The sequence below is a fragment of the Mycolicibacterium vinylchloridicum genome (assembly GCF_013404075.1).
In the GTDB taxonomy this organism is placed as follows: domain Bacteria; phylum Actinomycetota; class Actinomycetes; order Mycobacteriales; family Mycobacteriaceae; genus Mycobacterium; species Mycobacterium vinylchloridicum.
In genome coordinates this window covers 1-57,671 of the sequence record NZ_JACBJQ010000003.1, presented here as the reverse complement: position 1 = coordinate 57,671, position 57,671 = coordinate 1, and the positions used below count along the sequence as shown (strand labels likewise).

The following is a 57,671-nucleotide window of genomic DNA, read 5'->3' as shown; positions in this document are numbered from 1 at the left end:
GACGGTGCGCCCTCGATGCGCTCACTGCTGCGGATGCAGCATCGCATCCTGGGCGGCACCCAGCGACTGTTCCGGGCCGCTGCCGCCGCCGAACTGCGCACCCCGATCTGGGTGAGCACCCATGGTGCACAGCGCGCTACCGACAACGACACCGTGGCTCCCCAGCAGAGCAGCCTGTGGGGCTTCTGTCGCGCCGCCGCGCTGGAGTATCCCCAGGTGTGGGGCGGACTGGTCGACCTGTCCGGGCGCGGCGCCGACGAGTGGTCGCGATTGATCAAGCAGATCGTCACGGCATCGCCGGGCGAGGACCAGATCGCGCTGCGCGGCGACACCGTGCTGGTTCCCCGGCTGGTTCGCCGAACCGGCCAGCCGAACGCGACACCGCTGGAGCTTCGTTCCGACGCAACGTATCTGGTCACCGGCGGGCTCGGCTCGCTCGGACTGGAGATCGCGGGATACCTGGCTGCGCACGGCGCCAAGCAGTTGGTGCTGACCGGCCGGCGCGCACCCGGCGAAGCCGCCCAACGTCGCATCGAAGGCTTCCGGGAGCAGCATGGCTGCGACGTCCGGGTGATCGCGGCCGACGTCGCCGACCCGCACGATGTCGCACGCCTGCTCGCCACGGTGCAGGCCGAGCTTCCCCCACTGAGGGGTGTCGTCCATGCCGCCGGCGAGAACAACACAACCCCGCTGAGCTCGCTGGACAGCGCTGAAGTGGATCGGGTGTTCTCCGGGAAGGTCTGGGGCGCTTGGTATCTGAGCGAAGCCAGCGCGGACCTGCAGCTGGACTTCTTCCTGTCCACCTCCTCCATCTCCTCGGTGTGGGGTAGCTACGGCCAGGCCGCCTACAGCGCGGCCAATGCCTTCCTCGACGGGTTGACCTGGCGACTGCGCGAACAGGGCGTCCCGGGGATCAGCGTGAACTTCGGACCTTGGTCGGCGGGCATGGCCGACCAGGACGCCCGCGCACAACTGGATCGTCGCGGCATCCGCACCCTCTCGCCGTCAGACGCGTTGGCCGGGCTGGCCGACGTCATGGCCGGCGCCGGCGCGCAAGGACCGGCAGAAGCGGTGGTGGCCCGCATCGACTGGACTCGCTTCCTGCCGATCTATCTGCAGGCCGGCCGGCGAGAACTGCTGGCCGAGGTGGCCCGTGAGGTTCCCGAGTCGGTGTCCGCGACGACCACCGCCTCGGGTACCACTCGGCTGGTCGAGCAGCTCACCGCGGCTCCCGTGCAACAGCGAAAGAAGCTCGTCCTCGAATACCTACGTAACACCGTTGCCGAGGTGACCCGCATCGAAGCATCGGAAATCCGGGAGGAGGCCGGGTTCTTCGATCTCGGCATGGATTCGCTGATGGCCGTGGAACTTCGGCGCCGGCTGGAGCAGGCGGTCGGCAAGGAACTGCCCGCGACACTCGCGATGGATTTCCCACGGCTGTCCGACGTCGCCGACTACCTCCTGTCCGACGTGCTCAACCTCAACGAGCGGGCCGGCAGTCAGCTTGCGGCCCAACCGACCTCGTTGGCCACCTCGGCGACCGACGAACCGATCGCCATCATCGCCGTCGCCTGCCGGTTCCCGGGCGCGCCCGATGCCGATGCGTACTGGGACGTGCTGTCCGGCGGAGTGGACGCGATCCGGGAGATCCCCGAAGACCGGTTCGACGTCGACCAGTTCTACGACCCGGATCAGCAGACACCGGGCAAGATCTACACCCGCAGTGGCGGATACCTCGAGAGCGTCGACGGATTCGATCCGGAGTTCTTCGGCATCTCGCCACGCGAAGCGGTATGGATCGATCCCCAGCAGCGCCTGATGCTCGAAATATCCTGGGAAGGCTTGGAACGAGCTGGGTACTCCCCGACTTCGTTGCGCGGCAGCAGAACCGGCGTCTTCGTCGGCGTCGGCGCCAACGAGTACTCGCATCTACTGTCGGGCGAGTCGGTCGAGAACCTCGAGGCGCACTTCATCACCGGTAACGCACTCAATGCCATTGCGGGCCGAGTGGCGTTCACCCTCGGCCTGGAGGGCCCGGCGATGGCAGTGGACACCGCCTGTAGCTCGTCGCTGGTGGCCGTCCACCAGGCCAGCCAGGCGCTGCACTCCGGCGACTGCGACATGGCCATCGCCGGTGGTGTCAACGTCCTGTTGAGCCCGGCGTCCATCGTCGCCGCATCACGCGCGCGGATGCTGGCTCCCGACGGCCGGTGCAAGACGTTCGATGCGGCCGCGGATGGCTACGTGCGCGGTGAGGGCTGCGGCGTGCTGGTGCTCAAGCGGCTGTCCGACGCACAGCGCGACGGCGACCGGGTCTGCGCGGTCATCCGCAGCAGCGCGGTCAATCAGGATGGCGCCTCCAGTGGCTTGACGGTGCCCAATGGGGGTGCGCAACAACGCCTTATCACCGCAGCACTGACTCGCGCCGGCCTCACCGGCGATGACGTCGACTACCTCGAAGCGCACGGCACCGGCACGCCGCTGGGAGATCCGATCGAGGTGCAAGCCGCCGCAGCGGTCTATGGTGCAGGCCGCGATCCCGGCCGGCCACTGCTGATGGGAACTGCCAAGACCAACATCGGACACCTGGAGTCCGCCGCGGGTGTCGCCGGTCTGGTCAAGGTCGTGCTGTCGCTGCAGCACGAACTGCTGCCGCAGAACCTGCACTTCCACAACCCGTCGCCGCACATCCCGTGGGACTCGCTGCCGGTGCAGGTCGTGGACAAGGCGACGCCGTGGTACGCCAACGGCAGGCCGCGCCGCGCCGGCGTCAGCTCGTTCGGGTTCACCGGCACCAACGCGCACGTGCTGATCGAAGAGGCACCGCAACCCCCCGTGTCCGACGATGCCGCCGACGAGCCGGTCGACAGCGCGACCGCTCCCGATGCGCACCGCGAGCCGCTGAGCCTGCTGCCGCTGTCCGCGCGGTCCGCACAGGGCCTGACCGCGCTGGCTGCCCGCTACTCCACCTGGCTGGCGATGCACCCAGAAGCCTCCCTGGCCGACGTGTGCTTCACCGCCGGTGCGGGCCGATCCCACTTCGAGCACCGGGCCGCCGTGGTTGCCACGTCCGGCCAAGAAGCCCAGATGCTGCTCGACGATCTGGTGGCGAACCGCCTGCGTCCTGGCGTGATCCGGGGCGAATGCACCGACCCGCCCACCACCGCGTGGTTCTTCCCCGGTCAGGGCAGCCAATACCCGGGCATGGCGCGCGAATTGTTCGACACCGAACCGGTATTCGCCGACACGGTCCGTCGCTGCGCGCAGGCCGTCGACCCGATGCTGCCGACTCCGCTGCTCGATGTGCTGTTCTCCAGTGACCGTGAAGCCGCAGAGACATTGCGACACACGTCATTTGCCCAGCCGGCGATCTTCGCCGTCGAGATGGGCCTGGCCCGGCTGTGGCAGTCGTGGGGTATCGAGCCCGACGTGGTGCTGGGTCACAGCGTGGGCCAGTACGCGGCGGCGTGTGTGGCCGGCGTGTTCAGCCTCGAGGATGGCGCACGGTTGATCGCCGAACGCGGCCGGCTGTTCGGCAGCCTGCCGGCAGGCGGCCGGATGGTTGCGGTGTTCGCCGATCCGGAATATGTGGAGCGCGCCGCAACCGCCTTCCCGCGAGTGTCGGTCGGCGCCTACAACGGCCGCAACACCGTGCTGTCGGGTCCGGGCGAAGATCTGGAGCAGATCGTCGCGACCTGCAGCGAGGACGGCACACGCTGCACCTGGCTGGAGACCAGCCACGCCTTCCACTCGGAACTGCTGGATCCGGTGCTCGACGAATTCGAATCATTTGCAACGCAATTCGACTACGCAGTGCCGTCGCGGCCGCTGGTCTGCAACCGGACGGGCGCCGTGCTCACCGGCGAGACGCCGATCGACGCGCAGTACTGGCGGCGACACTCCCGCCAGCCGGTGCAGTTCACCGAGAGCGTGCGTACCGTAGCCGCACTGGGCTGCTCGGTGCTGATGGAGATCGGCCCGCAGCCGATCCTGACCGCGGCCGCACTGCAGATCTGGCCCGAGTCCGCGGCCACTCCGCGCGCGATCGTGTCGCTGCGCAAGGGCGCCAATGCCCAGCGCCAGATCACCGAAGCGCTTGCCACGACCTACATCTGCGGTCACCGGCCGGACTTCGCTGCCAGGTACCACACCCCGGGGCGCCGGCTCGAACTGCCGACCTACCCGTTCCAGCGCCGCCGGTACTGGCCCAAGACGTCTGGAATTCGGGTCGATGGTACGGCCGCATCCGGAATCCTGGGCAGCGCCAAGGATCTGGCATCCGGTGACACCGTCTACACCAACGTGCTGTCGGTCAAGACGCAACCGTGGCTGGCGCATCACGTCATCTACGGCACCGTCGTCGTTCCCGGCGCGACGTATGCGGCGATGGCACTGGCTTCGGCCGGCGCCCCCGCACGGGTGAAGGAGGTCTTCTTCTACGAGCCGATCATCCTGCCGGACAAAGCGTCCCGCGAGGTCCAGCTCACCCTGCACCCGATCGACGATGGCTGGAAGTTTCAGGTGCACAGCCGCCCATTCGGCGTTCGCGACGCCGATTGGGCGCTGAACTCCGACGGAACCCTGCTGGCCGGCGCCGAAGCGGAAGCCGACACGCAGGACGCCCGGGTATCGCCGGACGAGGCGATCGAGCAGATGAATCGGACTCGCCCGCAAGAACTGTTCGACATCTTCGGTGACATGGAACTGGCGTGGGGGCCGACCTGGTCGACCTCGCTGAAGTCCTTGTGGGTCGGCGAAGGCGAGGCGATCGGTGACATCGCCGTCGGCGACGAACTCGGCGAGCACCTGGGCAGCGAGCCGATCCACCCGGTGCTGCTGGACCTGTGCACCGGCGTGGCGTTCCCCGCTTTCCCCGCGACTCTGGCCGCCGAACAGGGCATGACCGATCTGTTCCTGCCGCTGCGGTACGGCCAAGTTCGTCTTCACGAGAAGATGCCGCGGCGGTTCTTCTGCCGGGCGCGCTGGCATGAGAATGCCATCACCAGCGAAACCCAGGTCTTCGACCTCGATTTCGTGGACCGGGACGGGCATGTGCTGGGCGGAATCAGCGAGTTCACCGTCAAGCGCGCTCCGCGTGAGGCGCTGCTGCGCGGGCTCGGCGGCGACTCCACCCGGCTGCTGTACACCCTTGGCTGGCAGGAGGCCGCCGCACCGACGGTGGAAGCCACCGACGAAGCCAAGACCGCGATGGGTACCTGGCTGATCGCCGGCTTCGACGCGCTGGCGTCCGACGTACCGGGGGCCATCACGGTCACCGACGCCACCGACGCGCAGTCCTGGCAGCGGGCATTCGCCGAGGCCGCCGAGCGTGGCGCTCCGGTCAGCGGAATCGTCTGGCGCAGTTCCGGACACACCAGCCCCGATGATTCGACGGCCGACCTGGCCGCGCGACTCGAGGCCGAGGTCGCAACGTTGCTCGGTGCCGCGCAGACCGCGCTTGCCGAGGGCAACCACTCGCTGGCCGACGGATTGTGGATCGTCACCGAGCGCGCGGTCGCCACCGAACCCGGCGAACCGGTCGATCCGGTCCAGGCGGCACTGTGGGGATTCGGGCGCACCCTGATCGCCGAGCAGCCGAGCCTGCGCGTGCGCCTGGTCGACGGTGACGGCAGCGAGGAGTCTCTGAGGTGGCTGGCCGGGGCACTCGGCGCCCCGGTGACCGAACCCGAAATGGCTGTGCGGCAAGGCCGTTTCCTCGTGTCCCGGCTGCTGCACTGGGCGCGCAGCGGGCAACTGCCGATGCCTCGCAGCGACGACTACGCGCTGGCGCCGACCGAGCGCGGCGCGATCGACAACCTGCGGCTGAGCGAGGTGGAGGTCACCGCGCCCGAGGCGAACGAGGTGCAGGTGCGGATCGAGGCCGCCGGCCTCAACTTCCGCGACGTGCTCAACGTGCTGGGCCTCTACCCTGGCGATCCGGGCCCGATCGGTGGCGACCTGTGCGGTGTCGTCACCGAAGTGGGCTCCGAGGTCACCGGATTCGAAGTCGGCCAGCGGGTCTTCGGCTCGATGCAAGGGGCGTTCGCCAGCCGGCTGAACGTTCCGGCGCCGCTGCTGGCCACGGTGCCCGACGGCATCAGCGCGGTCGATGCGGCGACGATTCCCGCTGCGGCACTGACGGTTCGGCTCGCCTTCGACTGGGCGCAGCTCAAGCCCGGCGACAAGGTACTGATCCACGCTGCCAGCGGCGGCGTCGGGCTGGCCGCGGTCCAGATGGCGCGCCACCACGGCGCGATCGTCTATGCCACCGCCAGCAAGTACAAGCAGGCCACCTTGCGCGCGATGGGCGTTGAGCACGTGTACGACTCGCGGACAACGGATTTCGCGGATCAGATATTGGCGGCGACGGGCGGCCGGGGTGTCGACGTAGTACTCAACTCACTGACCAACGAGGGCTTCATCGAGGCGACGGTCCGCGCGACCGCACAGGGCGGCCGGTTCGCCGAGATCGCCAAGCGCGATATCTGGACCGCCGAACAGATGGCCGAGCTGCGTCCCGACATCAGCTACGAGATCGTCGCGCTGGACGTGACGATGATGACTGACCCCGACCACATCCAGCGTCTGATGGCCGAGGTGTCCGACGGATTGGCCACCGGCGAGTGGAACCCGGTGCCCGCCGAGGTCTACCCGCTGACCGAGGCCAGAACTGCGTTCCGCCGCATGCAGCAGGCCCGGCATGTCGGCAAGATCGTGGTGCAGATGCCGAAACCACTGCAACCGCGCGGTGATCGGAGCTACCTGATCACCGGCGGTCTTGGCGCATTGGGTCTGCACACTGCGGCATACCTTGCCCAGCTCGGTGCCGGCGACATCGTGTTGACGAGCCGCCGCACCGCGGACGCCGATGCCGAACGCGCCATCGAGGCGATCACCGAGCGGTTCCACTGCCGGATCCATGTCTTCCCGGCTGACGTCGGCGTCGAGTCCGAGCTGGCCGACTTGCTCGCCAAGGTCCGCGCCGAATTGCCGCCGCTGGCCGGCGTGGCGCATCTGGCCGGTGTGCTCGACGATGCGCTGCTGCCGCAGCAGGATCTGGCGCACTTCCGGGCGACCTTGGGACCCAAAGCCTATGGCGCACACCACCTTCACCGACTGACCAGGGACGACGCGCTCGACTTCTTCATCATGTACTCGTCGGCGTCGGCAGTGATGGGGTCGCCCGCGCAGGCCAACTACGCCACGGCGAACGCCCTGTTGGATGGGCTGGTGGCCCACCGGCGGGCACAGGGATTGCCGGCCACCGCGGTCAACTTCGGCCCCTGGGGTCATGGCGGTATGGCCAGCTCGGAGGCCGCACTGGCCAACCTCAGCGCCCAAGGCATGATGCCGCTCGAGCCGTCGGCGGCGCTGGCCGCACTCGGCGAGGCCATCCGGCACGGCGCGGCGCAGGCCACCGTCCTCAAGGCCAACTGGCAGCGGACTGCCAAGGTCCTCGGTGGCATCCGTCCGCCGCTTCTCGATCAGGTGCTGCCCAGCGACGGCGGAGTCGTCGCCGGTGACAGCGAGTTGCTCCGGCAGCTGCAGGAAACGCCGGTCGCACAACGGGCGGCCTTCATCACGGAGTTCCTCCAGCGCGAGGTGCAGGGCTTCCTGCGGCTGGCCCAGCCGCCCGCAGCCACCAGCAGGTTCCTGGACCTGGGCACGGACTCGCTGATGGCGGTCGAACTGCGCAACCGGTTGTTCGGTCAGTTCGGCGGCAAGTTCGACATCAGCCCGACCGCGGTGTTCGACTACCCGACTCTCGGAGAACTCGCCGAGCATCTGGTGTCGCAGCTGCCCGATTCGGATGCGCCGTCGACCGAGACGGAGGCCTCGGCCGAGACCGACCCGGTTTCCGAACCCACGCCCACACCGGAGAACTGACGGCCGTCGCTGCGGTAGCGGTGTGACCAACATCGCACCGCTACCGGCGTGTCCGACAACACCACACATCGTTCGCGGAGACCCGCGTTAAGTGGCGTTGACCTGCGCAGACATGGCGGCCGACACGCCCACGAGAACGCCAACCCAACCAGTGGGTTGATTAGCCCGCTGAACTTGCTCACAGGGACTTGCGTTCCGGTTACCGGCCGGTATAGTTCAGCACTGTTACTGGTGGGTAACTTAGCTCTGAGTACTCAACCACAAAGCCCGAATTTCAGATGACATCTTCGTCGAGGAGGAACCGTCATGAGCCACTACAAGTCCAATGTTCGCGACCAGGTTTTCAACCTGTTCGAGGTCTTCGGTTTCGAGAAGGCGCTCGGCGCAGGCGATTACAGCGATCTCGACGCCGACACCGTGCAGGAGATGCTCGGTGAGATGGCCCGGCTCGCCGAAGGCCCGCTGGCTGCGTCGTTCGTCGAGGGCGACCGCAACCCGCCGGTCTTCGATCCCGAGACGCACACCGTCACGCTGCCCGAGGAATTCAAGAAGTCGGTGAAGGCCTTCATCGACGGTGGCTGGGACAAGGTCGGCCTCGACGAGGAACTCGGCGGCATGCCCATGCCGAAGACCCTGGTGTGGGCCCTGCACGAGCACGTGCTCGGCGCCAACCCCGCGGTATGGATGTACGCCGGCGGCGCCGGTTTCGCCCAGATCGTTCACAACCTGGGCACCGAGGAGCAGAAGCAGTGGGCCATCAAGGCGGCCGAACGCGGCTGGGGATCGACGATGGTGCTCACCGAGCCCGACGCCGGCTCTGACGTCGGCGCCGGCCGCACCAAGGCCGTCAAGCAGGACGACGGTTCCTGGCACATCGACGGCGTGAAGCGCTTCATCACTTCTGCCGACTCCGACGACATGTTCGAGAACATCCTGCACCTGGTGCTGGCCCGCCCCGAGGGCGCCGGACCGGGCACCAAGGGTCTGTCGCTGTTCATCGTGCCGAAGTTCCTCTTCGACGCCGAGACCGGCGCACCCGGTGAGCGCAACGGCGTGTTCGTCACCAACGTCGAGCACAAGATGGGCCTGAAGGTCTCGGCCACCTGTGAACTGACCTTCGGCCAGCATGGCATTCCGGCCAAGGGCTGGCTGGTCGGCGAGGTCCACGAGGGCATCGCGCAGATGTTCGACGTGATCGAGCAAGCCCGAATGATGGTGGGCACCAAGGCAATCGCCACGCTGTCGACCGGCTACCTCAACGCTCTCGAGTACGCCAAGGAGCGTGTGCAGGGCGCCGACCTGACCCAGATGACCGACAAGACCGCGCCGCGCGTGACGATCACTCATCACCCGGACGTTCGTCGCAGCCTGATGACCCAGAAGGCCTACGCCGAGGGCCTGCGTGCGCTGTACCTCTACACGTCCACCTACCAGGACGCCGCGGTGGCCAAGGCGGTGCAGGGTGTCGACCCCGACCTGGCGGTCAAGGTCAACGACCTGCTGCTGCCGATCGTCAAGGGTGTCGGCTCCGAACAGGCCTACGCGAAGCTCACCGAGAGCCTGCAGACCTTCGGCGGATCCGGCTTCCTGCAGGACTACCCGATCGAGCAGTACATCCGCGACGCCAAGATCGACTCGCTCTACGAAGGCACCACCGCCATCCAGGCGCAGGACTTCTTCTTCCGGAAGATCGTGCGAGACAAGGGTGTTGCGCTGGCGCACGTCGCAGGCCAGATCAGCGAGCTCATTGCGAACGAGGCGGGCAACGGCCGGCTGAAGACCGAGCGGGAGCTGCTCGCCAAGGCGCTCGAGGACGTCCAGGCCATGGCCGCGTCGATGACCGGCTACCTGATGGCCGCGCAGGAGGATGCCAGCAGCATCTACAAGGTGGGTCTGGCCTCGGTGCGCTTCCTGATGAGCGTCGGTGACCTGGTCATCGGCTGGCTACTGCAGCGTCAGGCCGCGGTTGCCATCGCAGCTCTCGACGGCGGTGCCGTCGGCGCCGATCGCGCCTTCTACGAGGGCAAGATCGCGGTGGCGTCGTTCTTCGCCAAGAGCGTGCTGCCGCAGCTGACCAGCACACGTCTGGTGATCGAGACGATCGACAACGACATCATGGAACTCGACGAAGCTGCCTTCTAGAGCTTCGACGCGCGTTCTGCGTCCATCGGCCCCGAGATCGTCAGGTCTCGGGGCCGACGGCGTCCACGCCGGCCGGTGTCTTGGGCCGGCAATCCAAGGACTTAGGTCACTTTTTGCAGGCAATTTCGCTTCATCGGATAAAGGTCGGGACCTTGGGCCCTGGCAGTTAGCTGGCGATCGGCTACATTCTAGGAATGGCGATGCTTGACAGCAACGAGGCTATTCCGGCGCATCCCGCTACGACCCGCAGAAAGTCGGCCAGCGCTAATCCGCTGGCGAATATTGTCGGGCCCTTCACAAAAGCCGGGGGCTACTACGCCCGGTCATGGGGCGCGTACCTCGACGGTGGCAGCGACGAGCTGCCCGTCGCCCGCCCGACGCTGTCTCTGGCAACCCACGCCCTGCGCGACGAGATCGTCCTGGTCGGTCTGCGTCTGCGCCGCCCGCTGAGCGACGCGACCGTCTACGACAACATCAACGCCGAGGTCATCAAGGCCATCGACTTTTACGGCAAACGGGGCTGGCTCGACAGGCCGGAAGGCTTCTTCGAGGCGCCGCCGGTTCCGACCGACGTAAAAATCAAGTCGTACAAGAGCCGTGGCCGCACCCACGAGCGGATCTCGTTCGACAGCGGCTACAAGCCCTACACGCGGGAGCCAGGGCGCGCGCGCTGGCTCAGCTACACCGGCAACCACCGCGAATACGCCATGATGCTGCGCCACCGCGAGCCGCGCCCGTGGCTGGTGTGTGTGCATGGCACGGAGATGGGCCGCGCCAACCTGGACCTCACCCTGTTCCGGGCCTGGCATCTGCACGAGCAGTTCGGCCTCAACGTGATACTGCCGGTGCTCCCGATGCACGGACCCCGCGCCAAAGGCCTACCCAAGGGGGCGGTCTTCCCCGGCGAAGATGTGATGGATGACGTGCACGCCACCGCCCAGGCGGTCTGGGACATTCGTCGGGTGCTGGCCTGGATCCGGACCGAACAACCCGGCGCCCGGATCGGGCTGAACAGCATTTCGCTGGGCGGCTACATCGCCGCTCTGGTCGCCAGCCTTGACGAGGATCTCACCTGCGCCATCCTCGGCGTTCCGCCGGCGAACCTCGTGTCGATCCTCGGCCGTCACGCCGGCCTGGGCGCTGACGACCCGCGTCATCGGACATTGGAATTGGCCGAACCGATCGGCGACATGATCTCCCCGCTGTCGCTGCAACCCAAGGTGGCTCCCGAGGGCCGCTTCATCTACGCCGGGGTCGCCGACCGAATCGTCCACCCACGCGAGCAGGTGCTGGGTCTGTGGGAGCACTGGGGTCGTCCGAACATCGGCTGGTACCGGGGTGGCCACACCGGTTTCTTCCAAGCCCGTCCGGTTCAGGAGTTCGTCGACGCCGCACTCGTGCAGTCGGGTCTCGTAGATTCCGGGGCCTGAACCCCTCGCGCAGCGGTCTGGTCTGAAAAAACCGCCGCTGGAATCCCCTCTTCTCCAGCGGCGGTTCCTTTGTTGACGTCAACGAGGGCCGTCAAACAAAGAGGATGCCCCGTGTTGCCGTCGGGTCGGGGGGTCAGACGGCAACACGGAGCTATCCAGTACATCTGTAGCCCGCACGCGTTCGTTACAAACCCGGGGAAACTTTTTTCGACATTTTTTCCTCACGCCTCGAGGATCGCGGTGACGCCCTGACCGCCGGCCGCGCAGATCGAAATGAGACCGCGAACGGGCTGGCCGGTCTCCTTCTTCTTCTCCGCCAACTGCTTGGCGAGCTGGGCCACGATCCGCCCGCCGGTGGCGGCAAACGGGTGCCCAGCGGCCAGCGAGGAACCGTTGACATTGAGCTTGGAACGGTCGATCGCGCCCAGTGCGGCGTCGAGTCCTAGCAGCTCTTTGCAGTATTCGTCGGATTCCCAGGCCTGCAGATGGGCCAGCACCACCGACGCGAACGCCTCGTGGATCTCGTAGAAGTCGAAGTCCTGCAGAGCCAGTCCATTGCGGGCCAGCAGGCGCGGCACGGCGTAGGTGGGCGCCATCAACAGACCGTCGGGACCATTGACGTAATCGACCGCTGCGGTCTCGGAATCGACGAAGTAGGCGAGCGGGGTCAGCGAGTGTGACATGGCCCACTCCTCGCTTGCCAGCAACGCCACCGAGGCACCGTCGGTCAGCGGGGTCGAGTTGCCGGCGGTCATCGTGGCGTCGCCGTTGCGGACACCGAACACCGGCTTGAGCTTGGCCAGTTTTTCGGCGCTGGAGTCAGCGCGCAGGTTGTTGTCCCGGTAGACCCCGAGGAACGGCGTGACGAGATCGTCGAAGAAACCGCGGTCGTAAGCGGCTGCCATATTGCGGTGGCTCGCAGCCGCCAGCTCGTCCTGATCGACGCGCTTGATGCCCATCTTCTTGGCGGTGATCGCGGCGTGGTCGCCCATCGACAGCCCGGTGCGCGGCTCGCCGTTGGTGGGGATCTCGATGCCCAGCGAGGCCGGCAGCTTGCCCACGAGCTTGAGTCGATCCACGTTCGACCTGGATCGACGCAGCCCAAGCAGTGTGCGGCGCAGTTCGTCACCGAGCCCGATCGGGGCATCAGAGGTGGTGTCCACCCCACCGGCTGCGGCTACGTCGTAGCGGCCGGCCGCGATGCCGTCGGCTGCCGCGATCGCCGCCTGCAGGCCGGTGCCACAAGCCTGCTGCAGATCGATCGCCGGGGTGTACGGCGAGAGCTGGCTGCCCAGCACGCTCTCGCGCATCAAGTTGAAGTCGCGGCTGTGCTTGAGCACCGCCCCGCCGATCACCGCGCCCAGCCGCTCGCCGGCCAGGTCGAACCGGTCCACCAAGCCGCCGAGTGCGGCGGTGAACATGTCCTGGTTGGACGCCTCCGCATATGCGCCGTCCGAGCGCGCGAACGGGATGCGATTACCGCCGAGCACAGCGACCCGGCGACTGTTTCCACTGGTAGAGGCCACGTCAATCTCCGCCTAGAGTTCGGTTTGGAAGGGGGTATACCCACCCATACTACGCACCGTCCTTACTCTGGAGTAAGTTCGTCCCTGGTCCCCCGCTCGCAACTCGAAAGGCACGTTCGTGGCTTCCGACCTCTTCTCGCAGATCGTCAACTCCGCGCCGGGCTCGCTGCTGGCCAAGCAGCTCGGCATACCGCAGCCGGAGACGCTGCGCCGCTACCGGCCCGGTGAGCCGCCATTGGCCGGCTCGCTCCTGATCGGCGGCGAGGGCCGCGTGGTCGAACCGCTGCGCGCGGCGCTGGCCGAGGACTACGACCTCGTCGCCGACAACCTCGGCGGGCGCTGGGCCGACTCATTCGGCGGCCTGGTGTTCGACGCCACCGGTATCACCGAGCCGGCGCAGCTGCGCGGCCTCTACGAGTTCTTCACCCCGTTGCAGCGCAACCTGGGACCGTCGGCGCGCATCGTCGTCGTGGGCACCACCCCGGACCAGGCCGCCACCACCGACGAACACATCGCCCAGCGCGCGCTCGAAGGGTTCACCCGATCCTTGGGCAAGGAGCTGCGCCGCGGGGCCACGGTGGCGCTGGTGTACCTCTCGCCGGCCGCCAAACCCGCCGCGACGGGCCTGGAATCGACGCTACGGTTCATCCTGTCGGGCAAGTCGGCCTACGTCGACGCCCAGGTGTTCTACGTGGGCGCTGCGGATTCCACCCCGCCCGCAGATTGGGACAAGCCACTGGCCGGCAAGGTCGGCATCGTGACGGGCGCGGCCCGCGGCATCGGCGCCACGATCGCCGAGGTGTTCGCCCGCGACGGTGCCAAGGTCGTCGCGATCGACGTTGAGGGCGCAGCGTCCGCTCTGGAAGAGACCGCCGCGAAGGTGGGGGGTACCGCGCTGGCGCTCGACGTCACCGCCGCCGACGCGGTGGACACGATCACCGAACATCTGCGCGAGCACTACGACGGCCGCGCGGACATCCTGGTCAACAACGCCGGTATCACCCGCGACAAGCTGCTGGCCAATATGGACGACGCCCGCTGGGATGCCGTGGTCGCAGTGAATCTGCTTGCTCCGCAACGCCTTACCGAAGGCTTGGTCGGGAACGGCAGCATCGGCGAGGGCGGGCGGATCATCGGGCTGTCCTCGATGGCCGGCATCGCAGGCAACCGTGGGCAGACAAACTATGCGACCACCAAGGCCGGAATGATCGGGCTCACCCAGGCATTGGCACCACGGCTGGCGGACAAGGGCATCACGATCAACGCCGTCGCACCTGGGTTCATCGAAACCGCCATGACCGCAGCGATCCCGCTGGCGACTCGGGAAGTCGGCCGAAGGCTGAACTCCCTGTACCAGGGCGGTAAGCCGGTCGATGTGGCCGAGACCATCGCCTACTTCGCCAGCCCCGCGTCGAATGCCGTGACCGGCAATGTGATCCGGGTGTGCGGCCAGGCGATGTTGGGGGCCTAGCCTTGACTACCGCGACCGAACAGCCCAGCGGCCTGCGAAACCTGCTGCGCGCCGCGGCCGGATCGCTGCCGTTCATCCCGCGCAGCGATCATCTGCCCAACCGGACGCTGACCGTCGACGAACTCGCGATCGACCCGTCGAACGTCGCCGCCTACACCGCGGTCACCGGGCTGCGGTTCGCTGACACCGTGCCGCTGACCTACCCGTTCGCGCTGACGTTTCCGACGGTCATGGCGCTGATCACCGGTTTCGACTTCCCTTTCGCCGCAATGGGTGCGGTGCATGTGGAGAACGAGATCACCCGATACCGGCCGATCGCAGTCACCGACACCGTCGCCGTGAAGGTGCATGCGGAGAATCTGCGCGAGCACCGCAAGGGTCTGCTGGTCGACGTCGTCGCCGACGTGAGTGTGGGCAACGAGCTCGCCTGGCATCAGGTCACCACGTTCCTGCACCAGCAGCGCACCAGCTTGTCCGGTGAGCCCAAGCCGGAACCGCCCAAGCGGCCGAAACTGGCGCCGCCCAACGCGATTCTGCGGATCAGCCCCGCAACGATCCGGCGCTACGCATCGATCGGCGGCGATCACAATCCGATCCACACCAACGTGATCGGCGCCAAGCTGTTCGGCTTCCCCACCGTCATTGCTCACGGAATGTTCAGTGCGGCAGCCGTTCTGGCCAACATCGAGGCGCAATTCCCCGACGCGGTGCGCTACTCGGTGAAGTTCGGCAAGCCGGTGATCTTGCCGGCCAGCGCCGGCCTTTACGTCGACCGGGTGAGCGATGGCTGGGATATCGCGCTGCGCAACATGGCCAAGGGGTATCCCCACCTGACCGGGACGATTCGCAGTCTGTAGGCGCCGATCAGGAGGTGGCGGGTGAGGCTTCCTTGTCGGACGGCGCGCCCTTGAGGCCGCGCCAGAACAGGTTGATCAACATGTCGGCGGCCTCGTCGACATCGGCGTCGCCCGCGCTGACCCGCGCGGCGACGGCCTCGCCGGCACCCACCAGCGCCACGGCCATCATGTGAAAGTCGGTGCCGGGCTCCGGATGTCGAGTACCGGCCTCCAGCAGCCTGGCCACCATGTCGATGATCTTCTCGCGGCCCTCACGCACGGTGTGGGAGAACGCCTGCGAGCTGGTTGCCTGGGTGTAGAGCACGATCCACGAGGCCCGGTTGGCGTCGATATAGCGCAGCACCGACAGGATGACGCTGCGCAGCAGGTCATGTGGGCTCTGCCGGAGATCGATGTCGGCTCCCACGGCCTCGATGAAGCGGCTCAGCTCGCGCGCCAGGCACGCCCCGAAGAGTTCTTCCTTGGAGCCGTAGTAGAGATACAGCATCGGTTTCGAGATCTGCGCCTCGGCGGCGATGACGTCCATCGACGTCTCGTGATAGCCGTTGACCGAGAACATCTGCACAGCGGCGTCGAGCATCTGCTGCTCCCGCACGGCGCGGGGCAACCGCTTGGTGCCACCTGCCATCTGACTACCTCCGTGCGTCCCTGATCCCCGGGTCGCTACGCTCCTGCCCGCCGGATCGATCCTTCAGGCTATCCCCCGCAACGGGGACTTTGCCCTTTCAGACGCGCCATTCGCAGCACGGAAGTTTCGACCGCGGGCAGTGACAGCTCGCCGGCGTTGACCGCCTTCTCCAGCCGGTCCAGCACCGCGGGCACCTCGTCGGTGGTCACCCACAGCGCCACATCGACGCCCGCCTGCAGGCTTTTCAGGACGGCATCGGCGACTCCGTACCGATCGGCGATGGCCGCCATGCTGGACAGGTCGTCGCTGAACACCGGACCGTCGAAGCCCGGCCCGCCGTAGCCGCCGCTGCGCAGCAGACCCACCGCCGCGGCGCTGAGGCTGGCCGGCGTCGAGCCCGTCAGCCCCGGCACCTCGAGGTGGCCGATCATCACCGCGACGGGCGCTTCGGTGGTCAACGTCCGGTAGGGGACCAGGTCACTGGTCTGCAGGTCCGCCAGCGGCGGGGTGGTCACCGCGCCCGCGGTGTGCGAGTCACCCGAACCGTGTCCATGGCCCGGGAAGTGCTTGAGCACCGGCAGCAGCCCGGCGTCGCGCAGGCCGCGGGCGTAGGCGCCGGCGAAGGCCGTCACCACGGCCGGATCATTGGAAAAAGACCGGTCGCCGATCACGGTGTCGTCGGCGGCGTCGGTGACGTCGACGACGGGCGCGAAGTCGATGGTGATCCCGAGCCCGCGCATCTTGCGTCCACGGTCCAGCGCCAGTTGGTACACCTGGTCGGGGGTTTGGGTCGCAGCCAGCACCCGGGCCGACGGGGCTTCACCGATGAGCGACGACAGCCGCTCCACCCGGCCGCCCTCCTCGTCGACACTGACGGCCAGCGGCAGCGGGCCGGCATTGGCGTAGTCGGTGAGCGAGCCGTCGGTCAGCATCGACCGGTCGGTCCAGCTGCCGATGAAGATGCCGCCGACGTGATAGGTATCCACCACGGCGCGGGCGTCGGCGCTGTTCTTGACGCCGACCATCAGCACCTGGGCGAGCTTGTCGCGGGTGGACATCGCGCTCAGCAAGCCCGGGCCGTCACCGCAGGCCGGCTGCGCCGGGGCCGCGGGTGCCGGGGCGGGCCCGGCCAGCGGGCTGGCCGACGACGATGTGCTGACCGGTGCCGATGACGTGGCTGCGGGGCGAGAAGCCGAGGTTGAGCAGCCGACGATCAGCAACGGAAGTGCCGACAAGGCCGCAATACCGCGAAGCGAGAGCAGGCGGGTAGGCATCCGCACATGCTGTCATGGCCGTCGCCGACGGCCAACCAAGGTTCGCCGCGTGCTAGGTTGGCCAGCGGGTATTCACCCCTGTAATCCAGCACCCGAGCAAGGAGCGCCGATCATGACCCGGTTCGTGGTTCCTGCCGCCGCCAGCATCGTGGTGGGTTTGCTGCTCGGGGCCGCCGCGGTCTTCGGCGTGACGTTGATGATCCAGCAGGACACCAAGCCGCCGCTGGCTCCCGGCGATCCCGCATCATCGGTGCTGAACCGCGTCGAGTACGGCAACCGCGGCTAGCCTGAGCACGCTGCGCGCCGCCTCCCCCGCGGTCACGGAGGCGCCCATCACCACCCCGCCGCTCTCGCGGCGCTGGCTCGGCGGAGCCTTCCTCGTTGCGCTGGTGCTGTCCTTCGCGCAATCGCCGGGGATGATTTCGCCGGACACCAAACTCGACCTGACCGCGAACCCGCTGCGCTTCTTGGCCCGCGCGGCCAACCTGTGGAACAGCGACCTGCCATTCGGGCAGGCGCAGAATCAGGCCTACGGCTATCTGTTCCCGCATGGGGCTTTCTTCCTGCTCGGCGACACCCTCGGCGTCCCCGGCTGGATCACCCAGCGGCTGTGGTGGGCGCTGCTCCTGACCGCCGGATTCTGGGGGCTGCTGCGAGTCGCCGAGGCACTCGGCATCGGGACAACGCCGTCGCGCATCATCGGCGCACTCGCGTTCGCCCTGTCGCCCCGGGTGTTGACGACGCTGGGGTCGATCTCGTCGGAGACCCTGCCGATGATGCTGGCGCCGTGGGTGCTGCTGCCGGTGATCCTGGCGCTGCGGGGCGGAGACGGAGCCGCTGGGCCGGCGACATCGGGCCGAAGCCGGCCACTACGGGTGCTGGCCGGGCGGGCCGGGATCGCGCTGGCATTGATGGGTGCGGTCAACGCAGTCGCGACGATGACCGGCTGTCTGCCCGCGATCATCTGGTGGCTGTGTCATCGGCCCAACCGGGTGTGGTGGCGGTTCGGCGCGTGGTGGGCGCTGGCGTCGGCGCTGGCGGTCACCTGGTGGGTGGTCGCGCTGCTGGCGCTCGGCCGGATCAGCCCGCCGTTCCTGGATTTCATCGAGTCCTCCGGTGTCACGACGCAGTGGACGTCGCTGACCGAGATGTTGCGCGGCACCGACAGCTGGACACCGTTCGTCGCTCCGAATGCCACCGCGGCCGCCGAACTGGTGACCCAGCCGGCCATGATTCTGGCGACCACACTGGTGGCCGCCGGCGGGCTGGCCGGCCTGGCGTTGCGCTCGATGCCGGCGCGCGGCCGGCTGATCGCCATGCTGCTGATCGGCATCGTCTTGCTGGGCGTCGGCTACTCCGGCGGGCTTGGCTCAGCGCTGGCGCACCAGGTTCAGGCCTTCCTCGATGCCTCCGGCGCCCCACTGCGCAACGTGCACAAGCTCGAGCCGGTGATCCGGATCCCGCTCGTGCTTGGCGTCGCGCATCTGCTCAGCCGTATCCCGTTGCCCGGCAGCGCACCACGGCCGGTGTGGGTCCGCGCCTTCGCCCACCCCGAGAACGACAAACGGGTGGCCGTCGGCATCGTGGTGCTCGCCGCACTCATGGTGGCCACGTCGATGGCGTGGACCGGCCGGCTCACCCCGCCCGGTGCGTTCCGCGCCATCCCCGACTACTGGCACCAGGCCGCGGACTGGCTGACCGAGCACAACAGCGGCGAGCCCACGCCGGGGCGGGTGCTGGTGGTCCCGGGTGCACCGTTCGCCACCCAGGTGTGGGGCAACAGCCACGACGAGCCGCTGCAGGTTCTCGGCGAAAGCCCCTGGGGGGTACGCGATTCCATCCCCTTGACCCCACCGCAGACCATTCGCGCACTGGACTCGGTGCAGCGGCTGTTCGCGGCGGGCCGGCCGTCGGCTGGGCTGGCAGACACCCTGGCACGGCAGGGCATCTCCTTTGTCGTGGTGCGCAACGACCTCGACCCGGACAAGTCACGGTCGGCGCGCCCGCTGCTGGTACACCGCGCGATCGACGGCTCACCGGGGTTGGCGAAGGTGGCGCAGTTCGGCGACCCGGTCGGGCCGGGCACGCTCGACGGTTTCATCAGCGACAGCGGGCTGCGCCCGCGCTACCCCGCTGTCGAGATCTACCGTGTTGCCACACAAGGTAATCCGAGTGCACCATATCTGACCGACGCCAGCCGGATGGCTCGCGTCGACGGCGGGCCCGAGGTGCTGCTGCGGATCGACGAACGGCGCCGTCTGCTCGGGCAACCTTCACTCGGACCGATGCTGCTGACGTCCGACGCCCAGCGGGCCGGGTTACCGGCGCCACTGGTCACCGTCACCGACACCCCCGTCGACCGAGAGACCGACTACGGCCGCGTCGACGACCACTCGTCGGCGGCCAGGGCGCAGGGCGATCGCCGCAACACTCTCAACCGGGTGCCCGACTATCCTGTCCCCGGCGCCAAGCTCGTGCACGGCGCCTGGACCGGCGGGCGACTGTCGGCTTCGAGTTCGTCCTCGGATGCCACCGCGCTGCCCAATGTCTCACCCGCCAGCGGTCCGGCCGCGGCCGTCGACGGCGACTCGGCCACCGCATGGGTGTCCAACTCGCTGCAAGCGGCGGTCGGCCAGTGGCTGCAGATCGATTTCGACCGCCCGGTCACCAACGCAACGCTGACGATCACCCCGAGCGCCACCGCCGTCGGCGCCCAGGTGCGCCGACTCCAGGTGTCGACCCAAAATGGCACCACCACAGTGCGTTTCGACGAACCCGGCAAACCACTGGCGGTGGCACTGCCGTACGGGGAGTCGCCGTGGGTGCGGATCACCGCGGTCGGCACCGACGACGGCTCGTCGGGTGTCCAGTTCGGCATCACCGACCTTTCGGTCACCCAGTACGACGCGTCCGGTTTCGCTCACCCGGTGGACATTCGGCACACCATGGTGGTGCCGGGTCCACCCGGCGGATCAGCGGTTGCCGCCTGGGATCTGGGCTCAGAGCTGCTCGGCCGGCAGGGCTGCGCGGATTCTGAAGACGGCGTGCACTGCGCGGCCTCGATGGCACAGGCCCCCGAGGAGCCCGTCACCTTGAGCCGCACCCTGACCGTGCCCAAGCCGATCGAGGTGAGCCCGACAGTGTGGGTGCGTGCCCGGCAAGGGCCGCACCTCGCGGACCTGATCGCCCAGCCGGGCACCGTCCGGTCGCATGGCGACGCCGATCTCATCGATGTGGACGGATCGGCCTACGCCGCGACCGACGGCGATCCCCGAACCTCGTGGACCGCACCGCAGAATGTGGTGCAGCATCGCAGTGCCCCCACGCTGACCGTGACGTTGCCGAAGCCGACCGAGGTCACCGGGCTGACGCTGACGCCGAGCTCGTCACCGCTGCCCACGCATCCCACGATGGTGGCCATCGACCTCGGCGACGGCCCGCAGACCCGGCGGCTGGACTCCCGCCCGAACGCGGGCCCGCAAACGCTGTCCCTGCGGCCCCGGGTAACTGACAAGGTGCAGATCAGCCTGCTTGACTGGGACGACGTAATCGACCGCACGGCACTGGGTTTCGACCAGCTCAAACCGCCAGGCCTGGCTGAGGTCGCAGTGTTGGGGCCGGATGGCAAACCGGTCGGCGCCGCCGACGCCGCCGCCAACCGGAAACGCACCATACAGATCCCCTGCGGCGAAGGCCCCATCGTCGCCGTATCGGGCCGGTTCGTGCAGACCTCGGTGACCACCACCGTCGGGGCATTGCTGGACGGCCAGCCCGTGCCCGCCCGCGCCTGCGACCCGACCCCGATCGCCCTGCCGGCCGGCCAACAGGAGCTGCTGATCAGTCCCGGCTCGGCGTTCGTCGTCGACGGTGCCCAGCTGGCCGGCCCACTGGCCGGTCAAATACCCACCGCCGCAACGACTCCCGCCAAAGTCGCCAGCTGGGGTGCGGACCGTCGGGAGTTCTCCGTCGACCGCGCCCCCACCGCACGCGTATTGACCGTCCCCGAGAGCGTGAACCCCGGCTGGGTCGCCCACCTGCCCGACGGCGTCATCCTGACGCCGGTCGTCGTCAACGGCTGGCAACAAGGGTGGGTGATTCCCGCCGGGGAACAAGGCCCCGTGACGGTCACCTTCCCGTCGAACCGCGGCTACCGGATCGGCCTTGCCGCCGGACTGTCACTGCTTCCGCTGCTGCTCCTGCTGGCACTGGTGCCGCCCCGCCGGCGGCCGGCCGACTCGGGACCAGCCCGGCCATGGACGCTCCCCGTCCTGGCCGGCGCGGGAGTTCTGGCCACCGGCGGACTGATCGGCGGGGTCGGCGGTCTGGTGGTGTTCGGCGTCGCCCTGGTGCTCGGTTACGTGCTGCGCCACCGCGCCGGGCTGCGCGACCGGCTGACACTGACGGCCAGCGCCTGCGGGCTGATCGCGGCCGGCGCGTTGCTGTCGCGCTACCCCTGGCGGTCGGTCGACGGATACATCGGCCACTCACCCTGGGTTCAGCTGCTGGCGCTGATCGCCGTGGGTACGCTGGCCGCCTCCGCCGTGCGGCGGCCGCCGGCCCGCACTGACAGCGAAACCGCCCAGGACACAAGCATTTCGCACTAGGGTGCCGGGTATGGCTGAACCTGCAATGACGGCGCCGTCACAGGTCGAGACCGTACGGGGAGCGATCCCGGCCAGCGACCTGGGTGTGGTGTTCATGCACGAACACGTCTTCATCCTGTCGCCCGAGATCATCAACAACTATCCCGAAGGCTGGGGCGACGAGGCGGCCCGGGAAGCCGATGCGGTCGCCAAACTCAGCGAGCTGAAGGCCCTCGGTGTGGACACCATCGTCGATCCGACGGTGATCGGGCTGGGCCGCTACATCCCGCGCATTCAGCGGGTGGCCGCGCAGACCGACCTGCAGATCGTGGTGGCCACCGGGATCTACACCTACAACGACGTCCCGATGTACTTCCACTTCAGCGGACCTGGAACGCTGCTGGACGGCCCGGAGATCATGACCGAGCTGTTCGTCCGCGATATCACCGAAGGCATTGCCGGCACCGGCGTCAAGGCGGCAATCCTCAAGTGCGCCACCGACGAACCCGGCATCACCCCCGGCGTCGAACGGGTGCTGCGCGCGGTGGCCCAGGCCCACCGGCAGACCGGTGTCCCGATCACCACCCACACCCATGCCCTGACCCGCCGCGGCCTGGAACAACAACGTGTCTTCGCCGAAGAAGGCGTCGACCTGAGCCGGGTGATCATCGGACACAGTGGGGACACAACCGATCTGGGCTACCTCGAAGAGCTGATCGCGGCCGGCTCGTACCTCGGGATGGACCGGTTCGGGCTGGACAGCATGCTCGGCTTCGACGACCGGGTCGACACCGTCGCGCGGATGTGCGAACGCGGCCACGCCGACAAGATGGTGCTGTCGCACGATGCGTCGTGCTACATCGACTGGCTGCCGGAGGAGCTGGTGCCGGTGGCACTGCCCAATTGGCATTACCGCCACATCCACAACGACGTGCTGCCCGCGCTGCGCCAGCGCGGCGTCACCGACGAACAGATCACCACCATGCTGGTGGACAACCCCCGCAACATCTTCTCCAGGCAAGGTGCCTATGTCTGAGGCGACTCCCCCGATCGGGACCCGGATGAGCCAGCTCGCCGCCGAGGCGCCCGACCGACCGGTGGTGAGCTGCGACGGCCGCACCATCACCCGCGGCGAGCTGGAGTCGACGTCGAACCGGCTGGCCCGCGCCTACGCCGAACTGGGGGTCAAACAAGGCGATTACGTCACGATCGCGGTGCCGAATTCGATCGAGTGGGTGCAGGCGACCGTGGCGGTGTGGAAGCTGGGGGCGATTCCGCAGCCGCTCTCACCGCGACTGCCCGACGCCGAGTTCGAGGGACTGCTCGACCTCACGCCGCGCGCCCTGCTGGTCGGCCGAGCCGACCCGCGGGGCCTGGTGCCATCGGTGGACGCCGATTTCACCGGCAGCCTAGATCTCTCGGATGATCCACTGCCCGAAGCGGTTTCACCGGTGTGGAAGTCGATGGCCTCCGGCGGCAGCACCGGGCGGCCCAAGCTGATCGAGGCAGGCGGCGATGGACGCTACCCGGCCGACCTGGTGGCGATCGGGATGGGTAACGAGCCGACCGACACCCAGCTGCTGCCGGTTCCGTTGAGCCACAACACCGGGTTCACCTCGGCGGCCATCGCGCTGCTGACCGGGCAGCATCTGGTGTTGATGCGCCGCTTCGACCCGGAGCAGTTCCTGCGTCTGGTCACCGACTACAAGGTCACCTACCTCGCCACCGTGCCGACGATCATGCAGCGGCTGCTGCCGGTGTATCACGCCAACCCCGACGCCTACGACCTGTCGTCGCTGCGCAGGCTGTGGCACCTGGCCGCACCATGCCCGCCCAACATCAAGGAGGCCTGGATCGACCTGCTGGGCGCGGATGCGGTGTGGGAACTGTACGGCGGCACCGAACTTCAGGCGCTGACGTTCATCAGTGGGTCGGAGTGGCTGACCCACCGGGGGTCGGTCGGCCGCGTGGTGAGTGGCCAGATGAAGGTGCTCGACGACGACGGCAACGAGTGCTCCCCTGGGGAGATCGGCGAGATCTACATGCGTCCGAACGCGGGCGAGCGCGCCACCTACCGCTACATCGGAAGCACCGCCAAGTCCCGTGACGGCTGGGACTCGCTGGGCGATCTGGGCTGGTTCGACGACGAGGGCTACCTCTACCTGGCCGACCGGCGCGTCGACATGTTCACCGTCGGTGGGCGCAATGTGTACCCGGCCGAGATCGAGAACGCGCTCGCCGAGCATCCCGCTGTGCTGTCCTGTCTGGTGGTCGGGGTGCCCCACGAAGACCTCGGCCAGGTGCCCTATGCGTTGGTGCACACCGGGGGCGGCGCCCTCACCGAGGAGGATGTCGCCGCGTTCGTGGCGCAACGGCTGTCCGACTACAAAGTGCCGCGAACCGTGGAATTCGTCGACACCCCACTGCGCGACGACGCAGGCAAGGCCCGGCGGACCGCGGTGCGCGACGAGGTCATCGCCCGGCTGAACGCCTAGCTGCGGGGTGGCATCTGCGGTGCGACCGGGCTATCGCGCGATCACCGGCTCGGGGGCATCACTGACCGAACTGTCCAGCGGCGGGACGGGCGCCTTGCGCCGATACTCCCAGCGCCGCAGGGCATTGCGGCACGGCGACTCGATCAGCGCGTAGCTGACCGCAGCCATCGCGAAACCCAGAACCAGGGTCAGTACCAGAATGACGATCAGGTTGCCGTTGAACATGAACTTGCCGACCATCGGGAACACCATCACCAACGCGGCCAGATGCCAGACGAACAGTCCATAGGACCAGCGGCCCAGCGTGACCATGAACCGGCTGCCCAGAATCGGGTGCGCGGTTTCGGGGCGATCGAGCACCAGCGGTGCCAGCAGCGCGCCGGCGACGATGGCTCCCATCGACGTGCGTATCACGAACTGTCCCAGCGTCGCCGGGACCAGATCCTTCGGCCCGGCCAGCGGCGAGGCCGAGATCAGATAAGCCACCAACGCGATACTCGTGATGGCCCAACGGTTTCGGGCCAGCTTGTGCATCCAGCCGACCGGGCTGACGGTGAACTCGGCCAGCAGCATGCCCGCGGCGAACCAGGAGGCATACGCCGGTGGCCAGTTCAGGAAGTTGACCCCCTGCGCGGTGTGGATCGGCAGCAGGCCCCAGGCCAGGCTGGCCAGCGCCACCACCGTGATCACCGGGATCCTGGCTCGCACCGGCAACCCGCGCGCCAGGAACGCCAGGACCGGTAGCGCGAGATAGAAGCTCACCTCCACCGACAGGCTCCACATCTGGGTGAGCCCGGCGGTCAGCGTCAGCGGAACGTAAACCTGCGTCAGCGTCAGGTTGGCCCACCACACCGTCCAGCTGGCATGGTTGGCCTCCGGCAGCAGGGTCAGGATGACGACGACGGCCACCACGTAGCCGGGCATGATGCGGACCAGCCGCGAGCGTAGATAGTGGCCGGTGGTCGGGCGCTGCCGCAGTCCGCGCGCCGCGGCCGCATGACCGCGCCACAGCAGGAACCCCGATAGCGCGAAGAACACCGCAACGGCCAGGTCGAAGCGGTGCAGCAGGCGTCCTACCACCTCGCCGGAGGTCCCGGTCTGGAAAGCGACGTGGGTGAGGACCACTCCCATCGCCGCGCAGGCGCGCATCCCCTCCACCGCGGGCAGGAAGCTGCGGGTGCCCCCGACCTGCTCCGCCTCCGGTGTCATGCAGCCAGTGTGCCGGGCGCGGATCACCTGTGAAAGTGGGTACCCGTGGGCTGCGGCGATGACCTCCTAATGAGCCGGTGCCTCGGGCTCTGCTGTTAGGGTCAGACACGTTTGCTTCGTCGTCAGAGGCGTGTGCACAGCAAGATCGGGAGCGAGGGAGGCCACGGCAGCGTGAATCGCGCGGGCATGTTGCGTATCACGGCATACGGCATCATCGGGCTCGGATCCGCCCTGCTGATCGCCGCGCTGCTGTTGTCCACTTACACCTCGGGCAAGATCGAGAAGAATCCCCTCGATATCGACGAGACGTTGGTCAGCGACGGCACCGGCACCGCGCTGGACCCGTCGTCGCTGACCGGCGAGAAGTTCATCATCGACAAGAACGTGCCGCTGGTCTCCCAGCAGCAGATCACCGTCGAGTCGCCGGCCAACGCCGATGTGGTGACGCTGCAGGTCGGCACCAGCGTGCGCCGCAGCGACAAGCAACAGGACAACGGTTTGTTGCTGGCCATGGTCGACACCGTGACGGTGAACCGGAGCACCGCGCTGGCAGTGTCCGACGACACGCATCCGGGCGGATCGGTGCAAAAGCCGCGGACCATCGAGGACACCAAGCCGCCGACCAACATCGCGCTGCCACACGAGGGCCTGGCCTACCGGTTCCCGTTCGGCACCGAGAAGAAGACGTATCCCTACTTCGATCCGATCGCGCAGAAGGCGTTCGACGCCAACTACGACGGCCAGGAGGACGTCAACGGGCTGACCACCTACCGGTTCACCCAGAACGTCGGGTACGACGCCGACGGCAAGCTGGTCGATCCGATCAAGTACGCGTCGCTCTACGACAAGGGCGAGGACGGCGAGGTCACCGCGCGGGCGGAGCTGTGGGGCCTGCCCGGACCGCCGGAAGAGCCGATCACGATGACCCGCTTCTACGCCGCCCAGCGCACGTTCTGGGTGGACCCGGTCACCGGCGTCATCGTCAAGTCGACCGAACACGCGAACCACTACTACGCCCGCGATCCGCTGAAGCCCGAAATGGAGCTGGCCGACTACAAGGTCACCTCGAACGAGCAGACCATCGAATCGCGGGTGGCTACCGCCCGCGACGAGCGCGACCGGGTGGGGCTGTGGTCTCGGGTGCTGCCGATCAGCTTCACTGCGGCCGGCCTGGTGGCCCTCGTCGGTGGCGTGCTGCTGGGAACCTTCAGCGTGCGCGCGGAATCGGCCTTGATCGACCCGGGCCTGGACAGTGGGGACCACGGGTTCTTCGGCAAGGACGAGACTGGGCCGATGCCCGCCGCGGAGGCGCAGACCGAGAAGCTGCCCGCGGCCAGGCCGAGACCGGATCTGGAGCCCCCACCGCCGCAGCGGTGAGCTCGGCATGACCCAGGCACGCCGGGCGGTCCGGTGGGTGGTGCCGGGGTATGCCCTCCTACTCGCGCTGGCGGTGACCGCACCGCTGGTCGCCCCCGGCTATCTGCTGTTGCGCGACGCGGTGTCCACCCCGCGGTCGTACTTCTCCGACGCGGCGCTGGGCCTGGGTGAGTCGGCGCCGCGCGCGGTGCCGCAGGATTTCCTCATCGCGACGATCTCGCCCGTCCTCGACGGCGGGGTGTTGGTCAAGGCGCTGCTGATCACCGGAATCTTCCTGGCCGGCTGGGGCGCCGCGCGGCTGGCCGAGGCGGTGGTGCCCGATGCCGGGATGGCGGGCCGGTTGGTGGCCACCACCCTGGCCGTGTGGAATCCCTACGTCGCCGAACGGCTGCTGCAAGGGCATTGGAGCCTGCTCGTGGGGTACGGCTGCCTGCCGTGGGTGGCCAAGGCGATGCTTGGGCTGCGCGCCGACGACGCCACGCCGGCCGTGGGGCGGTGGGCGGCGGTGGTGTTCTGGATCGCGCTCGCCGGGCTGACGCCGACGGGTCTGCTGCTGGCCGCCGTGGTGGCGCTGGCCTGTATCGCGGTACCCGGCGGCGGAGTGTCCCGGCTGCGGTGTGCGGTCGGGGTCCTGATCGCTTCGGGGCTCGCGGCGTCTCCGTGGCTGACCGCATCGGCGCTCGGCGATGCGCTGGATTCGACGCCGTCCTCGGGCGTGGCTGCGTTCGCCGCTCGTGCCGAGCCGGGCCTTGGCACGTTGGGCAGCCTGGCCGGCCTCGGTGGGATCTGGAACGCCGAGGCCGTTCCGTCCTCTCGCACAACGCTGTTGGCGCTGCTGGCGACCGTCGTCCTGCTGGCCGTCGTAGCCGCTGGGCTGCCGACGGTGTTGCGGCGGCGAGCCGCGCTGCCGCTGTTGGTGTTGGCGGCGGTGAGCGTGCTGCTGCCGGCGGCGGTGGCCACCGGACCGGGGTTGTCTGTTCTGCGGGCGGTCGTCGATGCTGCGCCGGGCGTGGGTGTGCTGCGCGACGGGCAGAAGTGGGTGGCGTTGGCGATGCCCGGTTATGTCGTCGCCGGGGCCGCCGCTGTCGTGACGTTGCGGCGGTGGGTTCGCCCCGGGGTCACCGCGCTGGTGTGCGTGGTCGCGATCATCGCTGTGCTGCCCGATCTGGCCTTCGGCGTCGGGGGCAAAGTGGTGTCGGTGCGTTACCCGCCGGGGTGGTCGGCGGTGGCCGGCATCGTCAACGCTGCGCCGGCAGACGTGGCGGTGCTGCCCGCCGACAGCATGCGCAAATTCAGCTGGTCTGGTCCTGCGCCGGTACTCGATCCGTTGCCGCGCTTCGTCCGCGCCGAGGTGCTGGCCACCGGCGACCTGACCATCTCGGGTGAGTCGGTGCCCGGCGAGGGCAGCCATGCACGCGCGGTACAGCGCACGCTTCTGGCCGGCGGGCCTGCCCAAGCGCTGGCCGACGCCGGGGTCGGCTGGGTCGTCGTGGAGTCGGGGAGCGCAGGGGAGATCGGAGATGCCCAGCGGACGCTTCAGGGTCTGCCGGTGACCTATCGCGACGACGACCTCACGCTGTATCGGGTCGGCGGGTCGAGTCAGGCGGCGCCCCAACGGAAACGGGCGCTGGCCGTGGCTGTTCACCTGGTGTGGCTGGCGCTGCTGATGGGGGCCGGTGTTGCGGGCCTGGTGGGCCGACGCCCACGCACTCCCCTCTCCCAAACCGGCAACCCGCAGGAAAAGTTCGAATAGATCGCCGCATAACGTCGATGTCGGCGCACCGCAAACATGTACCATCTGGTACATGTTGACCTCCAGCAGCGTCGCCATCGACGCACCTGCGGATCTGGTGTGGGACGTGTTCACCGACGTCGAGAAGTGGCCGGAGTGGACCGCGTCGGTCACCCGGCTGACCGGTCTCGACGGGCCGCAGATCGCCGTCGGCAGGAGCTTCGAGATCAAACAGCCACGCATGCCGAAACTGGTCTGGACGGTCACCGACGTCGACCCCGGCACATCGTGGACCTGGGTGCAGCGCTCCCCCGGCGGCCGAACGTCGGCGCGACACCTGGTGTCAGCGGTCGGCGTCGGTCACACCCTCGTGCGCCAGGAACTCGAGCAGCGCGGACCCATCGGATCTTTGGTGGGCGCGCTCATGCGCGGGATGACGCAGCGATACCTGGGGCTGGAAGCGCAGGGGCTGAAAGCGCGCAGCGAAGGCATGTGGAGGCTTCGTGGTTCGAACGCCTGATCTTGCCCGCCGACGCGAGCTGCTCGACGCGTTGGTTCGCGAATGCGCCGACAACGGTGTCGGTGGGCGCTCGCTGCGCGAACTCGCCGAAGCGGTCGGCACGAGTCACCGAATGTTGCTGCACCACTTCGGCTCCCGCGAAGAACTGCTGCTCGCGGTGGTGGACGATGTCGAGCGCAGGCAGATGGCGATGCTCAGTGAAGGTGCGGCCGGATTCGCCGAGATGTGGGAGCACTTGCGCAGGCCCGAGTTGCGCGCGCTCGAGCGCCTGTTCTTCGAGTGCTATTCGCGCGGGGCGCAGGGCGAGTCACCGTTCACCACGATGTTGCCCGGCGCGGTCGATCGCTGGCTTGCCGAAGTACCGGCCGATGCCCAGGTTGATCCCGCCCTGGCCCGTCTCGGATTGGCGGTCATGCGCGGCCTGCTGCTCGACCTGGCCGGCACCAACGACGACGCGGGCGTCGACGCGGCGGCACAGCACTTCATCGAGCTGATCGACGCTAGATCACACCGCTGACACGCGTTCCCGCATGGACGGACTCCAACACCGCGCGCATAGCGGCGGCACTCTGTTGCCAGGAGAAGTCCCTACTGCGGGCTTTGGCCTTGGCGCCGAGCTCGTCACGCAGAACATGTTCTGCCAGAAGGTGTTCGAGACTTCCGACCAAGCCGTCATGGTCGTCGACCAGCACACCGGTCACACCGTCGATGACCGAGTCGGTGAGCCCGCCCGACGACCGGTAGCCGATGGTCGGCACGCCGTGCTGAGCGGCCTCGATGACGGCCAAGCCCCAGCCTTCCTTTCGGGACGGCAGCACATGAACCCAGGACCGCTGTACGACAGCATGTTTGGTGCGATCGTCGACGTGGCCGTGGAAGGTGACCGCATCGGCGATGCCGAGGCGGTGCGCCCGCTCCACAAGCCGGTCATGCCACCAGCCACCGCCGACGATGTCCAGGTGCAGATCGGCGACGCGGGGCAGAAGTTCGGCCACTGCGTCCAGCGCGTCCTCAATCTGCTTGTGCGGCACCAGCCTTGACAGGACCACAACGCGCGGCGTTGACGACCGTTGCCCAGTCAGGGTGTCTGCGGGCGCTTCGTCGAGACCGTTGCGCACCACGGCGATCCGTGTGGCGTCTACCCCGAGCTCGGACAGGTCACGGGCCGACGGCAGGGAAACGGTGACGTATTGGTTGTGCCGGTGCATGCGCGGCGACAACCGGGATTCGACCAGCCAGCCCAGCCGGCCCACGAAGCGGCCGGCAACCGGCCACTGTTCGCGATGGCAGTGGTGCACCAGCACCGCGACGCGTCGCCCGAACGCGAGCCGCGCCAAGAACGGCACCCCGTTCTGGGTGTCGACGACGACGTCGGGACGCACCCGCCGCAGCGGGCCGAGCCGCACCCGCGCGGCCACCATGGCCAGTCCCGCCCAGATGTAGACGCTGTAGGGCCCGCCTCCGCGGCTGATCGTGACGCCGTCGACGACCTCGCGGCGCGGAGCACCCCGATAGCGGGCGGTGCGCAGGGTGACGTCGATGCCCGAGTCGGCCAGCAGCGTGCCGATGCGCTGAACGTAGGTTTCGCTGCCGCCGCCCTGCGGGTGCCCGGTGTCCCGCCAGCACAGCAGCAGGACGGAGCGAACGGTGGAGGACATCGAGATCAGCCTAACCCCGTGCTGAACTGGCCTGGAAATGCCGATCACTAGGGTGAGGCCGTGATCGCGACCGACCTGTTCGCCCAGCGCGCGACGCTGGGCCGGTCGGTGCGGCTGTTGTCCGAGTTCCGCCATGAACGCAGCGACCCCGCCCGGTTCTACGGCGCCCTGGCCGCCGACACCGCGGATATGGTCACCGACCTCTGGCGGGCAACGCAGCCGGACCCGCCGGCCGGGCACACCCTCGTCGACGTCGGCGGCGGGCCCGGCTACTTCGCGACGGCGTTCACCAACGCGGGCTGGAACTACGTTGGCGTCGAACCGGATCCGAGTGAGATGCACGCCGCCGAGCAGGTACGCCAGGCAGGACCCGGCTCCTTCCTCCGGGCGTCCGGATTGGCGCTGCCCTTTGCCGACGGCAGCGTCGATGTCTGCCTGTCGTCCAACGTCGCCGAGCACGTGCCCCGACCGTGGCAGCTCGGTGCGGAGATGCTGCGCGTCACCCGGCCCGGCGGGCTGGCGATCCTGTCCTACACCGTCTGGCTCGGACCGTTCGGTGGCCACGAAATGGGCCTCACCCACTACCTGGGCGGCGCTCGGGCAGCGGCTCGCTACACCCGCAAGCACGGCCGCCCGCCCAAGAACAACTACGGGTCGTCGCTTTTCGAGGTCTCGGTGGCCGACGGCCTGAGCTGGGCTTCGAGCACAGGGGCGCTGGTCGCGGCATTCCCGCGTTACCACCCGCGATGGGCCTGGTGGCTGACGGGAGCCCCCGGCCTGCGAGAGTTCGCGGTGAGCAATCTGGTACTGGTGTTGCGGCCGCCGATTCGCCAGAAATGAACAGGTTCTAGTTTCTGTCTTCAGTAGGTAATGTGACGGTCATGACACAGAGCACCGCGTTCAAAACCGAATGGGACAAGCTGTTCATCGGCGGCAAGTGGGTCGAGCCCTCCACGTCGGACGTGATCGAGGTGCACTCCCCGGCCACCGGCGAACTGGTCGGCAAGGTGCCGCTGGCGGCCAAAGCCGACGTCGACGCCGCCTGCGCCGCCGCCCGCAAAGCCTTCGACGAAGGCCCCTGGCCACACATGTCGCCCGCCGATCGCGCCGAAATCCTGGGCCGCGCCGTGAAGATCCTCGAAGAGCGTGCCGAGGAACTGAAGTTCCTGCTGGCCGCCGAGACCGGCCAGCCGCCGACGATCGTCGACATGATGCAGTACGGCGCCGCGATCTCGTCGTTCCAGTTCTTCGCCGGTGCCGCCGACAAGTTCACCTGGCGCGACTTCCGCGACGGCGCCTACGGACAGACGATGGTGCTGCGCGAGCCGATCGGTGTCGTCGCCGCCGTCACCGCATGGAACGTGCCGTTCTTCCTGGCTGCCAACAAGCTGGGCCCCGCGCTGCTCGCCGGCTGCACGATCGTCGTCAAGCCCGCCGCAGAGACCCCGCTGTCGCTGTTCGCGATGGCCGATATCTTCGCCGAGGCCGGGCTGCCCGAGGGCGTGCTGTCGGTGGTCCCCGGTGGGCCGGAGACCGGTCGTGCGCTGACCGCCAACCCTGAGATCGACAAGTACACGTTCACCGGGTCCAGTGCGGTCGGCAAGGAGATCGCCAAGATCGCCGCCGAGCGGCTCAAGCCGTGCACGCTGGAGCTGGGCGGCAAGTCGGCAGCCATCATTCTCGAGGACGCCGACCTGGATTCCACCCTGCCGATGCTGGTGTTCTCAGGTCTGATGAACACCGGACAGGCCTGCGTGGCGCAGACCCGGATTCTGGCTCCCCGTTCGCGCTACGACGAGGTCGTCGAGAAGGTCTCCGCCGCAGCGGCGGCCATGCCGGTCGGGCTGCCCGACGACGCCGGCGCCATGATCGGATCGCTGATCAGCGAGAAGCAGCGCGAGCGTGTCGAGGCCTACATCAAGAAGGGCGTCGAGGAAGGTGCCCGGCTGGTCACCGGCGGCGGGCGTCCCGAAGGGCTCGACAACGGCTGGTTCGTGCAGCCGACGGTGTTCGCCGACGTCGACAACTCGATGACCATCGCGCAGGAGGAGATCTTCGGACCGGTGCTGTCGGTGATTCCTTATGACACCGAAGAGGATGCGGTGCGGATCGCCAACGACTCGGCCTACGGCCTGGCCGGCTCGGTGTTCACCACCGACAACGACAAGGCCATGAAGATCGCCGCGCAGATCCGCACCGGCACCTACGCGGTCAACATGTACGCCTTCGATCCGGGTGCGCCGTTCGGCGGCTACAAGAACTCGGGTATCGGCCGTGAGAACGGACCCGAGGGCATCGAGCCGTACACGCAGGCCAAGAGTGTGCTGCTGCCGTTCGGCTACACGCCGGAATAGGCGACCGCCGAAAAAGCCCCGCACGCGCGAGCGTGTCGGGGCTTTTTCCGGGTCGAGGCGTCAGAAGATCGCGCGGACGATCATCTCGGCCACCGCGGCCGGCTTGTCGACACCGTCGATCTCGATGGTGTGCTTGACGGTCATGTTGACGGTGTTGTCGTCGACCTTGTCGGCGCCGACAAGCTCGGAACGCACCCGGATGCTGCTGTCCACCGGCACCGCCGCCACGAACCGGACCTTGTTCAGCCCGTAGTTGATGGCCATCTTCGCGTTCTCGACGCGGAAGTTGTCCTTGGACAGCGCGGGAACCAGCGACAGGGTGAGGAAACCGTGGGCAATCGGTGCGCCATAGGGGCTTTCGGCCTTGGCCTTCTCGACGTCGACGTGGATCCACTGATGGTCGCCCGTGGCGTCGGCGAAGTCGTTGATGCGCTTCTGGTCGATCAGCAGCCAGTCGCTGACGCCGAGTTCCTGGCCGACCGCGGACGCCGCATCGTCGATGGACGTGATCACCTTCATGGGGTCTCTTCCTTTTCAATTCTGAATTCAATTCAGACCGGTTACCCCGCCATCTTGACCGACGCCTAAAACGCCTCTTCGCTCAGGTCCATGATCGTCAGGTCGATCGACTCGGCGATCTTTCGCTCGGCGGCCAGCCGGGGCAGCATGTTGGCTGCGAAGAAGTTCGCCACCGCAACCTTGCCGCGGTAGAAGGCCTCCTCCCGCGGATCGGGGTCGCCGTCCAGCGTGTGCAGCGCAATCTCGGCCTGCCGCAACAGGAACCAGCCGATCAGCAGGTCGCCGACGGCCAGCAGAAAGCCCACCGATTCCAGTCCGACCCGGTACAAATCGCGCGCATTGTCCTGGGCGCCGAGGAGATAACCGGTCATCACGGTCGCGACGGCACGCACATTGTCCAGCGCGTCGGCCAGTGCTGCGCGGGCGGGGGCCAGCTCGGGACGGGCGTCGGGGCTGTCGATGAACTTCTCGATCTGGGTGACGACGTGCGCCAGCGCGCCGCCCTGGTCACGGGCGATCTTGCGGAAGAAGAAGTCCTGGGCCTGAATGGCGGTGGTGCCTTCGTAGAGCGAGTCGATCTTGGCGTCGCGGATGTACTGCTCGATCGGATAGTCCTGCAGGAAGCCCGAACCGCCGAACGTCTGCAGCGACTCGGTCAGGGTTTGGTAGGCGCGTTCGGATCCGACACCCTTCACGATGGGCAACAGCAGATCGTTGACCCGCTCGGCCATCGATGCGTCCGCGCCCGAAACCACCTGTGCCACAGCGGGATCCTGATGTGCAGCGGTGTAGAGGTACAGCGCACGCAGACCTTCGGCATAGGCCTTCTGCGTCATCAGGGCGCGGCGCACGTCGGGGTGGTGGATGATCGTCACCCGCGGTGCGGTCTTGTCGGTCATCTGCGTCATGTCGGCGCCCTGCACCCGGGTCTTGGCGTACTCCAGTGCGTTGAGGTAGCCGGTCGACAGCGTGGCAATCGCCTTGGTACCCACGAACATCCGGGCGTATTCGATGACCTTGAACATTTGCGCGATACCGTTGTGGACGTCGCCCACCAGCCAGCCGATCGCAGGCTTTCCATGCAGTCCCAGGCTGAGTTCGGTGGTCGCCGACGCCTTCAGGCCCATCTTGTGCTCGAGATTGGTGACATAGACGCCGTTGCGATCGCCGGGCGCACCGGTCTCGGGATCGAGCAGGAACTTCGGGACCACGAAGAGACTGAGCCCCTTGGTGCCCGGGCCGGCACCCTCCGGTCGGGCCAGCACGAGGTGCAGGATGTTCTCGAAGTAGTCGCCGGCGTCACCGTTGGTGATGAACCGCTTCACGCCCTCGATATGCCAGGTGCCGTCGCCGGCGTCGATCGCCTTCGTTCGCCCGGCGCCCACGTCGGAGCCGGCATCCGGCTCGGTCAGCACCATCGTGGCGCACCAGTTGCGTTCGGCGGCCAGCGTCGCCCAGTGCTTCTGCTGCTCAGTGCCGATGTGGAACAGGATGTTGGCCATGATCGGTCCGGCCATGTACATGAAGACCGCCGGGTTGGCCCCAAGCACCAGCTCGTCGATCGCCCAGGTGACCATCGCGGGGGCCGGCACGCCGCCGACCTCCTCGGAAAGCCCGATGCGGAACCACTCGCCCTGCTGCCAGGCCCGCATCGACTTCGTGAACGGCTCGGGCAGCGACACCACATGGGTGTCGGGGTCGAAGGTCGGCGGATGCCGGTCGGTCTCGGCGAACGACTCGGCAACCGGCCCTTCGGCCAGTCGGGCCGCCTCGGCCAGCATCTCGCGCACCGAGTCGCCGTCGAGATCGGGATAGTCGCCGAGGGCTTTCTCCAGATCGAGCAGCTCGAAGAGATTGAATTCGAGGTCGCGGACGTTGCTTTTGTAATGGCTCATCGAATGCGTCCTTCTCAGTCGCCGACGCAGCCGAGCCTAGTCCGTTCAGCTGGCCTGATCAGCGTGATCCACCCGCTGCCAGAAATATGATGTGGATCATACAAATGCCAGGATCGCTCGGTCGGGGCCCGGTTGAGCACCACTGTTTTCCAGCCGTTAACCCTCACGTCAACCCAGAGGTTGCGTTAAGAGCGTTCTAATCTTATGGTCATAATCATAGTTATGGAGTTGGTCTAGCGACCTGCCCCGCGAGGAGAGAAAAATGTGGCTGATCGAGCTGAACATCGCCGGCCACCGGTTCACGCGTCACGTGCCTGACAAGCGCCGGCAGCTGTTCGGTCGGGGCGCTCGTGCGCTGGCGTGGCGGGGTAGCCACTTCCGTGAAACCCCCGCCGCCTGAATGACCCAGACGCCAACCGGTACCGCCCGCCGAGCCCGAGGCTCCACCCGCACGAAGATGCTGGTGAGTGCCGCCGAGGTGTTGCGCGAACGCGGCGCCGCCGGAGTGACCATCGACGAGGTGCTGGCGCGCAGCGGAGCGCCTCGCGGCTCGGTCTATCACCACTTTCCCGAAGGGCGCAGCCAGATCCTGCGTGAGGCGCTGGACTACGCCGGGCACGAGATCAGCGCCAGCCTCGCCGAAGCCGCCAGGGAAAGCACCACCGTCCTGCTTCGCCGCTTCGTCCAGCTCTGGGAAAATGCCCTCCTCACAAGCGATTACACCGCCGGCTGCCCGGTACTGGCGGCCGCGGTCGGCTCCGGAGAGGACGAGCAGCAGCTGACCTCGGTGGCCGCGGAGATCTTCAGCCGCTGGCGAGACGCCGCCAAAGAGTCCTACCTGCGGGACGGCTTCGAGGCCGCCGAGGCCAGCGCACTGGCCGACACCACCCTGGCCGCGATGGAGGGCGCGGTGGTGCTGTGCCGCTCGGTGCGCAGCTTGCAGCCTCTGCACGACGTCACCGCCCAACTGGAATTCCTGATCAAGGCGAAAGAATTCGTGACGAAGTTCGGCGTGCCGACGATCAGCTCCTGAATTGCCAACGCGCACAGACAAAATCACCGTTGACGCCGGTTTCGGCCAAGGCCCACTCCGAACGTATCGGCAGAACCGGCGCGCCCACCCCCAGGCTGCACGGCGCATACGACACGACCAACTCGTCGACCAGCCCGGCCGCGACGAACTGTGCGCCGACGTCCCCGCCACCGACCACCCACACGTCGCGCTCGCCGGCGGCGTCGACCAGCCTGGGGTGAAGGTCGCAGACCGTGCCGCTGAACGCGAGAACCGGATGGCCCTCGGCGATGATCTGCGGACGGTGGGTCAGCACCCAGGTCGGCTGGCTGTACATCCACTCCCCCGGCGTATTGGCCAGCAGCCACTCGTAGGTCGCCGACCCCATCACCAAGGCACCGACTCCCGCGATGAACGCCTCATAGCCGAACGGGCCGTGGACGTCGATCGCGCGGGAGGTCAGCCAGTCCAGGCTGTTGGCGTCGTCGACGATGAAACCGTCCAGACTGGACGCGGTGAAGTACACGGTGGCCATGTCGGCCGATTATGGTCGGCCCGTCCGACAGCACCGGAACCGCTGATGTTGGAATACACAGCGTGACGACAACCCCTGGGCAGGATCCGGAGACCCCGGAAAGTGTCATCACCCGCTTCGGCATCCAGACCCTCGATGAGAACTTCACCGAGTTCACCGTGGTCGCCTCGATGCCGGTCGGCCACTTGGTCAACCCGTTCACCGGGATGCCGACGGTCGGGCCGCTGGCCATCCTGGTCGATGACGTGGGTGGCCGGGCCAACTTCTACCGCCGCGGCTCGGGGCAGTGGACGGTGTCCAGCGAGCTCACCGTCGAACTCAGCCCCGACGGCATCGACAGCCTGATAGCCGCACCTGACGAACCCGTGGTCGCCAGCAGCCGCCCGCTCGGCCCGCACGGCGCGACACTGCTGGCCATCTGCACGCTCAGCCACCGCGGCAGCACGATCGGCGGGGGCACCGTGCGAACAGTCGCGATCGCAGGCGGCCCCGACGGGCCCATCCAGCGCGGGCCCGACCCGTTGATCCGCACGCCGGAGACCTCGCTGGCCGACCTGATGTCGGGCCAACCGCTGCCGGTCGAGGACGGCACCTACCGGTTGGCGCAGCGACCGGATTCGATCATCAACAACCTGATCGGCATCGTGCACGGCGGCGTCAGCAGCGCCGGGCTGGAACTCGTCGCCTCGGCGGCGATCAACCACGAGCAGGCCGAACCGCTGCGCACCGCCTCGATCCGGGTCAACTTCCTGCGACCGTTCTTCGCCGGTGCCCAATCCCGTTACGAGGGAACCGCGTTGCGAATCGGGCGGAACTCCGCGATCGGGGATGCGCAGGCGGTCGGCGACGACGGCAAGGTGGCGATCGTCGCGCGGGTGACCGGGTACCGATGACCGTCGACTTCGCGGCGCTGTGCGCCAACGAGCCGGAGCTGGCCGCACTGCGCGCCTCGGTTCGCACCTTCCTGTCTGCCGATCGTGACGAATTCGGTTGGCAGCCCAGCGTTGACGCGTGGTTGTCCAGCTGGGACGAGGAATTCAGCGCACGGCTCGGTGACGCCGGATTCCTCGGCCTGACCATTCCCCGGGAGTACGGCGGGCAGGGTCTTGGCCATTTGCACCGCTACGTGGTGACCGAGGAGCTGCTGGCGGCGGGAGCGCCGGTGGCCGCGCATTGGATCGCCGACCGCCAGGTCGCCCCCGGCCTGCTGGCGTACGGCTCCGAGGACCAGCGGCAGCGGCTGCTGCCCAGAATTGCTGCAGGCCGATACTTTTCGGCGATCGGCATGAGTGAGCCGCAGGCCGGTTCGGACCTTGCCGCATCCGCTGCCAAGGCAACCCAGACCGACGGCGGCTGGAAGCTCTCGGGCACCAAGGTGTGGACGAGCGGTGCACACCTGGCCCATCAGATCGTGGTGCTGGCCCGCACCAGCCCGGTCGATCCGCAGCGCCGTCATGCCGGGTTCAGCCAGTTCATCGTCCCAACGGACCTACCTGGCATCAGCATCAGCCCCATCGTGATGATGTCCGGCGAACATCACTTCAACGAGGTGACCTTCGACGAGGTGTTCGTCGAGGACGCCAACGTCCTGGGCGAGATCGGTGCCGGCTGGCACCAGGTCACAGCCGAGCTGTCGTTCGAACGCAGTGGCCCCGAACGCATTCTGTCCACCGCTCCGCTGCTGACTGCGCTGGTGCGGCTCCTGGCCACCCAGGACGATCTCGACGACCATGCCGCCGCGGCCGTCGGAGACTTGCTGGCCAGGGTCATCTCGCTGCGGCAGCTGTCGGTGTCGGTGGCCAGGGCGCTGGCTGCCGGGCAGTCGCCGGTGAACGAGGCGGCGCTGGTGAAGGATCTGGGCACCCGTTTCGAGCAGGAGTCGGTGGACCTGGCCGCGGACCTCTTCTCCTATGCCGGCGAAGGCCCTGGGCGCGAGCAGGTGGCCGCACTGCTGGATGTCGCGCGGCTGCATTCACCACTGTTCACGCTGCGCGGCGGAACCAACGAGGTATTGCGCGGTGTGGTGGCCCGGGGAATGGGGTTGAGGTGACCCGCGCATTGACCGGAGGGGTCTTCGGACCAGTCGGCGGCACAGACGATTTCGCCGAGCTGCGGCAGTTGGCCGAGGACATCGGTGCGCGGTCTTTCGACGAACGGATCGGCCACCGCGGCCTGCCCGACGATTTCGACGCGACGGCCTGGCGCCACTTGCAGGACGCCGGCCTTACCCGTCTGACGAGTGACCCCGAATCCGGTGGTGGCCCAGCCGAATTGGCCGTTGTCCTGCGGGCGCTGGCCCGCCATGCCGTCTCGGTTCCGCTGGCGGAGACCGATGCGCTGGCCGGCTGGCTGGCTGCCAGGGCTGGACTCGAGGTGCCCGGCGAGGGTCCGCTGACGATCGCCGTCGGCGATGCGGGGGCGACGACGATCACGGGTGTGCCCTACGCCGGAGGCGCGGCTGCGGTGGTGCTGGCGCTCCGCGCCGGACCGGACCTTCACGTCGCGATCACCCAGCCCGCGGCAATCGCAAACGGGCACAACATCGGTGGCGAGCCGCGCGACACGATCACCGTCGGCGCCGAGACATCAATCACCGTCGGCGGCGCGGCCGACGAACTGCTACGCCGGGGCGCCTGGGCCCGGTGCGTGCAGTCGCTGGGCGCACTGGACGCGGCCGTTGAGTTCTCGGTGGCACACACCAGGGAGCGTGAGCAGTTCGGCCGTCCGCTCAGCGCTTTCCAGGCCGTGCAACACACGCTCGCCTCGATGGCCGGTGAGGTGGAACGCGCCAGGGCGGCCGCCGAACTCGCCGTCGCCGCCGTCGCCGGCCACGGATTCGAGAGCGCCCAAGCCGATTACGCCGTCACAGTGGCCAAGGTGGCGCTCGGCCGCGTCGTACCGAGCGTCGTCACCGCCGCCCACCAACTGCACGGTGCAATCGGCGTGACGGTCGAGCACCGGCTGTGGCTGGCGACCATGCGGGCCCGCGCCTGGATCGACGAGTTCGGCGACACCGCCTGGCACGCAAGGAAACTGGGCCGGATGGCGCTGGCATCCGACAGCGACGTGTGGGACTTCGTGGTCGGCGCGGTCTGACTCAGCTACCGGTCCAGTTCGGCGCGCGCTTCTCGGCGAACGCGATCGCGCCCTCCTGGGCGTCCTTGGACCCGAAGACGGGCATCATGATCTTCGCCTGCTTCTTCCACTGTTCCTCGGGCGACCAACCGCGCGACTCGGTGATGATCCGTTTGGTGGCTGCCACGGCCAGCGGGCCGTTGGCGGTGATCCGCTCGGCCAGCTCGATCGCGGCCTCCAGCGCATGGCCGGGCTCGGCCACGACGTTGACCAGGCCGAGTTCGTGGGCCCGCTCGGCGGGCAGGTTCTCACCGGTCAGCGCCAGCTCCATCGCGATCTGATACGGGATGCGCTGCGGCAGGCGCAGCAGCCCGCCACCGCCGGCCACCAGGCCGCGCTTGACCTCGGGGATGCCGAAAGCGGAGTCCTTGGCGGCCACGATCAGGTCGGTAGCCAGCGCCAGTTCGGTCCCGCCGGCCAGCGCGTAGCCCTCCACCGCGGCGATCAGCGGCTTGAGCGGCGGGCGTTCGGTGAAGCCCAGGCCACGGCCCTCGGCCACGACGTTCTCTCCGCGGGCGAAGGCCTTGAGGTCCATGCCCGCGCAGAACGAGCCACCGGCTCCCGTCACGATGCCCACCGACAGGCCGGCGTCGTCGTCGAGCTCGTCCATGGCGGCAGCCAGACCATTGCTGACCGCGGCATTCACCGCGTTCTTGGCTTTCGGCCGGTTGATGGTGATGATCAGAATGCGGCCGCGACGCTCGGTGAGGACGGCGGGCTCTTCGGTAACGGCGTTTTCAGTCACGTCCGGAATGGTAACTATCCACCTACGACAACAGTCGCGAGCCCGGTAGCATACAAAACTAGAACACGTTCCAATTCCTAGGAGGATGTGTGAGCCCCAGCGACGCGACACCCACCGAGACGGAGAAATGGGACCCCGGTCTGGTCGAGAAGACGATGGGCGTGCTGCGGCCGTTCCTCAAGCTCTACCACCGCAGTGAGGTCCGCGGACTGGAGTCTTTCCCGGCGGGCGGCGCCCTGGTGGTGTCCAACCACTCCGGCGGCCTGTTCGCGATGGACGTGCCGGTTTTCGCGCTCGGCTTCTACGACCACTTCGGCTACGACCGGCCGGTCTACACCCTGAGTCACGATCTGGTCCTGACCGGCCCGACCGCCGGCTTCTTCAAGCGCAACGGCTTCATCCGGGCCAATCACGAGAACGCCGACGAGGCGCTGCGCTCCGGTGGCGTGGTGGTGGTCTTCCCGGGCGGCGACTACGACGTCTATCGACCGACGCTGGCCCAGAACAAGATCGACTTCGACGGCCGCACCGGCTACATCAAGGCTGCGATCAACGCCGGCGTGCCGATCGTGCCCACGGTGGCGATCGGAGGGCAGGAGAGCCAGATCTTCCTCACCCGCGGCACCGGCGTGGCCAAGGCACTGCGACTGGACAAGCTGTTGCGGGCCAAGATCCTGCCGATCTCGTTCGGCTTCCCGTTCGGGTTGAGCGCCGTCGTTCCGCTCAACGTGCCACTGCCAACCAAGATCGTCGTGCGCGTTCTCGAGCCGATCGACATCACCGAGCAGTTCGGCGAGGGCCCCGACATCCATGCTGTCGACGCCCACGTGCGCGGCGTCATGCAGAAAGCGCTCGATGAGCTGGCCGCCGAACGCCGCTTCCCGGTGATCGGCTGATGGACCTGCTGGGCCGCCTGACCTCGATCGGCGATGCGCTCGTCACGCTGGGCAAGGCGGGCTTCCTGACCCCGATGCGGCCGGACCGCACGGTGGCGATGGTGGCCGCCGCGCGCAACGAGGGACTGTCCATCGCCACCGGGTTCGCGACCGCCGCCGCCCGCCGCCCCGACAGCCCCGGCCTGATCGACGAGCTCGGCACCCTGACGTGGCGCGAACTCGACGAGCGGGCCCATGCCCTGGCCGCCGCGCTGCAGACATTGCCGAACGGCACTCCGCAGGTGGTGGGCATCATGGCCCGCAACCACCGCGGCTTCGTCGAGTCGCTGATCGCCGCCACTCGCATAGGCGCCGATGTCCTGCTGCTGAACACCTCGTTCGCGGGCCCGGCGCTGGCCGAGGTGGTCAACCGCGAAGAGGCCGACATCGTCATCTACGACGAGGAGTTCACCTCCTCGGTGGACCGGGCATTACAAGACCGCCCGCAGGCCGGGCGCATCCTGGCCTGGACCGACCAGCCGACGGACGCGCCCACGGTCGAGAAGCTGATCACCGACCACAGCGGACAAAAGGCCACCAAGACCGGCCGCAAGAGCAGGCTCATCCTGCTGACCTCGGGCACCACCGGAACTCCCAAGGGCGCCAAACATTCTGGCGGCGGTGCCGGCAACCTCATCGCGATCCTGCAGCGCACGCCGTGGCGGCTGGGCGAGACAACGGTGGTCGTCGCACCGATGTTCCACGCCTGGGGCTTCTCGCAGCTGGTGTTCGCCTCGGCGATGGCGTGCACGGTGGTGACCCGGCGCAAGTTCGATCCGGCGGCGACGATGGCTCTCGTCGACAAGTACAAGGCCACCGGATTGTGTGTGGTGCCGGTGATGTTCGACCGCATCATGGACCTGCCCGACGATGTCCGTCAGCGCTACAGCGGACGCACACTGCGGTTCGCGGCATGCTCGGGATCGCGGATGCGTCCCGATGTCGTCACCAAGTTCATGGACGAGTTCGGCGACGTCATCTACAACAACTACAACGCCACCGAGGCGGGCATGATCGCCACCGCGACGCCTGCCGATCTGCGGGCGGCGCCCGACACCGCAGGAAAACCGGCCGTCGGCACCGAGATCCGTATCTACGACGACGAGTTCAACCTGGTTCCCACCGGGGAGGTCGGCCGGATCTTCGTGAAGAACTCCACCCAGTTCGACGGCTATACGACAGGCAGCACCAAGGACTTTCACGAGGGATTCATGTCCTCGGGCGACATCGGCCGCCTCGACGACGCCGGTCGGCTGTTCGTGGTGGGCCGCGACGACGAGATGATCGTCTCCGGCGGCGAGAACGTCTACCCCATCGAGGTGGAGAAGACACTGACCACACATCCGGAGGTGGCCGAGGCCACGGTGCTCGGCGTCGACGACGAACAGTACGGTCAGCGGCTGGTCGCTTTCGTCGTGCTCTCCGAGGGATCGAGTGCGGGTTCCGACGACCTCAAGGCTCACGTCCGGGAGAACCTGGCCAACTACAAGGTGCCGCGGGAGGTCACCATCCTGACCGAACTCCCACGAGGCAGCACTGGCAAGATCCTGCGTAATGAACTCATCGCTCGCACGTCTGACGGCTAAGCTGCGACGCCCGCGCCCACTGGCGCGCGCGATCGTCGAATTGACCAACGCCGCCAACGGGTTTCGCCCGCTCGGCCGCAAAGGATACAAGACGCTTGCGGTCTTCTGGTTCGGCTGGCCGACATCGGAGGTTCCGCTGGTCTACCTGGCCGGCTCGATGCTCGACGCCGTCCGCCGCGGCCTGCGTGGCGACTTCCGCGGCCGACGCGGAATCGCGGCGCTGGCACTGACCGCCTTCTCGTGGGCGATCCTGGCGGCGATCCAGCGCCGCAACGTCACGACGTCCCGCCGGGTGCTGACCGCCGCGCTGGTGGAGGGTCTCGGCGAGGACTTCACCGACGTCCTGGGCACGTTGCCGAGCACGCCGTCCCCGTCGGGGCGGCCCAGCGCGTGGCGGACCACCTGGTCGCGACGGCAGTACGTGGAGAAAAGCAATATCGTCACGTACGGCCCGCACGGCCGGGCCAACCTCGCCGACGTGTGGCGCCGCCGGGACCTGCCGCGCGACGGTAAGGCGCCGGTGCTGCTCGAAGTCCCCGGCGGCGCATGGGTCTTCGGCTGGCGCCGACCGCAGGCCTACCCGCTGATGAGCCACCTCGCCGACCGCGGCTGGATCTGCGTGGCGATGAACTACCGGGTCAGTCCGGCGCACACGTGGCCCGACCACATCGTCGACGTCAAGCGGGCACTCGCATGGGTCAAGGCCAACATCGCCGACTACGGCGGTGACCCGGACTTCGTGGCCATCACCGGCGGCTCGGCCGGCGGCCACCTGGCCGCGCTGGCCGCACTGACTCCCAACGATCCGGAGTACCAACCCGGTTTCGCCGACGCTGACACCTCGGTGGTGGCCGCTGTCCCGGTATACGGCCGCTATGACTGGTTCACCACCCGGGGCGAAGGCCGCCGGGAGTTCATCGGCTACCTCGAACGCATCGTGGTCAAGCGCCAGTTCACCCGGTTCCGCGACATCTACACGGCCGCATCGCCCATCCGCCGGCTACGGGCGGACGCCCCGCCGTTCTTCATCCTGCACGGCGAAGATGACTCCATCATCCCGGTCGGCGAGGCGCGCGAATTCGTCGAGCAGATGCGCGAGGTGTCGAAATCCGAGGTGGTGTATGCCGAATTACCCGGAGCTCAGCACGCGTTCGACATCTTCTCCTCACCGCGGGCATACAACTCGGCCGAAGCAGTTGCGCAATTTCTGTCGTGGGTATACGCCAGCGCGATGAAGAATAGGCCTTGTGCGTAGACACATCCGGCGGGTGCGCGATATCGGCCTACGCAGGCTCGCGATCGCGTTTCTCGCCCTGGCCGCCGTGATCGGCCTCAGTGTCAGCGGGTACATCTCCAGCCGGGAGAGCACCAACCAGGAGACCTATTTCGGCGACCCGGACAACCCCAACCGCGTCGACGTCACGGTCTGGATCACGCGCGTCGATGCGACGACACAAGCCCTTTCGGTGACCATCATGGATGTCCTCCCGAACGGAACACTGGTCGATCCGCGCGGCAACTTCGCCCAGGACACGACCGTCACCACCGCCGCAATCGGCACCTGGCGGGCCGAGATCAAAGCAGGCGATTCCGCCCCGGATATCGAACAGCGCGTCACCATCGTCGGCACCGTCACCGACTACCCGTTCGATCGCTATTCCGGCCGCCTCGAGGTGCACGCCCTGGGTGCCGACGGTGACGAATTGCCGGTCGGTCTAACGGTATTGAACACCGACCCGTTCTTCGGGATCACCACGACCGCGGACACCGCACCGAACGGCGGCGCCGTGGTGAACCTCGGGGTCTACCGGAGCATGCCCACGCTGATCTTCGCGGTCTTCGTCATGGTGCTGATGCTGGGCCTGGCGCTCGGGGCCGTGGTGGCGGCGTTCTACGTCCTGCATTGGCGCCGGGGTCTGATCTTCCCGGCCTGTTCGATGATGGCGGCCATCCTCTTCGCGCTGATCCCGTTGCGCAACGCGGTTCCGGGCAGTCCGCCGATCGGGTCGCTCATCGACTTCGGCTCGTTCTTCATCGCCGAAGCCGTCATCTCCATCGCGTTGATCTCCAGCATCGTCTGGGGTTTCCGGCATCAGCGGAGCATCGAACGCGCCGAGGAAGAGGCAACCACCGAGGGCGAACACGACGATGGCGTCGTCGAGGAGCCGGTCTAGGCTTGCGCCATGGCGGTTTCCACGACGGCCAGCTCACCGGAAAGCCCTGCGGCCAAACGAATTTCGGAGAACGCCGCCAGCATGGCGTCGGTGACTTCATGCGGGTCGCGTACGGTCGAGCCGTCGGAGAGCACCGAGATGTTGAGCTGGTCCACGTAGCTCCACACGGTGATGTTCAGCCCGCTGCCTGCGGTCAGCGGACCGACGGAGTAGATCTCGGTCACGAGAGCGCCACCGACGCGGCCGTGCTCCCTGGGGCCCGGCACATTCGAGATGGGCAGATTCAGCACCTTGTTCTGACCGTCCCTGGTGGACAACCACTTGAACAATGCCTGAGCCGGCGCGGGCGGCAGATACGTCGACCACCGGCTGACCAGTTCCGGCCCGACGAGTTGATGACTCTCCTTGGCGAGCACGGCCGCATCGTGGGTCTGGCGGACCCGCTCCAGCGGATCTTCGACGTCGACGGGCACCGCGACCATCATGCCGGTGAAGTAATTGCCCGACACCCGGTCCGGGTCGAAGTTGAAGCTCACCGGGACCGAGGCCAGCAGCGGGTGATTCGCTTTACCGTCGTAGCGCAGCAGCAGCGTGCGCAGCGCTCCGGCGGCCGTTGCGAGCACCAGATCGTTGATCGTCACGCCGAGGAGCTTGCTGGTCTCCTTGAACTCGGCGAGCGCCAATGTCGCGGTGGCGAAACGACGTTGGGGATTGAGCATGTGGTTCATGAATGACGGCGGCGGGGTGAACGGCATGGTCAGTTCGGGTGACAGCTTGCGGTTGCTCTGCCGCACCCGGCGCATGCCGTCGTAGGTGTACTTCATGACACCGGGCAGTTTGCCGAGCTGCCGGAAGTGGTCGGTGAACGCCGAGCGCACCAGTTCACCGCGAGCGGGCGCGGGGTCGGTCGGAAACTCCTGATCCGGATCAGGGCCACTCTGCAGGTCCATCCCCCGTGCCATCAGGTTGCCCGAGGCGACCCCGTCGGCCAGGGCGTGGTGGATCTTGCCGACGACCGCGATCCGACCGTTGGCCAGTCCCTCGACGAAGTACATCTCCCACAGCGGCCGGCTGCGGTCCAGCGGGGTGCTGGCGATCTCACCGATCGCCTCGTCGAGCTCGCGACGCCCACCCGGCTCCTTCACCCGCCACGGGCGGATGTGGTAGTCGAGGTCGACGTCGCAGTTCTCCCGCCACATCGGGTGATGGAATTTGAACGGGATGTTCACCAACTGGTAGCGGAACGGGTCGAGCTTGTAGAGCCGGCCTCGGATGACCTGCCGGAACTCCTCGACGCCGAAGCTGCGGTCACCGATGCCCTGCAAATCGATGACCGCGATCTTGAGGGTGTGCATGTGCACATTGGGCGCCTCGCTGTACAGCAGCACCGCATCCCAGCCACGCAGTCTTTTCATCGCTGAACCCTCTTCACCCGGTGCAACCTCCCAGCCGGGACATTACAACCGGTGCGGGCTCAGATGACCTCTTTGGTGGACATGAGGGCGCGATCACGTCGAATCTGATTGAGAAACAGGCCGATTGCCGTGGCGACCGAACCGGTGCGGGCGCCGTCGGTCATGTCGAAACCATGCCCGGCACCGGGCAATTCGACGTAGCCGACCTTCGAGCGGGACACCGAGCGCAGCCGCTCGACGAATGCCTGGGCCTGCGCCACGGGGATCACACTGTCACCGGAGCCGTGCACCACCAGGAACGGCGGCGCCTTGGGATGAATCCTCGCGATCGGCGACGCCTTGCGGAACAGGTCGCCGTGGCGACTCTGCTTCTTGTTGACGACGACCCGTTCGAGGAAGTCGACGAAGCGGGTGCGCTCGGGAGTGGAGCGGTCTTCCCAGTCGTAGCGGCCGTAGATGCCGACGACGGCGTCGACGGCGGTGTCCGAATCCTGCGGAAGGTGTGCCTGGTACTCAGGGTCGTCGATCGTGAGGCCCGCCAGTGCGGCGAGGTGGCCACCAGCCGAACATCCGGCCACCGCAACGAAATTGCGGTCGCCGCCGTAGCGGTCAACGTTGGCGCGGGCCCAGGCGATCGCAGCCTTGACATCCTGGATGTGCCGCGGCCACCGGTGGTGCGGCGCGACCCGGTAATCGATCGACAGGCACACCCAACCCTGGGCGGCCAGGTGCGACATGAGGGCGTAGCCCTGGATGATCCGGCTGCCGTGCACCCAGGCGCCGCCGGGGAGGAACACCATGACGGGGGCTGGTTCGGCGGGCAGGTCCTCGCGACGCCAGACGTCGAGCAGCTGCGACGGGTGGTCGCCGTAGCGGACCGATCCGCGATAGAGATGTTTGCGATGTTCGAGAGCCTTCAGAACCGGCGGTGTCTTCTCCGGTGCCGGCCACTCGATCTGCAGATCCTCAGCGGCCACGACACCGCGGAGCCCGGCCTCGGCCACCTCTCGGGTGCTCTCCAGCTGCGCCTTGCGTGTCTCACCGGCATTCGGTGCCAGCCACGACCTGGCGGCCGCGCCGACGAGCTCCGGCATCTGTCGGGCACCCCAGACACTCATCGCCGTCGCGGCGCCCAGTGGCTCGAGATGCTTGCCGACAATCGGCAGCTGGGCCGATGCAACACTCATCGCCAGCAGGTAGTCGGCCGGTCCGGCCTGCATCAGCCACCGAGCCGTCTTCCACGGGATCATTGCGGCAGCGTACCCCGCCCCACCGGTGGGAAACGACAAATTCTTCGGAATGTTCACTGCTTTGCTACATACCAGGCAGAACTGTGGTGCTACAAGGCATGCCGTTGAAGCGGGCGTTTGCCCGAACGCGTCAATAACGCGTGCTAGTGACCAGCGTTGCGGGCCAGCTCGATGGCGAACGAGTTCACAAAGTTGCCGGGGCCGGGATTGCCACGTCCGCACGACCCGTCGGAGTCTCCGGGACGTTTGACCCAGAGGAATGCGTCGATGTGACCGTTGCCGGTGGCGGTGGTGGGTTGGACGCCGAGCGCGCGGCCGCTCGGATTGCACCAATACAATTCGCCGTCGGCCGGTCCATTGCCATTACGGGACGTGTCAATCACGTACGGCTTGCCGCCCGTCATCCCCGAAATCGCTTCCCCGTAACCGATTTCCTCGTCGGTGGTGAAGAAGTTCGAAGTATTCAAGCTGAAACCGCGGGCGTTGGCGATGCCGACCTGATTGAGCCGGTTGGCAATCTCCTCGGCGGGCAGCCAGCGCGAATGCCCGGCGTCGACGTACACCGCGGCCGCCGGATTACGAGTCAGGGTGTCGACCCCATAGCGGATCAGGTCGAATCGTTCCTGGCGCGCGTCGCCCGACAGGCAGTCGGCCATATCGAGGGCATCGGGCTCGAGGATGATCGTCACGGGTCCGCCGCCGATCTGGGCGGCGACGCTGTCGATCCAGCCGCGGTAGGCCGCACCCGACCCGTGCCCACCCGAGGCGAAGCTTCCGCAGTCGCGGTTCGGGAGCGAGTACATGGCCAGCATGGGCATGGCGCCCGCAGCCCAGGCGCCGGTGAGGTACCGGCTCACCGCCGCGGCCGGGACCAGGTTGTCGATCCAGTAGGCCTGGGGCGTGTTCGCGATATAGGCCAGTTCAGGGCTGTCCGGGTTGGCCTTCGACGCGCGCATCGCCGCCGAGTTCGGGTCCACGTAGAACGGCGACCCTCCGATCGGCGCAGCATCGTCGGCCAGCCGGATGGCCGGCGCGATCTGCGGGCCGGTGGACAGAACCATCCCGGCGACGACCGCGACCGTCAGAAAAGGAGCAATCCACCGGGCAACCACACCGGCAGCAGAGGACATCACCGAAGAAAAACTAGTGCCGCAGGTCAATAAACGCCAACCGTCGGCGACAATGACCCGACAGCACGCCGCTGGACTGAGGCGACCCTGAAGGAGGCCGCGATGGCCGAGTACGCCGATGCGATCTACACCGGTGGCGATATCGTCACGATCGACGATCACAACCCGTCGGCGAATGCGTTGGCCGTGCGAGCCGGGCGTATCACCGCGGTGGGTGACGGCGCCGATCTGCTGACAGCCCATCGGGGGCCGGGAACCCAGCTGATCGACCTCGACGGAGCGACACTGCTGCCGGGATTCCTCGATCCGCACAGCCACTACATCAACTCGCTGACCGTGGCCAACCAGGTGAACGTCTTCGCGCCACCGGCAGGGCCTGGTGCCGATGTCGAAGCAATCGTCAATTCACTGAGGTCATTTCGGGATACCCATCGGACACCACCCGGCGAGATGATCGTCGCGTATGGCTACGACGACACTCTGATGCCGGGTGGCCGCACGTTGCACAAGGAAGACCTCGACATCGATTTCCCCGCCAATCCGGTTCTGGTCGGCCATGTTTCGATGCACGGCGCGGTGCTCAATTCGGCGGCGATGCGGATGTTCGGCATCAATGAGGACACCGAGACCCCGCCCGGCGGGGTGATCGTACGCAAAGAGGGTTCCAACGAGCCCGACGGGTTGGTGATGGAGACCGCGTTCCTGCCGATCTTCGCCGCCATGCCCAAGCCGACACCGTCGCAGGAGATCGCCTGGAGCAAGGCCGGTCAGCTTCTCTACGCCGCAGCCGGTATCACCACAGCGCACGAAGGCGCCACACACGCTGCCGACGTGGAGTTGATCTACCGGGCAGCGGACGGCGGCGCCGCGCTGATCGACGTGGTGGCGTATCCCTTCATCCTCGAACTCGACGACGTGCTGAGGCGCCATCCGGCGGCGACATTCGGCAGCTACCGCAACCGGGTCAAGCTCGGCGGGGTCAAGGTCACCCTGGACGGCTCGCCGCAGGGCCGCACCGCTTACTTCACCACGCCCTATCTGGTCGACGGACCCGACGGTCAGCACAATTGGTGCGGTGAGCTCGGGTTCTCCCAGGACACCGTCAACGGCTGGTTCAAGCAGGTTTACGATCTCGGGCTGCCGCTCGATATCCACGCCAACGGGGACGCGGCCATCGACGTAGCGCTCGCGGCACACGAGTTCGCCGCCGCGGGCGATCTCGGTAGGGACCGTCTAACCGTCATGGTGCATTCGCAGTTCGTTCGGCGAGACCAGCTGCAGCGCTACCTCGAATACCGGATCATTCCGTCGTTTTTCACCCCGCACACGTTCTACTTCGGCGATGCGCACGTGCGGCTGCGCGGCAAGACGCAGGCGGACTTCCTGTCCCCGATGCGGGCGGCGATCGACCTCGGGCTGGCCCCCACCAACCACACCGACTTCGTCGTCACCCCGTTGGATCAGATGTTCGTGGTGTGGACGGCGGTGAACCGAATCTCGCGCGGCGGCGAAACCATCGGTGCCGACCAGCGCGTCACCCCGCTGGAGGCCCTGAAGGCCATCACGATCAACGCCGCGCGCCAGTACCGGGAGGCAGACACCAAGGGTTCACTGGAGGTCGGAAAACTCGCCGATCTCGTTGTGCTGGACGGCAACCCGTTGAAGGTGGACCCGATGCGGATCAAGGACATCCACGTGGTGGAAACCATCAAGGAAGGTGTCACCGTCTACCGCGCCTGAGCGCTACGGCGTGAGGATGACCTTGACGACTTCACCGCCGCGCGCCGCCACGGCGGCGTAGCCCTCTGCGGCCGCCTCCAGCGCCAGGTTCGTGGTGAAGATGCCGTCCACGTCGAGGCGGCCGTTCTGTAGCAGCGGGATCAGTTCGGGCCACGTCTGCTGGACCGGTGCCGTCGTCATCCGGAAGGTGAGGCTGCGCAGCAGGCCGGTGAGCGCGGGGAACGGATACGGGTTGAGGTTGTGCACCCCGACCACCGACACCGTGCCCCTGGCCCGGACCGTGGCGATCGCGTCGTCCAGCGTCGTGTCGTTGCCGACGGCGTCGATGACCGAATCAGCGCCGGTACCACCGGTGGCTTCCATGATCGCGGGCGCGGCCGCCGGCGCGATCGCGATCGCGCCCAGTTTCGCCGCCCGGTCGCGCCGCTGCGCGACCGGGTCGACGGCGAATACCCTTGCCGCCCCCAGGAATAGCGCACTGCGCACGGCACACAGGCCGACCGCACCGAGACCGATGACCACCGCGGTGCCGCCGACCGGGATATCGGCGCGCTGGGCGGCCGCCCACCCGGTGGCCAGGTTGTCGGTGAGCAGCAGCGCCGCCTCGGTGCTGATGTTCTCCGGCATCTTGAGCAGCTGGAAATCCGCGGCCGGGACGGCCATCAGTTCGGCCTGCGCCCCGCCGAGCACACCGGAGCCGAAGATCTGCGGGCCCGACGCACACTGGATCGGGTCCTGGGTGGCACATCCGGCGCAAGCGCCGCAGCCGGCCACCGAGGACACGATGACATGGTCACCGACGGTCACCGTACGGACATCCGGCCCCACCTCGACGACCGTGCCGACGGCCTCGTGGCCCAGCGAGACGGGCTGGAACAGCGGATAGTCACCCTCGTAGAAGTGCAGGTCCGAACCGCAGATGGCGGCCGCGGTCACCTTGACGATGGCCCCGTCCGGCCCCGGAAGAACCGGGTCGGGCCAGTTGTCGACCCGGACCGATCCTGGGGTGTCGATGAGTACCGCGCGCATGATCGTCCCTCACTTCCCTTTCGTCACAACGAAATTCGACCACTCGGGGGCACGCACCGCGTTCCAGTACACCGGCAGCCGCCATGGGCTCACCGTGTGGATCTCACCATCGGGATTCTTGAAGTACGAATGCTCGATCGAGGGATGCGCCCAGACCATCGTGTTGATCTCGGCCTGATGCCGCCGATGCCATTCCTCGGTGGCCGCAACAGTGGGTTCGATTGCCTCCCAGCCATTCTCGATGATGTCGGCCAAACAGGCGTTGATGTAGCGCATCTGCAGCTCGGAGTTGAAGATCAAGCTGCCGCCGTGCGCCAGATGGTTGCCCGGGCCGTAGAGCATGAAGAAGTTCGGGAATCGCGGCACGGTGATGCCCAGGTAGCCCACCGGCCGCTGACCCCACGTGGCACGCAGGTCCACCCCGTCACGGCCGGTGATCGACATCGGGTACAGCACCTCGGTGGCGCGGAATCCGGTGGCGTACACGATCACATCGACGTCGTGAGTCACTCCGTCGGCGGTGACGACACCGTGGGGGGTGATGCGTTCGATCGGCGTGCGCACCAGCTCGACGTCGTCGCGGCGCAGTGTGGTCAGCCAGGTTCCATTGTCCTGCAACGTGCGTTTGCCCGTCGCGGGATAGTCCGGCAGCACCTTGCTCAGCAGCTCGGAATCGTCGCCGACCTGAGTGGTGATCCAGTCGGTGAACATCAGACGCGCCACCGCGTTGATCTCGCTGACCGCATAGTTCGGGTCGTCAGGGTGGGTGTAGTCGGGATCCGAGCGGGCCGCCTCCAGACCCTTGTCCGCCCCCGGCCACATCACCAGGAAGCGGTACCAACGGTTGTAGTACGGAAGGTGATTCATCGCCCAGCGCACACCGTCGCCGACGCTGTCGTGGTACATCGGGTTGGGGAACATCCACTGTGCGGTGCGCTGGAAGACCGTCAGGTGCTGCACCTGGTCGGCGATCGCCGGCGCGATCTGGAATCCGCTTGCCCCGGCGCCGATGAGCGCGACGCGCTTACCAGTCAAGTCGACCGAGTGGTCCCACGCTGCGGAATGGAAGGCCGGGCCCTCGAAGGTGTCGGCGCCCTCGATGTCGGGGAGGTGCGGCCGGTTCAGCTGGCCGACGGCGGTGATGACGGCCCGGGCCCGGATGCTGGATTCGGTCCCGTCCTTGCCGCGCACGATCACCAGCCAGATGCCGTCGTCGTCGCTCCAGGTCGCCGAGACCACCTCGGTCTCCCAGCGGACATTGGCGTCGAGATCATGCCGGGCCAGCACCGTTTCGAAGTAGGCGCGCAGCTCGGGCTGCTCGGCGAAATAGTGCGACCAGTCGTTGCTCGGCTCGAAGCTGTAGCAGTAGAAGTGATTGGCGACGTCGACCCGGGCACCGGGATAGCTGTTCTCCCACCACGTTCCGCCCGGGCCTGCGTTCTTCTCCACGATGGTGAACGGGATGTTGGCCTGCTTGAGCCGGATGCCGGCGAGCAGACCCGATTCGCCGCAGCCGATCACGACGACCGGGAAGTCGGCGGCCGCCGCGGGGTCGAGTGCGACGGGGCGGCGCGGGTCGACGTCCTCGAGGTCCATCTCCTCCAGCACCATCGGCCGGTACTCGTCGTCGACGTGCTCGCACGCCGCCCAGTCCAGCATCTCGGAGATCAGCTCAGGACTCAGCGGCACCGGCCCCGGGCAGCCCCGGTCGCGGTAGTCGGCGATGACCGGCAGCGCCAGCGCACGGGCCTTGGCCTTGTCCTCCTCGGACATGAAGCCCTGGACTTCGTTGAGGAAGACGCCGGCCTGCTTGAAATCACGGATGAAACGCGGGTCACCGGTGATGTGCACCAGGGACAGCAGCATCGTGGGGATGCTGACCTGCTCCAACGCAGCGGCAATCTCGTCGTCAGATGACGTGAAGGGTTGCCCCGCATAGGGATTGGTCGACATTGACGGTGTCCTCTCACTGCTGAGGGCAATTACGCTACGCAGCGTTCCGTAATTGCCGTCACCACGATACTGTCTCCCGCCGTCGTGGATCAAGGTCCTGTCCTACCCGGATGCCGGGTTGCCATACTGGTCGGCGTGGCCAACACCGACATCCATCCCGAGCTGCGCAGTGCTGCGCGGTTCACTCCGCGCAAGCTGATCTATCCGTGGACGCTGCCGATCCTGCGGCGGCTGACCGGACTGCAGCGACCCGACAACGACGGCGTCGAGGTGCTGACCTTGGAGTCGGGCGTCGGCGTCCGCCTCTACCGGCCCACCGGCACCGCGACGACGACCCCGGCACTGCTGTGGATCCACGGCGGCGGGTATGTGTTGGGCACCGCGGCCCAGGACGACGTTCTGTGTCGCCGGTTCGTCAAGGAGCTGGGCATCACGGTGGCCTCGGTCGACTACCGGCTGGCACCCGAGCATCCGTACCCCGCGCCGCTGGAGGACTGCTACGACGCGCTGCAATGGCTGGCACGGCTGCCCGGAGTCGATCCGGATCGCATCGCGATCGGTGGGGCCAGCGCGGGCGGTGGCCTGACGGCGGCGCTGGCGCTGTGGGCGCGCGACCACGACGGGGTGAAGCCCGTCTTCCAGCTGCTGGTCTATCCGATGATCGACGACCGCAGCGTCGGCAGCCACCTCGAAGACGCGGGTCACCGGCTGTGGAACCCCGCCAGCAACGCGTTCGGCTGGAAGGCCTATCTGGGCGGCGCCGACCCCGAGGTCGCCGCGCCCGCCCGTCGAACCGATCTCGCCGGGCTACCGCCGGCCTGGCTCGGGGTCGGGACGCTGGACCTGTTCCACGACGAGGACCTCGACTATGCCGAGCGGCTGCGAGCCGCGGGTGTGCCGTGCCAGGTTCACGTGGTGCCCGGCGCGTTCCACGGCTTCGACGGGATTGTCGCCAAGGCCGATATTTCGACGGCGTTCTTCTACAGCCAGTGCGACAGCCTGCGCGAGAGCTTCGGAGGCTGAGTCCATGGCGGCGCTGAGCACCGAGCAGCGGGATCTGGCCGACGCGGTCGCCGAGCTGATGGCCAAGCGCTCGCCGGAGGCCGAGGTGCGCCGACTGATGGCGACCGACTCCGGATACGACCCGTCGGTCTGGGCCGAGCTGGCCGCCATGGGTCTACTTGGGCTTGCGATACCCGAGAAGTTCGGTGGCTCCGGTGCAGGTGCGGTGGAAGTCGGGTTGGCCATGGAGGCGATGGGCCGGGCCCTTCTCTGTGCGCCGTACTTGTCGTCTCTCCTGACCACTCACCTCCTGCTCGCGCTCGGGGACGCCAAGGAACAGGCCGATGTGCTGCCCCGCATCGCCGCGGGCGAGTTGATCACGACGGTGGCGTTCGCCGAACCCGGTTCGGCCCTCCCGCCGGAGAAGCCGAAGACCGTCGCTGCCCCAGCCGGTTTCGAGTGGCGACTTTCCGGCACCAAGACCTACGTGCTCGATGCGACGATCGCCGCGCGCATCTACGTCCTGGCCGGGGATGCGGTGTTCGCGGTCGCGCCCGACGGGCCCGGCGTCCAGATCAGCGCACTGTCGACGGTCGATCCGACCCGCAAGCAGGGCCGGATCGTGTTGAACGACAGCCCGGCTCGGCTGGTCGGCACCTTGGAAGGCGGCGCCGCCGCACTCGACAAGGCGCTGGATCTTGCGTCGGTGGCGTTGCTGGGCGAGCAGGCCGGCGGCGCGATGCACGCGATGCGGATGGCCGCCGACTATGCCAAGACCCGGTTCCAGTTCGGGCGTGCGATCGGGAGCTTCCAGGCGATCAAGCACATGTGCGCCGACATGCTGCTGGAAGCCGAGTCGGCGACTTCTGCGGCCCGGCACGTGGCCGCGGTCTTCGACGCCGGCGATCCTGGCCGGTTCGCTGATCTTGCTGCCGCACAGTCATATTGCTCGGAGGCATTCGTTTCCATTGCGGCGAACAGCATCCAGGTCCACGGCGGGATCGGCTTCACCTGGGAGCACCCGGCGCACCTGTATCTGCGGCGGGCGCGGACCGACGCCCAGTTGTTCGGCGATCCGGCGTGTCACCGGGAACGCTACGTGCGGCTACGGGAGGCACAGTGACCGACGAAAGCACAGCGACCGACGACGAGGTGCGCGACGAGGTCCGCCAGTGGCTGGCGGACAACTGGGATGCCGAGATCGACCGCGGCCGCTGGGCGCAGCTGGTGTTCGACGCCGGCTGGGCCGTACCGAGCTGGGAACCCCAGTGGTGGGGCCGCGGTCTCAGCGATCCGCAATCCCGAATCGTGGCAGCCGAATTCGCGGCGGTGGGTGCTCCGGGGACAGGGCATGACCGGGCGAATCTGTTCGCCTGTACGCTGCACGATCTGGGCAGCGACGAGCAGAAGCATCGACTGATCCCACCCTCGATCCGCGGCGAGACCAAGTGGTGTCTGCTGTATTCCGAGCCCGGTGCCGGGTCGGATCTGGCCGGGTTGCGCACCCGCGCCGAGCGGGACGGCGACGAGTGGGTGATCGACGGCCAGAAGGTGTGGACGTCGTTCGCCAAGACAGCCGACTACGGGCTGCTGGTCGCCCGCACCGATTGGGATGTGCCCAAGCACAACGGAATCAGTTTCTTCATGTTCCCGATGCGCCAGCCCGGTGTCGAGGTTCGCCCGATCCACCAGATCACCGGCGAGTCGGAATTCAACGAGGTGTTCATCTCCGGTGCGCGTGTGCCCGACGCGAACTTGGTTGGTGAACCTGGCGGCGGCTGGTCGGTGCTGCAGGTGGCGTTGTCATACGAGCGACGACTGATGGGCGATCTGGCCCGCACAGCGCGTTCGGCCCGCAAGCCGCAGGCCGACGCCGACAGTCTGATCGAGATGGCCCGCCGTGCAGGCAAACTCGGTGATTCGTTCATCCGGCAGGAGATCGCCCGGGTCGAGACGTACGCGGCGGTGAACCGGTGGAACACCGCGCGGGCCAAGGCCACCACGGATCGGGCCGAGGCCGCCACCCTGTTGGCGCTGGGCAAGATCGCGATGTCGCGGATTCTGCACGAGACGGCCAAGGTCCAAACCGAAGTCGCCGGTCCCGAGTCGATGCTGACCGGTCCGGACAATCCGGTCGGGGATGCGGTGACCTTCCGCACGTTGAATGCATATTTCACGTCGATCGGCGGCGGCACCGACCAGATCCAGCGCAATATCGTCGGCGAGCGCGTGCTCGGCCTGCCGAAAGAACCGGAGCCATACCGCAATACGGCCTTCCGGGAGTTGCCTCACTAGGCCTTGCGCTGCACGGTTGTCCCCAGTCTCGGGTTTATCCCCAGGTCGCTTCCTGTTGCCTCATGTCAAGATGCGCGCGTAGGAGGTTTGACTGCCTCGCGTATGAGTGCGCGTGTGTTGACGCTGTCTCCCGGTTTGCTGGTGGTCAAGATGAGGAGCTGGTTGGTCAATGCGTGAA

Annotated in this window: 42 protein-coding genes (1 of these 42 running past the window's edge); 28 read left to right on the top strand and 14 right to left on the bottom strand. The window is 67.6% G+C overall.

The annotated features are described in order from the left end of the window. From HPC46_RS03840 to HPC46_RS03830, 3 genes are all read left to right on the top strand, one after another. Positions 1-7,887, top strand: partial view of a type I polyketide synthase gene (locus tag HPC46_RS03840; RefSeq protein WP_179466979.1) — the 3' portion only. The gene continues 3,120 nt to the left of window position 1, outside the view; only the last 7,887 of its 11,007 coding nucleotides appear in the window; the start codon falls outside the window, past its left edge; the stop codon is at positions 7,885-7,887. 306 nt (positions 7,888-8,193) lie between these two features. Continuing rightward, positions 8,194-10,029 (top strand): acyl-CoA dehydrogenase, encoded by a 1,836-nt coding sequence (locus tag HPC46_RS03835; protein ID WP_179466977.1) that lies wholly within the window; start codon positions 8,194-8,196, stop codon positions 10,027-10,029. A 200-nt stretch (positions 10,030-10,229) separates the two neighbouring features. Continuing rightward, entirely contained in the window at positions 10,230-11,459 is a 1,230-nt protein-coding gene (locus HPC46_RS03830; protein ID WP_233716214.1) for an alpha/beta hydrolase family protein, read from the top strand. Between the two features lie 221 nt (positions 11,460-11,680). On the opposite strand, the gene HPC46_RS03825 is transcribed toward HPC46_RS03830, so the two are convergent. Then, the gene (locus tag HPC46_RS03825; RefSeq protein ID WP_179466975.1) at positions 11,681-12,985 is read right to left on the bottom strand and encodes an acetyl-CoA C-acetyltransferase; all 1,305 of its coding nucleotides are present in this window, start codon (positions 12,983-12,985) and stop codon (positions 11,681-11,683) included. 118 nt (positions 12,986-13,103) lie between these two features. On the opposite strand from HPC46_RS03825, the gene HPC46_RS03820 reads away from it, so the two are divergent. Together HPC46_RS03820 and HPC46_RS03815 are read left to right on the top strand one after the other, a co-directional pair. Beyond that, positions 13,104-14,456: a 3-oxoacyl-ACP reductase gene (locus HPC46_RS03820; RefSeq protein WP_179466973.1), complete on the top strand. Its 1,353-nt coding sequence runs from the start codon at positions 13,104-13,106 to the stop codon at positions 14,454-14,456. 2 nt (positions 14,457-14,458) lie between these two features. Further along, positions 14,459-15,313 carry a MaoC/PaaZ C-terminal domain-containing protein gene (locus HPC46_RS03815; RefSeq protein WP_179466971.1) on the top strand — a complete coding sequence of 285 codons (855 nt, stop codon included), beginning with the start codon at positions 14,459-14,461 and terminating at the stop codon, positions 15,311-15,313. Positions 15,314-15,320: 7 nt separating this feature from the next. Here the strand turns inward: HPC46_RS03815 and HPC46_RS03810 are convergent, their stop codons facing one another. Both HPC46_RS03810 and HPC46_RS03805 read right to left on the bottom strand, forming a co-directional pair. Then, positions 15,321-15,941, bottom strand: coding sequence for a TetR/AcrR family transcriptional regulator (locus HPC46_RS03810; RefSeq protein WP_179466968.1), 621 nt, complete (start codon positions 15,939-15,941; stop codon positions 15,321-15,323). 68 nt (positions 15,942-16,009) lie between these two features. Further along, the gene (locus tag HPC46_RS03805) at positions 16,010-17,215 is read right to left on the bottom strand and encodes a glycoside hydrolase family 3 N-terminal domain-containing protein (protein ID WP_325096559.1); all 1,206 of its coding nucleotides are present in this window, start codon (positions 17,213-17,215) and stop codon (positions 16,010-16,012) included. 112 nt (positions 17,216-17,327) lie between these two features. Here HPC46_RS03805 and HPC46_RS03800 point away from each other — a divergent pair, with 112 nt between their 5' ends. From HPC46_RS03800 to HPC46_RS03785, 4 genes are read left to right on the top strand one after another with little or no spacing between them, the layout of a single operon-like run. Continuing rightward, entirely contained in the window at positions 17,328-17,501 is a 174-nt protein-coding gene (locus tag HPC46_RS03800) for a DUF2613 domain-containing protein (protein WP_005142693.1), read from the top strand. Positions 17,502-17,547: 46 nt separating this feature from the next. Continuing rightward, positions 17,548-21,819 (top strand): alpha-(1->3)-arabinofuranosyltransferase, encoded by a 4,272-nt coding sequence (locus HPC46_RS03795; protein WP_179467344.1) that lies wholly within the window; start codon positions 17,548-17,550, stop codon positions 21,817-21,819. A gap of 25 nt (positions 21,820-21,844) precedes the next feature. Continuing rightward, positions 21,845-22,834 carry a phosphotriesterase family protein gene (locus HPC46_RS03790; RefSeq protein WP_179467342.1) on the top strand — a complete coding sequence of 330 codons (990 nt, stop codon included), beginning with the start codon at positions 21,845-21,847 and terminating at the stop codon, positions 22,832-22,834. Then, positions 22,827-24,293, top strand: a complete 1,467-nt coding sequence (locus HPC46_RS03785) for an AMP-binding protein (protein ID WP_179466965.1) — start codon at positions 22,827-22,829, stop codon at positions 24,291-24,293. The genes HPC46_RS03790 and HPC46_RS03785 overlap by 8 nt, the downstream gene beginning before the upstream one ends. 30 nt (positions 24,294-24,323) lie before the next feature. On the opposite strand, the gene HPC46_RS03780 is transcribed toward HPC46_RS03785, so the two are convergent. Then, complete coding sequence (locus HPC46_RS03780) at positions 24,324-25,502, bottom strand: acyltransferase family protein (protein WP_179466963.1); 1,179 nt, start codon at positions 25,500-25,502, stop codon at positions 24,324-24,326. A gap of 171 nt (positions 25,503-25,673) precedes the next feature. On the opposite strand from HPC46_RS03780, the gene HPC46_RS03775 reads away from it, so the two are divergent. From HPC46_RS03775 to HPC46_RS03760, 4 genes are read left to right on the top strand one after another with little or no spacing between them, the layout of a single operon-like run. Next, on the top strand, positions 25,674-26,879 hold the full coding sequence (locus HPC46_RS03775; protein WP_179466961.1) for a cell envelope lipid trafficking protein PgfA: 1,206 nt from the start codon (positions 25,674-25,676) through the stop codon (positions 26,877-26,879). A 7-nt stretch (positions 26,880-26,886) separates the two neighbouring features. Then, complete coding sequence (locus HPC46_RS03770; protein ID WP_179466959.1) at positions 26,887-28,632, top strand: MmpA family trehalose lipid delivery protein; 1,746 nt, start codon at positions 26,887-26,889, stop codon at positions 28,630-28,632. A gap of 52 nt (positions 28,633-28,684) precedes the next feature. Next, the gene (locus tag HPC46_RS03765) at positions 28,685-29,131 is read left to right on the top strand and encodes an SRPBCC family protein (RefSeq protein WP_179466957.1); all 447 of its coding nucleotides are present in this window, start codon (positions 28,685-28,687) and stop codon (positions 29,129-29,131) included. Continuing rightward, on the top strand, positions 29,115-29,648 hold the full coding sequence (locus HPC46_RS03760; RefSeq protein WP_179466955.1) for a TetR/AcrR family transcriptional regulator: 534 nt from the start codon (positions 29,115-29,117) through the stop codon (positions 29,646-29,648). Before HPC46_RS03765 ends, HPC46_RS03760 begins: the two co-directional genes overlap by 17 nt. Here the strand turns inward: HPC46_RS03760 and HPC46_RS03755 are convergent. After that, positions 29,632-30,789: a glycosyltransferase family 4 protein gene (locus HPC46_RS03755; protein ID WP_179466953.1), complete on the bottom strand. Its 1,158-nt coding sequence runs from the start codon at positions 30,787-30,789 to the stop codon at positions 29,632-29,634. The two genes, HPC46_RS03760 and HPC46_RS03755, sit on opposite strands and share 17 nt — an antisense overlap. 60 nt (positions 30,790-30,849) lie before the next feature. Here HPC46_RS03755 and HPC46_RS03750 point away from each other — a divergent pair, with 60 nt between their 5' ends. After that, entirely contained in the window at positions 30,850-31,629 is a 780-nt protein-coding gene (locus HPC46_RS03750) for a class I SAM-dependent methyltransferase (RefSeq protein ID WP_179466951.1), read from the top strand. Positions 31,630-31,670: 41 nt separating this feature from the next. Beyond that, positions 31,671-33,143: an aldehyde dehydrogenase gene (locus HPC46_RS03745; RefSeq protein ID WP_179466948.1), complete on the top strand. Its 1,473-nt coding sequence runs from the start codon at positions 31,671-31,673 to the stop codon at positions 33,141-33,143. Positions 33,144-33,203: 60 nt separating this feature from the next. Here the strand turns inward: HPC46_RS03745 and HPC46_RS03740 are convergent, their stop codons facing one another. Beyond that, positions 33,204-33,662, bottom strand: a complete 459-nt coding sequence (locus HPC46_RS03740; protein WP_179466946.1) for a MaoC family dehydratase — start codon at positions 33,660-33,662, stop codon at positions 33,204-33,206. A gap of 65 nt (positions 33,663-33,727) precedes the next feature. Next, positions 33,728-35,557: an acyl-CoA dehydrogenase gene (locus HPC46_RS03735; RefSeq protein ID WP_179466944.1), complete on the bottom strand. Its 1,830-nt coding sequence runs from the start codon at positions 35,555-35,557 to the stop codon at positions 33,728-33,730. A 262-nt stretch (positions 35,558-35,819) separates the two neighbouring features. On the opposite strand from HPC46_RS03735, the gene HPC46_RS03730 reads away from it, so the two are divergent. Further along, positions 35,820-35,957 (top strand): hypothetical protein, encoded by a 138-nt coding sequence (locus HPC46_RS03730; protein WP_005142681.1) that lies wholly within the window; start codon positions 35,820-35,822, stop codon positions 35,955-35,957. Next, positions 35,958-36,590, top strand: coding sequence for a TetR/AcrR family transcriptional regulator (locus HPC46_RS03725; protein WP_179466942.1), 633 nt, complete (start codon positions 35,958-35,960; stop codon positions 36,588-36,590). Here HPC46_RS03725 and HPC46_RS03720 read toward each other — a convergent pair. Continuing rightward, positions 36,580-37,104: a dihydrofolate reductase family protein gene (locus HPC46_RS03720; protein ID WP_179466940.1), complete on the bottom strand. Its 525-nt coding sequence runs from the start codon at positions 37,102-37,104 to the stop codon at positions 36,580-36,582. The two genes, HPC46_RS03725 and HPC46_RS03720, sit on opposite strands and share 11 nt — an antisense overlap. Positions 37,105-37,166: 62 nt before the next feature. Between HPC46_RS03720 and HPC46_RS03715 the strand changes: the two genes are divergently transcribed. The 3 genes from HPC46_RS03715 to HPC46_RS03705 are packed head-to-tail and all read left to right on the top strand — an operon-like array spanning position 37,167 to position 40,200. After that, positions 37,167-37,997 carry a PaaI family thioesterase gene (locus HPC46_RS03715; RefSeq protein ID WP_179466938.1) on the top strand — a complete coding sequence of 277 codons (831 nt, stop codon included), beginning with the start codon at positions 37,167-37,169 and terminating at the stop codon, positions 37,995-37,997. Then, on the top strand, positions 37,994-39,154 hold the full coding sequence (locus HPC46_RS03710; protein WP_179466936.1) for an acyl-CoA dehydrogenase family protein: 1,161 nt from the start codon (positions 37,994-37,996) through the stop codon (positions 39,152-39,154). Before HPC46_RS03715 ends, HPC46_RS03710 begins: the two co-directional genes overlap by 4 nt. Beyond that, the gene (locus HPC46_RS03705; RefSeq protein ID WP_179466934.1) at positions 39,151-40,200 is read left to right on the top strand and encodes an acyl-CoA dehydrogenase family protein; all 1,050 of its coding nucleotides are present in this window, start codon (positions 39,151-39,153) and stop codon (positions 40,198-40,200) included. The genes HPC46_RS03710 and HPC46_RS03705 overlap by 4 nt, the downstream gene beginning before the upstream one ends. Position 40,201: 1 nt before the next feature. Here the strand turns inward: HPC46_RS03705 and HPC46_RS03700 are convergent, their stop codons facing one another. Then, the gene (locus HPC46_RS03700) at positions 40,202-40,984 is read right to left on the bottom strand and encodes a crotonase/enoyl-CoA hydratase family protein (protein ID WP_179466932.1); all 783 of its coding nucleotides are present in this window, start codon (positions 40,982-40,984) and stop codon (positions 40,202-40,204) included. An 89-nt stretch (positions 40,985-41,073) separates the two neighbouring features. Here HPC46_RS03700 and HPC46_RS03695 point away from each other — a divergent pair, with 89 nt between their 5' ends. From HPC46_RS03695 to HPC46_RS03680, 4 genes are read left to right on the top strand one after another with little or no spacing between them, the layout of a single operon-like run. Further along, positions 41,074-41,880: a 1-acyl-sn-glycerol-3-phosphate acyltransferase gene (locus HPC46_RS03695; protein WP_179466930.1), complete on the top strand. Its 807-nt coding sequence runs from the start codon at positions 41,074-41,076 to the stop codon at positions 41,878-41,880. Then, a complete protein-coding gene (fadD12, locus tag HPC46_RS03690; protein ID WP_179466928.1) occupies positions 41,880-43,505 on the top strand; it encodes an acyl-CoA ligase FadD12 in 1,626 nt (541 codons plus the stop codon). The genes HPC46_RS03695 and fadD12 overlap by 1 nt, the downstream gene beginning before the upstream one ends. After that, positions 43,474-44,760, top strand: coding sequence for an alpha/beta hydrolase (locus HPC46_RS03685; protein ID WP_179466926.1), 1,287 nt, complete (start codon positions 43,474-43,476; stop codon positions 44,758-44,760). Before fadD12 ends, HPC46_RS03685 begins: the two co-directional genes overlap by 32 nt. Further along, complete coding sequence (locus HPC46_RS03680; RefSeq protein WP_325096558.1) at positions 44,753-45,679, top strand: DUF4436 family protein; 927 nt, start codon at positions 44,753-44,755, stop codon at positions 45,677-45,679. The genes HPC46_RS03685 and HPC46_RS03680 overlap by 8 nt, the downstream gene beginning before the upstream one ends. Here the strand turns inward: HPC46_RS03680 and HPC46_RS03675 are convergent. The 3 genes from HPC46_RS03675 to HPC46_RS03665 form a co-directional block, all read right to left on the bottom strand. Further along, positions 45,676-47,094 (bottom strand): WS/DGAT/MGAT family O-acyltransferase, encoded by a 1,419-nt coding sequence (locus HPC46_RS03675; protein ID WP_179466924.1) that lies wholly within the window; start codon positions 47,092-47,094, stop codon positions 45,676-45,678. The genes HPC46_RS03680 and HPC46_RS03675 overlap by 4 nt on opposite strands. 59 nt (positions 47,095-47,153) lie before the next feature. Continuing rightward, the gene (locus tag HPC46_RS03670; RefSeq protein ID WP_179466922.1) at positions 47,154-48,344 is read right to left on the bottom strand and encodes an alpha/beta hydrolase; all 1,191 of its coding nucleotides are present in this window, start codon (positions 48,342-48,344) and stop codon (positions 47,154-47,156) included. A 143-nt stretch (positions 48,345-48,487) separates the two neighbouring features. After that, positions 48,488-49,474, bottom strand: a complete 987-nt coding sequence (locus HPC46_RS03665) for a glycoside hydrolase family 6 protein (protein ID WP_179466920.1) — start codon at positions 49,472-49,474, stop codon at positions 48,488-48,490. Between the two features lie 102 nt (positions 49,475-49,576). Between HPC46_RS03665 and HPC46_RS03660 the strand changes: the two genes are divergently transcribed. After that, positions 49,577-51,214: an amidohydrolase gene (locus tag HPC46_RS03660; RefSeq protein ID WP_179466918.1), complete on the top strand. Its 1,638-nt coding sequence runs from the start codon at positions 49,577-49,579 to the stop codon at positions 51,212-51,214. A gap of 3 nt (positions 51,215-51,217) precedes the next feature. Here HPC46_RS03660 and HPC46_RS03655 read toward each other — a convergent pair whose 3' ends face one another. Together HPC46_RS03655 and HPC46_RS03650 are read right to left on the bottom strand one after the other, a co-directional pair. Then, positions 51,218-52,243, bottom strand: coding sequence for an alcohol dehydrogenase catalytic domain-containing protein (locus HPC46_RS03655; RefSeq protein WP_179466916.1), 1,026 nt, complete (start codon positions 52,241-52,243; stop codon positions 51,218-51,220). Between the two features lie 9 nt (positions 52,244-52,252). Continuing rightward, the gene (locus HPC46_RS03650; RefSeq protein WP_179466914.1) at positions 52,253-54,196 is read right to left on the bottom strand and encodes a flavin-containing monooxygenase; all 1,944 of its coding nucleotides are present in this window, start codon (positions 54,194-54,196) and stop codon (positions 52,253-52,255) included. 135 nt (positions 54,197-54,331) lie between these two features. Here HPC46_RS03650 and HPC46_RS03645 point away from each other — a divergent pair, with 135 nt between their 5' ends. From HPC46_RS03645 to HPC46_RS03635, 3 genes are read left to right on the top strand one after another with little or no spacing between them, the layout of a single operon-like run. Further along, positions 54,332-55,219, top strand: a complete 888-nt coding sequence (locus HPC46_RS03645; RefSeq protein WP_179466912.1) for an alpha/beta hydrolase — start codon at positions 54,332-54,334, stop codon at positions 55,217-55,219. A gap of 4 nt (positions 55,220-55,223) precedes the next feature. After that, positions 55,224-56,321 carry an acyl-CoA dehydrogenase family protein gene (locus HPC46_RS03640; RefSeq protein ID WP_179466910.1) on the top strand — a complete coding sequence of 366 codons (1,098 nt, stop codon included), beginning with the start codon at positions 55,224-55,226 and terminating at the stop codon, positions 56,319-56,321. Next, positions 56,318-57,493 (top strand): acyl-CoA dehydrogenase family protein, encoded by a 1,176-nt coding sequence (locus tag HPC46_RS03635; protein WP_179466908.1) that lies wholly within the window; start codon positions 56,318-56,320, stop codon positions 57,491-57,493. Before HPC46_RS03640 ends, HPC46_RS03635 begins: the two co-directional genes overlap by 4 nt. The last annotated feature ends 178 nt before the right edge of the window (positions 57,494-57,671 follow it).

What these genes read in the sequence shown, in the direction of transcription:
- HPC46_RS03830 (WP_233716214.1), top strand. Translation starts at nt 10,230, where the DNA reads ATGCTTGACAGCAACGAGGCTATTCCGGCGCATCCCGCTACGACCCGC.
- HPC46_RS03755 (WP_179466953.1), bottom strand. Translation starts at nt 30,789, where the DNA reads ATGTCCTCCACCGTTCGCTCCGTCCTGCTGCTGTGCTGGCGGGACACC.
- HPC46_RS03780 (WP_179466963.1), bottom strand. Translation starts at nt 25,502, where the DNA reads ATGACACCGGAGGCGGAGCAGGTCGGGGGCACCCGCAGCTTCCTGCCC.
- HPC46_RS03710 (WP_179466936.1), top strand. Translation starts at nt 37,994, where the DNA reads ATGACCGTCGACTTCGCGGCGCTGTGCGCCAACGAGCCGGAGCTGGCC.
- HPC46_RS03790 (WP_179467342.1), top strand. Translation starts at nt 21,845, where the DNA reads ATGACGGCGCCGTCACAGGTCGAGACCGTACGGGGAGCGATCCCGGCC.
- HPC46_RS03800 (WP_005142693.1), top strand. Translation starts at nt 17,328, where the DNA reads ATGACCCGGTTCGTGGTTCCTGCCGCCGCCAGCATCGTGGTGGGTTTG.
- HPC46_RS03650 (WP_179466914.1), bottom strand. Translation starts at nt 54,196, where the DNA reads ATGTCGACCAATCCCTATGCGGGGCAACCCTTCACGTCATCTGACGAC.
- HPC46_RS03685 (WP_179466926.1), top strand. Translation starts at nt 43,474, where the DNA reads ATGAACTCATCGCTCGCACGTCTGACGGCTAAGCTGCGACGCCCGCGC.
- HPC46_RS03765 (WP_179466957.1), top strand. Translation starts at nt 28,685, where the DNA reads ATGTTGACCTCCAGCAGCGTCGCCATCGACGCACCTGCGGATCTGGTG.
- HPC46_RS03670 (WP_179466922.1), bottom strand. Translation starts at nt 48,344, where the DNA reads ATGATCCCGTGGAAGACGGCTCGGTGGCTGATGCAGGCCGGACCGGCC.
- HPC46_RS03655 (WP_179466916.1), bottom strand. Translation starts at nt 52,243, where the DNA reads ATGCGCGCGGTACTCATCGACACCCCAGGATCGGTCCGGGTCGACAAC.
- HPC46_RS03730 (WP_005142681.1), top strand. Translation starts at nt 35,820, where the DNA reads ATGTGGCTGATCGAGCTGAACATCGCCGGCCACCGGTTCACGCGTCAC.
- fadD12 (WP_179466928.1), top strand. Translation starts at nt 41,880, where the DNA reads ATGGACCTGCTGGGCCGCCTGACCTCGATCGGCGATGCGCTCGTCACG.
- HPC46_RS03660 (WP_179466918.1), top strand. Translation starts at nt 49,577, where the DNA reads ATGGCCGAGTACGCCGATGCGATCTACACCGGTGGCGATATCGTCACG.
- HPC46_RS03735 (WP_179466944.1), bottom strand. Translation starts at nt 35,557, where the DNA reads ATGAGCCATTACAAAAGCAACGTCCGCGACCTCGAATTCAATCTCTTC.
- HPC46_RS03675 (WP_179466924.1), bottom strand. Translation starts at nt 47,094, where the DNA reads ATGAAAAGACTGCGTGGCTGGGATGCGGTGCTGCTGTACAGCGAGGCG.
- HPC46_RS03640 (WP_179466910.1), top strand. Translation starts at nt 55,224, where the DNA reads ATGGCGGCGCTGAGCACCGAGCAGCGGGATCTGGCCGACGCGGTCGCC.
- HPC46_RS03770 (WP_179466959.1), top strand. Translation starts at nt 26,887, where the DNA reads ATGACCCAGGCACGCCGGGCGGTCCGGTGGGTGGTGCCGGGGTATGCC.
- HPC46_RS03720 (WP_179466940.1), bottom strand. Translation starts at nt 37,104, where the DNA reads ATGGCCACCGTGTACTTCACCGCGTCCAGTCTGGACGGTTTCATCGTC.
- HPC46_RS03665 (WP_179466920.1), bottom strand. Translation starts at nt 49,474, where the DNA reads ATGTCCTCTGCTGCCGGTGTGGTTGCCCGGTGGATTGCTCCTTTTCTG.
- HPC46_RS03745 (WP_179466948.1), top strand. Translation starts at nt 31,671, where the DNA reads ATGACACAGAGCACCGCGTTCAAAACCGAATGGGACAAGCTGTTCATC.
- HPC46_RS03805 (WP_325096559.1), bottom strand. Translation starts at nt 17,215, where the DNA reads ATGCCTACCCGCCTGCTCTCGCTTCGCGGTATTGCGGCCTTGTCGGCA.
- HPC46_RS03785 (WP_179466965.1), top strand. Translation starts at nt 22,827, where the DNA reads ATGTCTGAGGCGACTCCCCCGATCGGGACCCGGATGAGCCAGCTCGCC.
- HPC46_RS03835 (WP_179466977.1), top strand. Translation starts at nt 8,194, where the DNA reads ATGAGCCACTACAAGTCCAATGTTCGCGACCAGGTTTTCAACCTGTTC.
- HPC46_RS03740 (WP_179466946.1), bottom strand. Translation starts at nt 33,662, where the DNA reads ATGAAGGTGATCACGTCCATCGACGATGCGGCGTCCGCGGTCGGCCAG.
- HPC46_RS03810 (WP_179466968.1), bottom strand. Translation starts at nt 15,941, where the DNA reads ATGGCAGGTGGCACCAAGCGGTTGCCCCGCGCCGTGCGGGAGCAGCAG.
- HPC46_RS03725 (WP_179466942.1), top strand. Translation starts at nt 35,958, where the DNA reads ATGACCCAGACGCCAACCGGTACCGCCCGCCGAGCCCGAGGCTCCACC.